This is a genomic window from Microcoleus sp. B7-D4 (assembly GCF_036705125.1).
Classification (GTDB): Bacteria; Cyanobacteriota; Cyanobacteriia; order Cyanobacteriales; family Microcoleaceae; genus Microcoleus.
Genome location: NZ_JAUBTT010000004.1, coordinates 8,547 through 50,613, shown reverse-complemented (window position 1 = coordinate 50,613; position 42,067 = coordinate 8,547). Strand labels below are relative to the sequence as shown.

Sequence of the window (42,067 nt, the reverse complement as noted above, 5' to 3'; positions counted from 1 at the left end):
ACTGACTAAGGACTACTGACTACTGACTACTGACTACTGACTACTGACTAAGGACTAAAAAAATGACCGTCAAAGTTTTAATTCCCACTCCCCTGCAAAAATTTACCAACAATCAAGCCACGATCGAATGCGCCGGCGATAACATTTCCGAACTAATTGAATCCCTGGAAACCAATTGTCCTGGCATCAAAAAAAGCCTGTGCGACGAAAAGGGAGAACCCCGCAGATTTCTCAACTTCTACGTCAACAGCGAAGACATCCGCTTTTTGGATGGCTCAAAAACAGCCCTCCAAGATGGCGATGAAGTCAGCATTGTTCCTGCTGTTGCTGGTGGCTGATTAATTTTTAACCGCAGATTGAGGCAGACGAACGCAAATGAACGCAGATAGTTATTTAAATCTATCTGCGTTCATTTGCGTTTTAGGAAATCAAATGTAGGTTGGTAGCTGCGCTTGGGTACCCAAGCGCAACTACAAACCTAAAACTTATTTCTTTGTCCGCAGTGCGTCAGAAAATTATCGCACTAGGAAGCTGCCCTTGCAGCAGTCCGGGGACGGCGCCGGCCAGTCACCTGATTGGCAGGAGATGGCAAGGATGGGGATGGCAAGGATGGCGATGCCGATGATGGCGATGATAATAGCTTAGGTGCTTCCAGGGCACCTGGAGATACTGCTGCTTTTTCCGATCGCACGGCTTCTTCAGGAATTTGCATCAGGAATACCAGCAACGGATTGCTTTGCAGTTCCCGGCGCATCACTCGCCCAATTGCCTTTTCTATTTGCGTTTGAACTCCTACCCAGTCAATGTCAACTTGCGAGTCAGCAGTCGCGGGTTTTACAAATTCTGACCAGCGATCGCTCAAAACTGTTTCAATGGTTTGAGTGATTAATCCGATCACCTCCGCGCGATCGGCTGATGTCACTACACCTTTCAAGTGAACTTCTGGTTTGGCAACTAATTTGCCTTCCCAATTCAAAGCCGCCGCTACCGTTACAACGCCATCTCCGGCTAACTGCTGACGTTCCTTGAGGACGCTAGCTTTGACCACGCCCGATCGAGAAGCATCTACCAATTCAATTCCTGAAGGCACTTGACCAGCGACTCGCATCGAATTTTCGGTCAATTCTACGACATCGCCGTTATCAATAACCACCATATTGCTAGCGGGAATGCCCATGCTTTGAGCCGTCTTGGAGTGCTGGATCAGCATCCGGTGTTCCCCGTGCACTGGCAAGAAGAACTTGGGACGAGTCATGTTAATCATTAACTTTTGGTCTTCTTGACAACCGTGACCCGAAACGTGAATGCCTTTATCGCGGCCGTAAACCACGTGTGCTCCCAGCATCATCAGTTTATCGATCGTGTTTACCACTGCGATCGTATTTCCGGGAATCGGATTAGCCGAGAAAATGACTGTATCGCCCTTTCTGATTTTCAGTTCGTGATGTTCGCCGTTAGCAATGCGAGTCATCGCCGCCATTGGTTCGCCTTGGGAACCTGTAGTTAAAATCAGCACCTTGTCTTCAGCCAAATTGCGGATTTCTTTCAGCGGTTTGAAAATACTATCTTCGCATTTGATGTAGCCGAGATTGCGGCAGTGAGCGATGACGTTAAGCATCGACCGGCCAACCACTCCGACATACCGATTGTTTTTCTTAGCCAAGTCCAAAACAATTTGCAATCGGTGTACCGACGAAGCAAAAGTCGTCAGCAGCACTCTTCCCGGTGCTTGAGCGATAATTCTGTCTAAATTCGGCGCCACAGAACCTTCCGAAGCGGTAAAACCGGGAACTTCCGAGTTAGTAGAATCGCTAATCAAGCACAACACGCCTCTTTCGCCGTACTCCGCTAGCTTTTGCAAATCAAAATGCTCGCCGTCTACAGGAGTGTGGTCAATTTTAAAGTCTCCGGTGTGGATCACAATTCCCACGGGAGTGTGAATTGCCACAGTAAAACTGTCGGCCATCGAGTGAGTGTTGCGGATGTATTCTACTAAGAAATTCTTGCCAATTCTGACAGTATCCCTGGGTCGAACCGTTCTCAATTCAGTGCGGTGAGACACTCCGGCTTCTTCGAGTTTTCCGGCTAGCAAAGCCATCGCCAAACGGGGGCCGTAGATGACCGGAATTTCAAATTGTTTGAGGTGATAAGGGATACCACCTATGTGGTCTTCGTGACCGTGAGTCACGATCATACCTTTAATTTTGTGGCTGTTTTCCCGCAGGTAAGTCATGTCTGGGAGGACAATATTTACCCCGTGCATTCCATCTGTCGGGAACGCTAAACCGGCATCTAAAAGAATGATTTCGTCGCCGTACTCGAACACACAAGTGTTTTTACCGATTTCGTGCAGCCCGCCGAGGGGAATAACTTTTAGAGCAGATGCAGTTGTATTTTTGATCATGCGTATCCTTTGTTAGTTATTTTTGTTATTGGTCTGTTAACTGTTGACTGTTGACTGTTGACTGTTGACTGTTGTCTGTCGTCTGTCGCCTACTGTCTATACCTCTCCAATAATCCCTGTGGAACAGGCATCCTGCCTGTTCAAGACAAGCTTTTTGGGAGGTTTTTATCTGTTGTTCGTTGATGGGGGCGATTTTTTCCAAGATATTTGTGGAAAACTCCCCTACGGGGTTTTACTATCCCCTACAGTCAGTTGTCTTTTGCCTTCAGTCTTTAATCCTCAGTCTTTACTTTTTGACTGTTAGCTAATTACTAACAGTTAATTACTAATGACTAATGACTAACAACTAATGACTTATCACAACCAATATTCAGTTGTCTGAAAACTCGTTCTCGCTCGTCTAGCTAGCTGATACTGCTGCTAGCTGACTCAGTACGTCCTTTAACTTTTGAGTTACCTCAACGGGCGGATCGCACAGGGGCGGACGGGTGGAGCCTACATCCCAGCCTTGAAGTTTGAGAGCTGTCTTGACGGGAATGGGATTTGTGGTGAGAAAAAGAGCTTTAAACAGGTCAAAAAGTTGCAAGTGAATCTGGGTAGCGACTTGAACTTGACCGGCCTCGAAAGCTTTGATCATCTGTTGTAGTTGCTCTCCTACCAGATGGCTGGCTACGCTAACTACACCAGATCCTCCTACCGCCAACATTGGCAAAGTTAGGGAATCATCTCCAGAATAGATGGCAAATTCAGGGGATGTCAAGCACCGAATTTGACTTGCTTGATCCAAGTTGCCACTTGCTTCTTTTACGGCCACAATGTTGGGGATTTGGGCCAATCGAGCCACCGTCTCGGGCAACATATTCTGACCAGTGCGACCGGGGATGTTATATAACATTATAGGCAATTCTGGAGCAGATTGCGCGATCGCCCGAAAATGATTATATAAACCTTCTTGCGGCGGCTTGTTGTAATAAGGAACCACCTGCAAACAACCATCTAACCCTAGTCTAGCTGCTTTTTGGGTAGCTGCGACTGCTTCTGAAGTAGAATTCGATCCGGCTCCTGCGATTACCAACGCCTTACCGGCCACCGCCTTTTGTACCACCTGAAATAATTCGTACTCTTCATCCCAGGTCATAGTGGGAGACTCGCCAGTAGTGCCGCACACTACCAAGCTATCAGTACCGCGATCGGCTAAATGAACTGCCAATTTTTCTGCTACCGCATAGTTAACGCTGCCGTCTTCCTTAAACGGCGTAATCATTGCAGTCAGAACCCGTCCAAACTTTACCACACTTTCTCCGATTTTAGACTGTTGATGTTTGATTTTAAATTTTTGATTTCAGATGAAAGGTTGATCTAAAATCCCCAATTTCAATTTCCCAATTGCCAGGGTTCCCCCTAAGTAGAAGCCGCCGCCACTTGGGTTCGCAACAAATCTTTTTGGGCCAGCAACTCAGCTATCTGCACCGCATTTAAAGCCGCCCCTTTGCGAATTTGATCGCCCGACAGCCACATTTCCAACCCGCAGGGGTGAGAAATATCTTGGCGAATCCTGCCGACTAACACGTCATCCTTACCGCTGGCCTCGACCGGCATCGGGAAATAATTAGCTTGCCAGTCTTCTACCAGCTTAACCCCGCTTGCCTGCTTTAAGATTTCCCTGGCCTCGATCGCGCTAAAAGGCTCTGCAAACTCTAGATTAATCGCTTCCGAATGAGCCCGCAGTACGGGAACCCGCACACAAGTTGCCGTAATTTTAATCTCGTCCGTACCAAATATCTTCCGAGTTTCGTTTACCATTTTCATCTCTTCTTCACAATACCCCAAATCATTAATCGGGGTGTTGTGCGGAAACAAATTAAATGCTAAGGGGTAGGGAAATATATCTGTTTGGGGCGTTTCCCCCTGCAAAATTGCTCTTGCTTGAGCTTTCATTTCCTCCATTGCCCTCGCCCCCGCGCCGCTGGCTGACTGGTAAGTCGCTACAACTATGCGCTGTATCGGCCTAACTTTGTGAAGCGGCCAAACGGCAACTGCCATCAAAATAGTCGTGCAGTTGGGATTAGCAATTATACCTCGGTGAGCTGCCGCCGCTTGGGGATTGACTTCTGGAACCACTAGCGGTACGTTCGCATCCATGCGGAAAGCGCTAGAATTGTCAATTACCACGGCTCCGGCTGCCACTGCTTGCGGAGCCCATAATTTAGAAGTAGATCCGCCGGCAGAGGCGAGCACCAGATCTACGTTATCAAACGATCGCGCCGAAACTGCTTCGACCGGCAGCATCTCGCCGCCAAAAGGCAAAGTTGTGCCTGCTGAACGTTCCGAAGCCAGCAGCTTCAAGTGAGAAATCGGAAAACTCCGGCTGTGCAATAGTTCTAGCAACTCGGCACCGACTGCGCCGGTAGCCCCTAAAATGGCAACTCGATAGGATTGAGACAAATTAGTTTCCTCCACAAATTAAAGTCTAAACGATCGAAATCAAAAATTTAAATAACTGCAATTCTCAATATCAAACTTAATTAATGTTATGCGACATCAGGAGCATGAGAGGATAGCAATGGTGCAGTTAAGCGAAAAGGCAGATCGAACTTCCTGAATGCGACGTGCGATCGTACCCAATGCCAGTTTAGCATCTTTTGCCAATCGCCCACGCCCAATCCGCATCCGGTTAAGTTTTGCGATATATCTGCATTTTCGCAGGCGCATCCATTGACTTTGACTGGCCGCAGAGACCGGCAAGATTGACATCACAGGGCGATATGTGCTATGGTGCATCGGCAATTAGTGGACTTAACCTCCACATTCCTAGCAGCAAAAGCTAGTATCCTCAAACCAAAACTATTTGGCAAGAGCCAAAAAAGTAGCCGGCAATGACTTACAGTCTCATCCGGTAAAGGTGTTGTAGTTGTGCCGTTACGAGTCAAAGCGTACCAAATTAAAATGCAGGCAAAGTCAGATTTGTATGTATTTTATCAAGGAAATTGGGTCTAAAACCCTGTCCTTCTAGGACGGCTTTAATTTCTTAAATCCCTTCCTAAAAGTCAGGAAATTTCTAGTATTCTAGAGTAGTCAAGGTTAAACTCCTGCGCCCTAGTGCATAAAAACAGTTAACGACACACTTTGGCGCGTAAACCGGGGGACAAAGAGCGGCGAAAACTCTATAAACAGCTAGGGGCTTAACACAGTTCCTTTAACCAGAGAAACAAACTATTTAGTCTTGTTAAGTAGGGTAGGGCATACCCGAACTCTAGGTGAATATCCTAGTACGCTTTTGGAGATAGACCCTAGGCGGGTGACTGCGAATCGGGCTCGTTAATTGGTAGGCTTTCTACGGTTAAAAAGTTTGAGTATTGCCGAAAGGACGCAACATTTTAAGGTCAGTCGCTGAATTAAGAATCCCTGTCCTTTAGGTCAGGGAGTGTCAATACACTATTGTTAAATATCAAAAAAGCCGATGAAAGTAACCCAGGAAAAACTTCCAGCTAGCCAAATTGGTCTGGAAATCGAAGTACCGTCAGAAAAGTCAAAACAAGCTTACGAGCAAGTAATTAAACAATTTGCTCGCGAGGTTAATATTCCTGGGTTCCGCAAAGGCAAAGTTCCCCGTCAAGTTTTGCTACAGCGCCTAGGCCAGACTCGTTTGAAGGCGACGGCTTTGGAAAATTTGATTAATGATTCCCTGCAAAAAGCCCTCGAACAAGAAAAAATTGCCGCAATTGGCAGTTTTGAACTTCGCACCGAGTTTGAAGAATTACTAGAGAAGTTCGATCCAGAACAGCCTCTGATTTTTTCGGCGAAGGTTGATGTACAACCCGAAGTGAAAATGGGTCAGTACACAGGTTTGCAGCTTCAAGCAGAAGAAGCTAAGTATGATGAGGCTCAGGTAGATGAGGTACTGGCCAAATATCGATCGGACAAAGCTACTTTAATCCCTGTAGAAGGCCGGCCGGCTCAGTTGGGAGACACGGCTTTGGTTGATTTCTCCGGTAGATTTGCGGAAGCACCCGAAGGCGAAACTCCCGCAGAAATTCCTGGCGCTCAAGCAGAAGACTTTCAAGTAGAATTATCGGAAAATCAGTTTGTACCGGGCTTTATCCAAGGCATGATCGGGATGAATCCAGGAGAAACTAGAGAAGTTTCTGTGCAGTTCCCAGATGAGTATAGCAGTGAAGAATTAGCGGGGAAACCTGCCGTCTTTACGATTACTCTCAAAGAACTTAAGGAAAAAGAATTGCCGGAGTTGGACGACGACTTCGCCCAAGAAGTCAGCGAGTTTGAAACTTTAGCAGAACTGCGCGAATCGCTCGAAACTCGGTTTAAAGCAGACCAAGAAAACAAGACATCAGCTAATAAGGAAAAAGCTATATCAGCAGCCCTCGCGCAGCTAATAGAAGTGGAAATTCCCGAAACAATGCTCGATCGCGAAATCGATTATTTGTTGAATCAACAAGCCCTCCAATTGAAAAATTACGGCATAGATATCAACCAACTGTTTACCGAAGAAAATATGGGCCCGATGCGGGAACGCTCGCGCCCGGAAGCAATCGATAGGCTCAAGCAGACTCTAGCTCTGGCAGAAGTAGCCAAGCTGGAATCCTTATCTGTTGAACCAGCAGAAGTAGCAGCAGAAGTAGCAAAAATCAGAAAGCAGTTTCCCAAAGGAGATTTTGACCCCCAAAGGTTGCAGGAATTTGTAGCAGAAGACTTGCTCAAACAAAAAACCCTGAAATGGTTGGAAGAAAAAGGAACAATCGAACTCGTACCAGAAGGCTCACTGACTCCTGCCGCAGAAGAATCTGATGCAGATGCAGATGATGCAGATGATGCAGAAACTTCAGAAGCAGCCACAAGCGTCGAAGTTGAAGTTGTAGGCGAAGATTAGGGCGCAGAATCAAAGTAGTAGCGACACCGCACGCCAGCCCTTCTTCGTGTCAACAAACACGTTAAACCCGCAGTCCGGCAGGGGTTTAAACCCCTGCCTCAAAGCTAAAGTCCTCGCTATGAGGACTGAATAATTCATTAGTCCTCATAGGGAGGACTTTAGCTATAAGCCCCGTGGAATTCATTCCCTGGCGGACTAGCGGGCCCACTGGTGGACTTGGCGGGCTGAAATCTTAAGTGGACACTAAGGGGGTATTGGAGTGTCCCTACGGCGGGGATCGATCGGAGGTATCTGAAGTGCGATCGAATTTTACGTTTAATGTCGAGCTACTGTTGAATTGGGGTTAAATAGTCACAAGATTTTTGCTCGACTATACCCAATGCCCAATGCCCCATTCCCCATTCCCCATTCCCCATTCCCCCGATATCTGTTCAGAAGAGGCATAATAGTTAAAAGCTGGCGGCTTAATTTAAAGCTTTCATCAGCAGCAGCAAATTGTCTAGAATCCTTGACTGGTGTCTTATGGTTGTATCTCAATCTTCCAATTACCTAATTACAAGCTATAACGATTTTGATGTCAGTTCCAGCCCCAGCAATGTAGTGCCGATGGTACTAGAACAGTCGGGGATGGGCGAGCGGGCCTTTGACATTTACTCGCGCTTGCTGCGGGAGCGAATTGTGTTTTTAGGGACTCCCGTAACCGACGAAGTTGCTGACTCGATAGTGGCTCAGCTATTGTATCTAGATGCCGAAGACCCAGAAAAAGATGTCCAAATGTACATTAATTCCCCCGGCGGCTCGGTGACGGCCGGCATGGCAATTTATGACACAATGCAGCAAATCCGCCCGGATGTGGTGACGATTTGTTACGGTTTGGCAGCGAGTATGGGCGCATTTCTACTGACAGCAGGAGCCCACGGTAAGCGGATGTCTCTTCCGAGTTCCCGGATTATGATTCACCAGCCGCTTGGAGGCGCTCAAGGTCAAGCAGTTGATATTGAGATTCAAGCCAAAGAAATCCTTTATCATAAGCGTAAGCTGAATCAACTGCTAGCGCACCACACAGGTCAACCGATCGACAAATTAGAGGCGGATACAGAGCGCGACTTTTTTATGTCAGCCGAGGAAGCCAAAAATTACGGTTTGGTCGATCGAGTTATCGAAAAGGAAAACCTTCCGACGGCGGGAGAGAATGTCACTGCACTGAATTAAGAGGCTGTTATGTCTAAGTACGACTCCCATCTAAAATGTTCGTTTTGTGGCAAGTCTCAAGAGCAAGTACGCAAGTTGATCGCAGGCCCTGGGGTGTATATCTGCGACGAATGCGTTGACTTGTGCAATGAAATTTTAGATGAGGAGTTGTTTGATTCGAGTGCAGTACCCGCAGCGGCGGTGCCTCCGAAGCAGGAAACGACGCAAAAGCGCCGCGCTACTTCGGGCAAAAGTATGTCGCTGAGCCAAATTCCCAAGCCGAGGGAAATTAAAAATTATCTCGACGAAAATGCGATCGGGCAAGATGAGGCGAAAAAGGTGCTCTCGGTGGCAGTTTACAACCACTACAAGCGCCTCAGCTTTATCCATGCCAAAAATAGTGGCAAGCACCCGCCGGAAGAAGTAGAACTGCAAAAATCGAATATTTTGTTAATCGGGCCGACTGGTTGTGGGAAAACGCTGCTGGCTCAGACTTTGGCAGATATGCTAGACGTGCCCTTTGCGGTGGCTGACGCGACGACGCTGACGGAAGCGGGCTATGTCGGGGAAGATGTGGAAAATATTTTGCTGCGGCTGCTGCAAGTGGCAGATATGGACGTGGAAGAGGCGCAGCGCGGAATTATTTATATTGATGAAATTGACAAAATAGCCCGCAAGAGCGAAAATCCTTCGATTACGCGGGATGTGTCTGGGGAAGGCGTGCAGCAGGCGCTGCTGAAAATGCTGGAGGGGACGATCGCGAATGTACCTCCCCAAGGTGGGCGCAAGCATCCCTACCAAGACTGCATCCAAATTGACACTAGCAATATCATGTTTATCTGCGGCGGTGCTTTTGTCGGTCTAGAGAAAGTGATAGAGCAGAGAACGGGTAAAAAGTCAATGGGTTTTATTCAGCCCGGAGAAGCTCAGCCGAAGGAAAAGCGGGCTGCTGATGTACTCAAGCAACTGGAACCGGATGATTTGGTGAAGTTTGGGATGATTCCTGAGTTTATCGGGCGGGTACCGGTGGCGGCGGTGTTGGAACCGCTGGATGAGGAAACGCTGATGGCGATTTTGACGGAACCGCGCAATGCTTTGGTTAAGCAGTATCAAAAGCTGCTGAAGATGGATAATGTGCAGTTGGACTTTAAGCCAGAGGCGATTCGGGCGATCGCCCAGGAAGCATACCGCCGCAAAACTGGAGCACGGGCGCTGCGGGGAATTGTCGAAGAATTGATGTTGGATGTGATGTACGAGTTGCCGTCGCGCAAGGATGTTGCCCGGTGTACGATTACTAAGGAAATGGTCGAGAAGCGATCGACCGCCGAGTTGTTGGTACTTCCCTCTTCCCTACCCAAGCCAGAGTCAGCTTAAGTTCAGATATTTTACTATTCTCGTGGAACAGGCAGGATGCCTGTTCCACAAAAATTAAATTTTCTTGTGGGGTGGGTTCTTATAGCCCGCTCTAAAGCATTATTGAACGAAGTCAGCGCAACGAGAGACTAAAGAATCCAGTATGAAATCTATTTGTGGAAAGGAGGAAAAGTCGGCCAAAGCTAGGGAGCGAGAGAAGTTGATTTTTAGTCATTTTCGGTTTCATCTAGATCGTCGGGTTTCAATCGTTTTAGACTTTTTTCACTAATCGGGAAATACACATTGAGGGATTGATGTCCTTGGTAAGTATCAGTGAATTTCCATTCTAAAATTAAAGCGGCTACAATCAAGCAACCGTTAGCAACATAAGACCCAGTGTCTTTAATACCAAATTTACTTTTTTTTCTAGCCCACCAATTTTCACAAGCGTGTTTTAACCCATAACTTGTATGTCGATAATTAAATGATTTGATGGACTCTATTTGACTCAGCCAATATCGAGAGCGATAAATTTGGTCAAGATAATATTTATTATTCCAATCTTCGATTTGCCACAGCTTAAATTCACTCGCATCTGTCCCCATTCTAATTTTGTAACGGCTGTATTGTTGTTCAGTCTGAAAATACCCATCAACAGTTAACCAAGGATGTTTTTCAACTACGGTCAAAACTCTCTTCCATTCTGATTCAAAATCGATACCTAATAAAAAAGGAAAATCGTATTCGCTCAAAAGTTTTCTCATTTTTTCTCTACCTCAACAGGAGGACAAGTATTAGTATAGCAATAAAGATAACTGGTGCTGCCAGCCTAGCCCAAAACAAGGTTTCTGTAAGTTCCAAAGCCAGAAAATCCCAGACACCAACAGATATCCACAGGATAATACCTACCAAACTCAAAATAGCGGAGAGCGACATACTCGCCGGAAACCCTGAAAACGGTTGTATAATAGCAACCGCCAAGGCGGTTATGGCATAAACGGGATTTTGAGTGCGGAGCATTGTGGAACAGGCCGGAGAGCCCGTTCCTAATAATAGTGCAAGATGTAATATCAACTGGACTTAATATTATATGTCAAGCCAATTCCCAATTCCCAGTTCCCAATTCCCAATTCCCAATTCTCATTTACCAATCTATAAAATCATCCTCATTTAACTCAGAAGATAACTCGGAAAAATCGGGTTCAGATTCCAATCTAAAAGTTTCCGACTCCCAAATCTCCAAGTCATCCGACAAATCGACTACTTCCCCGTCAAACATATCAGCCAACTTCCTAGTCGAATTCGCGACATTTCGCGCATCATCACGCACCGCTATAGCCTGAGCGTTAAAGTCATTTTGAGAGTCTGTAGAACCGTTTGTGGGCGATCGCGATTCGGAAATTGCCGGCACATTAACGGCGGTATTTTCAGGCGCTGGCGGGTGTTTTTGTTCTTCTCTACCCTTCCCCAAAAAATCCTCTGTAATCTCAGAACCCGCCGAGTTCTGCACCTGTTGGCCGGCATCATCTGCAGGATGAGAATTCCTGGGATTTTCGCCACCACGTCCGTTAGAAGTAGGCAAATCCTTGGCGCGGGAACTTTTAGTTTCAGCGGGATTTGTCAAGCCCACCTTTACTGTTACTCGACGGTTAAAAATTTGCAAAAAAGCTTCTTCAATATTAGCTACTTTGTCTTTAACCATATTGAGCAACGGCTGCGAACTAATCTTAACATGAGCAGTATCATTGCTAAAAATTACTAGCTGTCCATGTTGGCGAAGCAGCGATTGAGTGCCATGCGGCCGCACGCGGTCAAGTACCTGTTCCCACACTCGATTTAAATCGATTTCATCGGCCCAATTAGTCGGGGAATAATTTGTTTGATTAGTTTCAGCAGTTGGTACAGGTGCGGGAATCGCTGCCGGAGGTGTGCTTTCTATTCGATTAGCCACAGGCGGCGAATTCGGTGGAGGATTTTGCGAATTGGGAACAGAAGATTGTTCAATATTAGATGTCTGACTTCCCCCCGATTGTAGGGGCGGTGCCCCCGTGCCCGCCCTTGGTTGGGGGGGGTAATTTTGTGGTGGTTGAGCAACATTTTTCGCTGGTTCGGCTGTTGGTTGCTGCTGAGTTCTAATTGCTGAGGGCAACAATCCCAACAGCGTTACTTCCAGCCATAAACGCGGCTGAGTAGTATTTTTAATTTGCACTTCGTGGGTTTGCAAATGTTTCTGACCTGCCAAAATCAACTCCGCATCCCAATTGCGGGCAAAATCCCCCAGTTTTTCCCAAGTTGCCGATGTTAAAGCTACTAAATCTGACCGCTTTGGTGCAGCTTTGGCTATTAGCAAATCTCGGTAAAAGCTCGCGAGACTTTGCAGCACGATTAGCGGTTCCCGACCGCGATCCATGAGGTGGCGAGTCATGTCTATTAGTGCTGTAGCGTTATCTTTGTCAATAGCTTGCAGCAAATCCATTAAATCATTTTCAGGGACTGCACCGACTAAATCCCAAACTTTTTCGACTGTTACTTGACCGGGAAATAAGCTCAGTTGGTCGAGCAAACTTTCGGCATCTCGCAGACCTCCTTGGGCAATTTGAGCAACCATTTGTACTGCATCACTGGCAATATTGATATTTTCTAATTGGGCAATTTTGTGCAAGTGAGCAATCATTGCTTCGAGGGGGATGCGGCGAAAGTCGAACTTTTGGCAGCGAGAAATAATAGTTGGTAATACTCTTTGTGGGTCGGTTGTTGCGAGAACGAATACAACGCGATCGGGCGGCTCTTCTAATGTTTTTAATAAGGCATTAAATGCCTGGGTACTGAGCATATGAACTTCGTCGATTACATATACTTTATAGCGGCACTGTACGGGGGAAAATTGAGCTCGTTCGATCAAATCCCGAATGTTATCTACTCCGGTGTTGCTGGCGGCGTCAATTTCGATGACATCTAGTGTGGAACCTCGGGCAATTTCTTGGCAAACGTTGCATTTGCCACAGGGTGTCGGGGTGGGGGCAACCGTAGAAATACAGTTGAGAGATTTGGCGAAAATTCTGGCACTAGAGGTTTTACCGGTGCCTCTGGGGCCGGTGAATAGATATGCTGGTGCTATGCGCTCTTGTAGGATGGCGCTGGTGAGGGTTTGGGCGATCGCCTCTTGACCGACTAATTCGGCAAATGTCTGAGGGCGATATTTGTGGTGCAGGGGTTCGTAGGTCACGATCGAATATTGGTGGTATTAGCTGTAATCTTAGCTAAGGAGACGTTGTTCGATCGCAAAGAGGGTTCGACTCTCACAGCCAGCCGCCCGGTGGGCTTGCAAGGCGGGAGTGAGGGCACAGTAGGAATTATCACTCTCCCAACGTCCGCCCCTCGATCGTCCGGGCGATCGGCTGTTCTCCGTGATGTTTTCCGCTGCTCGCTCCCAGAGTTACTATTAATTTATGTGTATTTCTTTTTATTTTGCTAGAAACGGAGACCGCCGAACAAACATTTTTTTAGCTGTATTGGTATAATATATTACAGACAATTCACCATTTCTATTGGCCAGTACCAGCGCGGGATTCTCCGATATTTCGGAAACCTGCTTGCAGTTAAAGATAAAGTATTAATTAGAGGGTGCGTGCTCCAGTTGCAGAAATCCAGTTGTACCAAGATGATGGTGGAATGATGTCAATGTTGGTTGATCCAGTTGCACTACCAGCTCTACTCTGGAGTCCTGTATAAATATAGCGTCAAATTTTACCCTTTAAAAGCCCATGTCAACCCAAATAATCCTTGTAGAACCAAGGTTGGCAGTAGCCTCTCCCAAACCTAAAAAGGCTAAACCCGGAGATCCGTCCTCAGACCAACTCTTAATAGGAGGGGCGGGATTACTGTTGTTATTGCTTATCGGTTTAGCGGTGTTTACCAAGCTAAAACTCGACGATTTGAATAAAAAGCTCAAATTTGAGGAGTTTAGAAATCGAGAACTCCAGAAAAAATACAAAATGGCTCTGGAAACCATATCAAAGATGGAAAAGAATCCCGACCTTATCCACTCGCGAGACTTTAATTTAGATTACCTGAGAATGCGGATGGCGGAAGAAGTATTTCACTTTGCCATTGTGAACCAGATTAAGGTAAAAGTCAAAGAGAAAATTAGTATTGCCCTGCGTCCGACTCAGGCTGCGGTGGGAGATAAAAACGGGAATGCCGGCAGCGGCAGGCAAGTAGATTCGATGTTTGATATCGAATACGAAACTGGCGATCCCGCTGTAAAAATAGAAAAACGAGTGCTGTTTCGGATTCAAATTAAGCTGATGAAACTGCCGACTCAGGCAACATCAGCGACAATTAATCAAATTATTGACTGTTTGGAAACTTATCTGAGTCCTTCAGACGACCACGACAGTTGGCAGCCGACAATTCAAGGTCGCATCGTTCATATTGAGTGGGATCAAAAAGCCAAGCCGACGCCGATGTTGGTGCTGGAACAGTCGAATGAAGGGGTGAATGTTACCTTTAGGACTACGAGAACGCCTGCGGGCAGACCTGCAAATGACCTTGACAGCCAGTTGACAGGAACGAAAGGCCAAAAAAACGGCAAAAGTAGTTCTAAAACTCCAGCCAAAGGTACAACAAAAAGTCCTACCAAGGTAGGAGGAAAGCGTCCCGGTTCGCGGAAATAAGTTGAGGTGAATTAATATTATTTTCCCGAAAGAACGCCTGTGGCAGCCGTTGTGGATCTGTCTTGTGCGAGGTAGCCGTCTTCCATGTGAATAATGCGATCGGCTATGTCTAAAATGCGGTTGTCATGGGTGACAAGCAAAATAGTGCAGTGCTGTTCTTTGGCCAAACCTCGCATAATTTCTACCACATCTCGACCTGATTTACTGTCTAGTGCTGCTGTGGGTTCGTCTGCTAATACTAATTTCGGCTGGCTGACTAATGCGCGGGCGATCGCCACTCTTTGTTTTTGTCCACCAGAAAGACTGCTTGGGTAATAATCTATTCTTTCTCCCAAGCCCACAGCTTCCAGAATCCCTTCTATTTTATCATTAGTTTCTTGGTTAGAAAGATGGTTGTGCAGGTCAAGGGACATTTGCACATTTTGCCTAGCTGTCAAGCATTTGAGCAAATTATGAGCTTGGAAAATATAGCCGATGTCGCGACGGATTTTAACTAATTTATTTTTCGCCGTTCCCCGCAATTCTTGGTCGAGAATTTTCAGACTACCTTCTTGGATCGATCGCAAAGCTCCAATTAAGGTTAACAATGTTGTTTTACCAGACCCCGAAGGCCCTGTCATCAGCACAATTTCGCCCGGATAAATTTCGAGGTTGATATCAAATAATGTCTGTTTGCGAAGTTGACCTTCGCCGAAAGAATGGTTGAGATTTTTAATTGAGACAACTGGTACTGTGTTCATGGTAATGGCTAGATTTAAAAAGAGCAACAGACCAGTCTCATATACGATCGGGATCGATTCCCTGCGATCGCAAATAAGCCGCCAATCGCTCTTTTTGTTCTCGTTCGCTATCTGCCCGTTGGCGTTCCTGTTCGGCGCGCAGGCTTTCAAGCCTAGCTCGCTCGCTTCCTGTCAGCAATAAATTGCCTTGGTTATCCCACCAGCGCAACCACTGCTGCGTCTGATTTTGATAGCTACCCGACCATACACCCAACTCTACTCCCATTAGGTCGATCGGGTAATGTCCGCGATCGTTTGGTTCCAAGCGCCGATACCGAGTATTCACACAGTTATAGACTTCTAATTCACTGGTTTGGATCTTGTAGATTGCGTAGTACGGAATCCTGATAATTCGCTCGTATACCCAAAATTTTCCCGGTTTCTGGTTTCCGCCAGATGGTAAAGCAGATAAAGGAGTGCTGTCGAGTTCTTCAGAACCATCACCCGAAGCAAATTCGATCGCAATCAACGGCACAATATACTCTCGCCACAGCACGTAGGAACGGCGGTATTGCCCGTCTAATCTCGGCGGGACGTTGGGGACGTAGAACCAGTCAGGCGCTTCGGCACCCTTTTCTGGAGGGTCGGTTTCGCGCCAGTAGATACCGCAATCTTGCCCGATCGCATATTGTCCGTCAGGATGAAGATTTTGCAGCGTAATTTCCAGGGAGTCTGTGAGCAGGATACTCTGGGGATGTTCTTGAAAGTTTTTCACAAACGTGCCGTCAGATTCTGGGAGTTGCGTGTGATCGGGAAAGGCGGGAGGCAACGCTGTGGGGTTGAGGTTTTGGGTCATAGCGTATAACCGAGGGAGAGCGCGATCGAGACGGATGCTTTCTTACAGCATAGCGTTCGATCGGCACAGCTATCCAATTCCCGATCTGGCAAAAAATTAAGGGGATAGTAAACCCAGAGTTGGTATTACTTTATTTTTTCGAGGCAGAAACCTGGTTTTTTGTGTAAATATGAGATTCCGAGCCTTTAATGTCGATTAAAAACCCGGTTTTTTTTGTACGGCTGCGTCCAGGACTGTACTTATTCTTAGCATTCTTCAATGAGATAAACCTGTAAAATTCAAAATAATCACACCTAGGATGATGAAGGAAATGGCAGAAATCCTAAAAACCGTAATGGGATCTTTAAAAAAGAAAATGCCTCCAATAGTGACAAGAGCAATCCCCAACCCGGAGAAAATTGCATAAGCTACGCTCACATCTAACTTTTTAATAGCTAAATTTAAAAATATAAAACTAATTCCATAAAAAATTAGCATCAAAATCGAGGGAACCACTTTTGTGAAACCCTCTGATAATTTCATATAAATAGTGCCTGCGGCCTCTAAAACGACAGCAAGAAGTAGATAAATCCAGCTTACAGAATAGTGTGGCTTTGGTATTGACATTTTTGTTCCTCAATAATTTTGCGTGTTTTGCTCGTTTCCTGGATAATTTAAGGGTTTTAAATTTTCACTTCAGGATATAAGGCGTTTTGTTTTGCTCTGAGAATCTTCTGTTTGACTCGATCTCCCAAATTATCTATAAGTGAATACGCTGCATCAAATCCCAAAAATGCCATAAAATATAAATTAGCCTTATACCCAAAAATGCAAAATAATAAAACTGTTATTTTGGTAATAATCCGATTGTAAGAAATTACTTTTAATACCAAATGTAACGAATTTTTATGATTATCGCTAAAATCATTTAACCATTCATCTGCAAAAGATGAAAACGCTATGGCAAGAAATATCAACAACCCAGTAGATAGCGATGAGAAGTCGATTGCAACTGGAAAAATTAATATTCTCAATACAGCAGAAATAAGGATCGATACTGTTAAAAGTCTAAAAATTAAGTTGTCTATTTTACCCGATCCCAATAATCCTACAGCTACACCTATGAAAATTATCCCAGAGATGTAGTCTATAAAAACTAAAGAAACAAGTAAAAACATGGAGATAGCAGCTAGGAATAGTGCAATTTTTTTATTAAAAATGGATTCGTCATAGGCTTCATCAATGTATTTAGTGGAACCTCCTAAAACCATATAACCACATAAAATGTAAAAGTTTAGCGCTAGATTATCAGCATTTTTTTATGATAAAAAAAACTTCTATTAGTATAACTAATGACAGGATGACAGCAGGGGTGACGATTTTCATAGTAAAGATCAACCAAAGGAAACTTTGGGCGCAAAGGAAAGTTAGACTAAAACAAATCATAATACGCATGGGGGCGATAAACCCGGTTTCTCCGAATTTTGCATTGAGTAACGAGAAATCTACGAAGAAACTGGGTTTCTGAGACTTATCCCCTGAAAATCTATCCGTTAAATCAGTTACATCCCGTACATTGCTCGTTGCCGAACTTCTTGCGTTAAAAAATATCTGCCGGATCTGCCGCCTGCAACTTCCTAACTGCGATCGCCCCTGATACAGTACACATAATAACTGTCATTGTAAACACAGTTACAACTTTCCCCAAAGTCATGTACATCGGTAAACTCGTAGCAGTTCTCGCTAAATTGTACAGCACCACAGAAATCCCTAGTCCGGGCAAATAGCCCAGGATTGCCAAAATTAAAGCCTCTTGAAAAACCACACTCAAAAAGTAACTGTCTTTATATCCCATCGCCTTCAAAGTAGCGTATTCTGGCAAATGGTCGGTAACATCAGTATAGAGAATTTGATAGACAATCACGATGCCGACAATAAACCCCATTGTCGCGCCGAGAGTGAAAATAAATCCGATCGCCGTGCTTTCCTCCCAATATTTTCTCTCAAAAGCTATAAACTCTTCTTTAGAAGCAATTGTCACGTCTTGCGGTAAAGTTGCCCTCATTTTTTCAATAACTGCCTTGACATCAGTTCCCGGCTGCAAGTGAACAATTCCGACATCAATTAAGCCTCTAGTTCTTCTACTGTGAAAAATCCGCAGAAAGTTCAAATCGCTGGTAATAATATTGCCATCAGCACCGAAAGATGCTCCTAAAGTAAATAACCCCTCTACAGTAACGCGGCGGTTATCTATTTCAGTTTCCACAGGCTTTCCCTGGTTGAAATATTCCGCTACTGGCCCAAACTCCGGGCGGGAAGATCGATCGAATAAAACGACATCTGAAATTTTGATTTTGTCCAAATTATCCTTAACTTCCGGCAGCTCAAAGATGGGACGAGCGGGGTCAAAACCGATTACCATCAGTTGGCGGGTATTGTTTTTGTCTGGTTCGGGATTTTTCCACAAACCAAAGCCTAGATATACCGGGCTGATTCCTGTAACGCCATTAAAACTCAAAGCTTGATACAAACGCCGTTGGGGAAAACTTTTCATGGCTATTAAAGCCGTAGACTGGGTGCTGGTGATAAAAATATCCCCTTTTAATTGCGAGTGAAAGCTGATGGAACTTTCAAACAGCGCATCTCTAAATCCAAACTGGATAAACATCAGCAAGTCAGCAAATCCAATGCCGGCTAGCGCGATTACTAAACGCATTTTTTCGCGAGTTAACTGTGCCCAAGCTAGCGGTATTTTTGCCATACAATGAAGGAAGAAGGAAGAAGGAAGGAGGAAGAAGGAAGGAGGAAGAGGGAAGAAGGAAGGAGGAAGAAGGAAGGAGGAAGAGGGAAGAAGGAAGAGGGAAAAGGGAATAAGGAAGGAGGAAGAGGGAAGAACGAGTAATGAGTAACAAGCTCGATCGCTCCTCTGACCAATTACCAATTACTCATGTTAGATGTCTATTTTAACTTCTACTTGCAAGTTTGTTAGGGTTGCAACTTTCTTGCTCGATGCCGGATCGAGGCGAATTCTTACTTCGATAACTCTCGCGTCGGTGTCGGCGGCGGGGTCTGTATTAAGGACATCTTTTTTGCCGATTTGTTTGCCGATGCGAGCGACTGTTCCTTCCAAAGCGCCTGCAAATACGGGGCTGGTGACTGTTGCGCGCTGGCCGTTTCGCACTTTGGCGATGTCGGTTTCGTAAACTTCTGCTACGGCATACATTTGATCCGTGCCGCCTAGTTCTACGATGCCGTCTTGAGTGTTGACACGTTCTCCTTGTCGGCTGTGAACTTTGAGGATGTAGCCGGATACCGGTGCTTTGACGTAACTTAAGTTTAAGTCTACTTGAGCTTTTTGTTTGGTGGCGATCGCACTTTCTACGGCTGCTTGGGCTGCTTGCACGTCTTCGGGACGTACTTCGGCAATTTGGTCGAGATTTGCTTTGGCTTGATTGATTTCTTCTTGGCCGGTTTCTGCTTTTTGTTTGAGTATTGCTTCGGCTTGATTAATTTGTTCTCTACCAGTTTCTATCTTTTGATTTAAGGTGGCTCTAGCTTGGTTAATTTCCTGCCTGCCTGTTTCTAACTTGCGTCTGAGATTGGCTCGCGATTGATTGATTTCCTGCTGGCCTGTTTCTACTGTTTGTTTGATTGTTGCTTTAGTTTCGACTATTTCCTCACGCAAAGTTTGCACGGTTTTTTCTAATATGGCTTGAGCTTCTTTGACTCTCTGGCGAGCCGTCTCTGCTGCTAAGCGTTTGGTGTCGTAGGCGGAAGCTGAAATTGCGCCTGTTTCGGAAAGTTCTTTGTTGCGTTGTTCCTCGGCTTCGGCGTTGGTTAATTCGGCTTTTAGCCGATCGACTGTAGCATTTTGAGAGGCAATTTCGCCGCGCAATTGAGCTTCTAGCCTAGCCAATTTGGATTGCTGCACCTCTGTTTCTCTGTCTAGTTGTGCCTCAAATTTGGCAAGATTAGCTTGTTCGGCTTCGGTTTCTCTTTGCAGTTGTGCTTCAAACTTGGCGACGTTAGCTTGTTCGGCTTCGGTTTCTCTTCGCAGTTGAGCTTCTAAGCGGGCGACATTCGCTGCTTCGCCTTCGGTTTCTCTTTGACGTTGAACTTGAAACTTGGCAACTTCTGCTTTCCCGGCGCCGACAACGCCTGTTTTTGCGCCTGCTTGAATTTTCGCTAATTCTGCTTGTTTGACTTTGACTTCTTTGTCGGCTTGTTGGAGGATTGCTTGGAGCCGATCGCGCGTATCGAGAACTGCTATGATTTGTCCTTGACTGACTCGATCGCCCTCTTCCACCTGCAACTGTTCAATTCTTGCTCCCTCCGACGCAGAAGGGGCGGACAATTTGATAACTTCCCCCTGGGGAGTCAACCTACCCAAAGCTGTGACGCTGTTGCGGGTGGCGACGGAAGTTGCAGCCGCCGTTGCAGCCGCCGCCTTTAACTCTTCGGCTTTTTTAAGTTGAGATACTTGCCAAAAACCGACTCCTGTGGTAATGAGAGTTGCACCGATCGCTAAACCGATAATTCCTCGCCCTGGGGGTTTTAAAAATGATTTATCCTTGAGCCGTGATTCCTTTACCATTACTTATAAAGTAGGTGATTTCCTGATTAAGTTTTTTTCACCTACTGTGAAGTATTGTAAACCAATTTCAGCTATTTAGGGATATCAAAAAGCACCTCGGTCATGTAATGTTCAGCCCAATCTTGACCGAAAGCTTTTTCTAGTACGCGGCGGGTTTTGTCGTTTTGCTGCTGCTGGGTGCAGTAGTAAATTTGAGCGTCTAGAATTTCCGAGGCTTCGGCGGCAGAGACTGGTTCGGAAGCGACTGCCTGTTTGCAGTGAATTTCCACGTAGGATTCAACAATATCCAAAAACCGACTGTTTTCTTCGATCGACTCTGGCCGCACAAACAGACAAAATTCTGAGAAAATATCCCCCCATTCGGGAATTGGGCGGGGACAAGAAAATTGCTTAATCGGCAAAATTTCCAGTTGGGTTCGGTAGGTTTCCGACAAAGTTCGATCTCGATTGAGGGGAGAAAGGTCTGCGATCGCGGCGCTAACTTGGCCTTTGCCTGCTACGATATCCGTACCGAACATCGGCAAAGCATAATTCGGTCTGGGAAACATCACGCAGTGCAGAATGTCAAGCAAGGGCCCGACTTTAGCGAGTTCGAGGTGTATTTTGCGGAACTGGGGCGTTTGATAGCAGCGGTTTTCAATGATCAGTTTTTCTCCTTCCAAGCGGCCTTCTACGTATCCCAACTCAGCGGGCAGGTGGTAGGGTTCGAGGTCGAGATAGCGGTGCCATACTGCTTCCATCCGGTCTGCTAAATCGCGGATGAGATGGTGCTGTTGCTCGCGTAGAGAAGGCTGGGATGTTTCTAACATTCTTATTTATCGTGCGATAGCTTAATAAAACTTGATTCTACTGTTGCAGGATGCAGGAAAAAAGGTAGATACTTTAACAATATCAGTAGATTGACTTAAGATTGACTTACGATCGAGCAAGTTTTAGAGGAGATTTTGTATGTTTGGTCTGGGATTGCCCGAAATGGGCATTATTGCGGTGGTTGCCATACTAATTTTCGGCCCCAAGAAGATTCCTGAGTTAGGAAATGCTTTGGGCAAAACGCTGCGGAGTTTTAAGGAAGGGGTTGGTCAATCTGAGGATGAAGCTGTTGAGAAGGAGAAGGAAAAGGAGGAAAAGAGCCAGTCTGGGGATTAGATAAATTAGGGATCGTTCGATTTTAAAAATGCGATCGATTCTGGGGAGAGAAGGCGATCCACTAATTTTAAATGTCCATTAGTTGTCGCCATTCTCACATAATAGAGCTTCTAGATCGCGGTAGCCACTCAGCAGGCGTTCAACTGCAATCCCATTTTCAATGGGACGGTAGAAGATGATATAGTTTCCAATAGCAAAACCGCGCAATCCCGGTGCTAGTTCTTCATAACTCCGTCCCATTCTAGGAGATTTTGCAATTAAATTGCATTGGTTTCTAAAGGTTTCAACAAAACGCCTCGCTGCTGCAATATTATCGCGAGCAATATAATTTTTAATCTCCCTCAAATCATACTTAGCTTGAGTGCTCAGAAAATAGCTACTCATTGATTGCCCGCTCTTCTAATTCTATTTCTTCCAGAAGTTCTGCAACTACTTCTTCGCCATCAAAAGTTTCTCCTCTGTTCGATTGCTCAATACCAACAGCCACTTCTCGGCGAAGTTTTTCGATCCGCATTTGACGCTGCATATCTCGCTCTTCAAGCAGTCGCAATGCTTCCCGAATTACTTCACTAGCCGATAAATACCTGCCAGTGTTGACCTTTTGCCGAACAAATTTTTCTAATTCAGGTGTCAGCGATACATTCATAGCTGAGTTGAAGTTGTGATGTATTTAAGCTGATTTTAGCAGGAATGTCAAAGTTTGTCAAACTTTGTTATGGCTGAGATAGAGCAGGCTTTCCAAAAAGTTCCAGGGCGGGTTTCACCGACAATAAGTAGTAGGACACAATTAATTACACAAAACTCTGGGCTACAACCCTTGTTTAGTAAAAAATCAGCAAAGAATTAGTGTGTAATTAATTATGTCCAATTACTTAATTGCAATACTCCGGACAGTTTTTGAGACCGAGGCTGAAACCCTCATTCTACCGTTAGCATTTGACCTCACTGAGAAGGTGGAAACCCGCATTCTGCCGTTAGTGATTGAAAACTGTCCGGACTATTGTAATTGGGGAAAACCCGCAATCTCCTAAACCCGAAAGATCCCAACTATAAAATCTTTACGAATTAGGAAATTTTCGTTCTCTAACTTCTAAAGAATAATCTTTCACAGCTTGGGTAATTGTTTCTCGCAAATTGGCGTAAGCTTTCGCAAAAGGCGGCTGTTTTTCGGAAAGTCCCAACAAATCGGAAGTAACTAAAACTTGACCGTCGCAGTGCGGCCCGGCGCCGATACCAATGGTGGGAATAGTTAGTTTTTGGGTAATTTGAGCGGCTAAGTCTGCGGGAATGTGTTCTAAGACGATCGCAAAGGCACCGGCTTCTTGAAGCGCGATCGACTCTGCTATGATGCGATCGGCTGCTTCGGCCGTTTTTCCTTGTTTTTTATAACCGAGTTGGTGTACCGACTGCGGAGTTAAACCGACGTGTCCCATCACCGGAATTCCGGCGGATGTTAGCTGCGAAACTGTAGCGGCCATTGCTGGATATCCACCTTCCAATTTTACAGCTTGAGCGCCGGTTTCTTTCAAAACTCTCCCGGCCGAGTGCATGGCTTGCTGGGGACTTTCTTGGTAAGTCAAAAACGGCAAATCGACAACAATTAATCCTTGTTTAACTCCGCGGCGCACTGCTTTAGCGTGGTGCAGCATTTCATCGAGGGTTAGCGGCAGGGTTGTGTCGTAGCCTAAGACTGTCATGGCGAAGGAATCGCCGACTAGGATGATATCTACGCCGGCTTGATCGATGAGTTGGGCGATCGCATAATCATAAGCTGTCAGGGCAACAATTGACCGCCCTTGTTGTTTCCACTGAATTAATTGATGAGTAGTGACTGACATTTTAGTGCAAAAATATAATATTATCTGTCTTCTACAAAAACATCCTCAAAGTCTCTATAACCACTCAACACCCTTTCAATTTGGATACCATTTTTAATAACGCGGTAAAAAATTACATATTTATCTACAGGGAAACTGCGTAGAGACGGTGCTAATTCCTCACGACTGCGCCCCCTTTCTGGAAAATCTGCTAATAAACGAAATTTTTCCTGAAAAACATTAAGAAAATGGTTGGCTGCATTGGCGCTAAACAGCAACAGATAGTTCGTGAGTTCCCTTAAATCTTGCTTGGCGGGGGCACTCAAAGTGTATCGACTCATTTTTCACCCTCATCGGCTTGCTGAATCTCCTCACGCAGTTCTCTTAACACTTCTTCACCATCAAAAACCTCTCCGCGATCGGAAGCTTCAATTCCAATCATTATTTCCTTGCGGAGTTCCTCTAAACGCACCAAGCGTTCCATTTCTCGTTGTTCTAGCAATCGTAACGCAGCCCATACCACTTCAGAAGCTGATGAGTATCTACCGTTGTTGACTGTTGACTGAACAAACTGCTCTAGTTCGGGAGTTAAGGATATGTTCATTACGTTGAGTCACCTATTTGAGTCAACTACTATTTCCCATAATAACAAAAAACTATCAAATTTTGCGATCGGGATTTTAAACAAGGAATCAGAGACAAGTAAGCTCTAATGTAGGTAAATCAAGCATTTAACGTTAATCATCGAGATTTTACACGCGAATATAGCTTTGCATTCCCTCCGCCGGCAAAACAATCAACCGCTGATTTTTTAAGTCCGGTTCTAAACCCAAATCTTCGAGGGGAATTAAGCCGAGTAAAGGTTCTTCTCCTGCGGGAATTTCTACACAATCATACCTGCCTTCTCGTCCAGCTACGGCAAGAGTGACATCTTTGAACAGACGAAATTTTCTGGTTCCTATTGCCGTATGTCCGTCGATTTCACCTAGCATTGGCAAACCCAACTGACTGATAATATCTGCTGGTAAGCAGAGTCGAGTTGCGCCTGTATCGACTAAGACGTTATCGATGGTGATAGAGCGTATTTGCTCTGCGGGGATGAACCCTCTTTCTCCCAGAATTTCATCGATGTGATTGGTGACGGTTATTGTTGCGGTGACTCGGCCCATTTTTTTATCCTTTTGTTTTGCTAGAGAATGTTTTCGTTGTCTTTCGACTAAATGATCTACAATCGAGGTTGCCTATTTTACATTTTAACAATATTTGTAACTAAAAGCGCTGTTGTTCTTTATTCTTTAAATTGGGTTGAGAAATATGGCAACTTAATAGCAAAAATGTTCTCTAATTATTGAATTACGAAGCTTCTGCCATTCTTGTTTAGAAACATCTGCACGAGTTTTGTCACCCGATGGATCGCGGATATCCCAAATTGTATCTGCAATCCGATCTAGCGATCGCCCATGAGAACGATAATCGAAGTCCCAGAAAGCATCACCGACGCAATCTCCTTGTGTAGTAATCATTTCTCGATCGACTGTACTACGAATAGCATTCCATTCGCGGATGTAGGCAGAAGAATCTTCAGAACGCAATTTGCGGCCTCCTAATTGAGGATTCACTCTATAAAAAAACCAATCCGTAAACCTATCCACAGCTTGATTTCGTGATTCATAATCGCGCGCTGTAGCACTGTCTAGATTGGAACCACCGAGTACAAGGGCTATAGCTAACGCACACACCCCTAAAAACTTCGATTTTGACTTAATTGAAAGTGATTTAATTACCACGATGAAACCCAATAATAATTATCCATTTCCCCGATATAGCTGGTGAGATATCTTTTGTTTCCATCCATCTTTAGAACAAGAAAAACCTCCCGTTTTCGGTGCTAGAGTAGATAAACACCAATAATTTCTCCCATCAAACACAACGCCTTTTTTGATATATTGTAGATCAGAGAGAGGTTGCCACGGTCGCTCGATATTAGACTCGTCATAATATCGATATTGTTGTCCCTTGACCTCTAAACCCTGAGCCGTACCTCCCAACCAATAACGACCTTCTTGAATTATGTTTGATGACGATTTTTGTTGAGGGCTATCTGTCTTTTTCTCAAGCCACCAATTCCTCACAAAACGTTTTGTATTTTCAGAACCTCTTGTCGTAGCGACTATAACTAGCAGTTCTCCTTGTTGATTGATAAACTCAAAACGACAAGGCCCCTCTCCTGTACCCGAACAATCCTTAATCTCTTTATATCCCAAATCAAATAGCTCTTTAACCGAACGATCTCTGAGGTTGGGTTGACCCTGTAAGCTTGGCTGCCACCGTTGTTGAATCAGGATTTGGCGCGCCTCTTTGTATGGCATACCTTGTTGAAGAGGTATTTTTTTGGGGGCATTTACATAAATTTCAAGGCTGACTTGAACTTTTTTATTTAAAGCCTCGATAGTTGAATTTTCGGGTGGATTATTCAGGTAATTTTTTTTACTTTTTGTATCGATGTTTGCACTATTTATGCTGGGAAGTTGTTGCTGTGTGGCAGCATCCGCCAAACTTGTATATCCAATGGCGATTAGTCCCATCAAGGGTGCAATAATTCTGGTTGTAACAAGAGTGCGATCGCATATCCAATTTTTCATACTCATCGGTTTAAAACCTTTCTTTTTACAGAGTTGTGTAGAGATGACCTCTACTCTAGGAGTTATCTTCGATAAATGCTGCGCTGTAAGGCGATCGAGTCTCACAGTCCACAATTGGAAATATACATTTCGCGTCGAATTGCTGACCATTCACTAATGCCGATCCGATCGCTTTTGGGAATGGGCTGTCCGGTTCGTTGAGGATGGCGGCTATAAAAAATTGTATCTGCAAGTAAATCGTAGGTTTGCTCGTAGGTTTCGCCGTTAATTGTCGTGAATTCCCATCCTGTCTCTTCTGGGGCTGGCCTAAAACAGACTTCTTGTACCGACTTAACTCGTGGATCGATCGCTTCGCGCAATCTCCGCCATTGATTGCTATATTCGCGATCGCCCGCTTGCAGTTTGCGATTGTTTAACTGAGGATTAACCCTGTAGAATAAGAAATCGGTCAATCCATCGACGGCTTGTTCTCGCGATTCGGCTTTGGCTAGATTCTGGCTGCTGAGGACAAGGGCGATCGCCAGAGCACCAACCATTGAAAATCTTGAGACAGACTTAATTGATAACGACTCGATTAGCATATAGCAATCCTAAATCATTTGCATAATTATTGTAGGGGCAATCCGACCCCTACTCCCCGTGGTTGCCCGATAGATATGGGGTAGGCACTCTTAGCACTACCCCTACAAATGTATCTGAATCATTTAGGATTGCTATAGTGATTTGGTGTTAATTCCTACCGCCATCCCAACCACCTGAGCACGGGCACAATTAAATAATGACTCACTCCCAAACAAAGCCCGATCGCACTTCCCAACAAACCAAAAAACATAATCGAGCCCCAAACTTGCAGCCAGCCGAAGGTAACGTTAGACAGTGACAAAATCCCAAAGAAACTCCCCGGAAAAATGTTCCACGCATTCAGCAACAGAAACATTCCCGTAGAGAAAACAGCCACTACCAAAGCGTGAACTAATTGATGACTCCGCAAACCCATTCCCACAGTCATAGAGGCGATCGCAAAAGCTCCCAAAATAACCCCCTGCACACCACTAGAAGCTGTTGCTTCCATCCAGCACAAACCCGCCAACAAATAGCCCTGAGCTCCCATCAATCCAGACAGCCAATACTGTTTTTGCTGGCGAAAACTCCCCGCATCCGTCAAACCGATCGCAGTTCCGAACCCCGCAAATCCAAACAGCAGCACTTCCGGCCCGACGGCGAAAGTCATATTAGGAATTAATTGCTGCAAACCTTCATTTAGAAAACTGGCAATTTCCGGGCCAATAGGCGAAGCATAGGCCAAAACCAAACCGCCGATCGCCCCCGCAGTTCCACCAACGCCACCGAGTACCATTTCCCAGCCCGTATCCAGAGAAGCTACCACGATTTGGGCGATCGCGCCGAACAGCACAACCATCAAACTTCCCGTTTTTTGCGCCCCCGTCACCACTACTTGCCGGCAGAATTCTACAATAGCTTGACCCATTGGGGCGATCGCGATTTTCCCCTTACTCCTAGCATAAATCTCCTGCAAACGCGCCCGAACATCCCCAGCCGTCGCCGGACGTTCCCGCACGTTCGATCGCACCATATCGTCCAACAAATTCGCAAAAGGCGGACTCACAGATACAATGTGGCGCCATCGCAACTCTCCCGTCATCGGATCTTCAATTTCCGCCGGATACTTCCCCGTCAGCAAGTGAATGCAAGTCCGCCCCAGCGCATAAAAATCCGTCGCCGGCACCACACCGCCTCCCACAATTTGTTCCGGCGGACTGTACCCAGGCGAAATCAACCGCGTCGAACTCGGAGAATCTTTCCCCATCGGTTCGACACCGCCCATTTGTTTAACTCCCCCAAAGTCGATCGCCACCAATTGCAGTCCGCCCAAACCCTTGCTAAGCAAAACTTGGGGCGATTCCGGGTCTCGCAGCATCAAATTTGAGGGTTTAATGTCGCGGTGAATAATCTGAGACCTGTGCAACTCCTCTAAAATTTCCACAGCTTGACTCAGCCAACTAAACACCCATTCCTGCGGACATCCTTGAGGGTGCTCGTCGAGAACCTCTTCTAAAGTTTTGCCGTGAATCTTTTCCATTACCAAACAAGGCAGCCGCTTCGCCGCAGGATTTCCCTCCCCGCCTGCAAAATTTTGCGTTTGGACGTGAAAATAACCCTCACGATCGACTCTAGGGACGCCTGGGTGCTGCAAACCTGCCAAAACTTCAGCTTCTTGCTCGAACAGTTTCAGCGCTTTCGGGGCAGTTTCGAGCAACACTTTCAGAACGCGCTCGGTTTGAGTTTCTTTGTCCCAAACTGTGAAAATCGCTGCAAAACCCCCGGAAGCGAGGCTTTCTAGAGGCACATAGCGATTTTTTAGCTGCAGCGGAGCCCCGCAACTATGACAAAAATTGTTGCCCCAAGTCTGAGGGTAGGGCCTTGGGCAATCTGGATTGATGCAGTGGACGGCTTTTGAAGGGGGGTGAGGCACAACCAGAGTAAAAATGGGACTAAATATCCATACTAGACTTACGCGCAGCTAAGGCAGAAACCAGGTTTTCAGCGAGGTTAAATTGCTGTAACGACGGATTTGGTTTGAGAAACAAGCTTGCTCTTGCTGCACAAGCCCTGTCCATATTATGTGGTATCCTGTGGATTTTTGAGTTAGCGGTCTCAGATTCACGGGATTTTAGATTTTAGATTTTGGATTTTAGATTGCTACATACTGAATGGCAGTTGAGATCGATCTTAACTCCCAACCACAACTTTAGGTATTTCTAACTACTTCCCTCTGCCCCATTACCCATTACCAATTCTGATTTTTCAGTATTAAATTCTTTACATAAACCGTATTGCTCCGCTGTTCGGCTCGCTGCACAATATATTTCGATCGCTCAAAATTCCCCCCCACTCTGCGATCCCCAGCCTTTCCTCCTGCATCCTTCGCCACGGAAATTTCATAAGATATGTTACAAATATTTTCGGAATGTAAAGCAAAATAAACAATACTTATGATGATTAAAAGAATATTAAAATTGGAGAGTGACACTTTGTTGATATATTTTTAACAGCCTGCGATCGGGCAAAAAAATTAAGCGAATACTAGGAAGCGAGATATGGCTTACGCGCAAACCCAAACTCAATCAAAGGCTGGGTATAAAGCCGGAGTTCAAGACTATAAACTAACGTATTACACGCCGGACTACACGCCGAAAGATACAGATATTTTGGCTGCCTTCCGCGTCACACCGCAGCCGGGAGTTCCCCCAGAAGAAGCAGGCGCTGCTGTGGCTGCTGAATCTTCTACAGGTACATGGACGACTGTTTGGACTGACCTCCTGACCGACCTCGACCGCTACAAAGGTCGCTGCTACGACATCGAACCAGTTCCCGGTGAAGACAACCAATACATCTGCTTCATTGCTTATCCTTTGGATTTGTTTGAAGAAGGTTCCGTCACCAACTTGCTGACCTCTTTGGTGGGTAACGTGTTCGGTTTCAAAGCTCTGCGCGCTCTGCGTTTGGAAGACTTGCGGATTCCCATTGCTTACCTGAAAACCTTCCAAGGCCCTCCTCACGGTATTACCGTTGAGCGGGACAAATTGAACAAGTACGGTCGTCCTTTGCTGGGCTGTACAATTAAGCCCAAATTGGGTCTGTCTGCTAAGAACTACGGTCGTGCCGTTTACGAAGTTCTGCGCGGCGGTTTGGACTTCACCAAAGACGACGAAAACATCAACTCGCAACCGTTCATGCGCTGGCGCGATCGTTTCTTGTTCGTTCAAGAAGCTATTGAAAAAGCTCAAGCAGAAACCGGCGAAGTCAAGGGTCACTACCTCAACGTAACCGCCCCCACCTGCGAAGAAATGATGGAGCGGGCTGAGTTCGCTAAGGAAATCAAAACCCCCATCATCATGCACGACTACCTGACCGGTGGTTTCACTGCTAACACCACCTTGGCCAAATGGTGCCGCCGCAACGGTATCTTGCTGCACATTCACCGCGCTATGCACGCCGTGATTGACCGTCAGAAAAACCACGGTATCCACTTCCGCGTGCTTGCCAAGTGCTTGCGGATGTCCGGCGGCGACCACCTGCACTCCGGTACAGTTGTGGGCAAACTCGAAGGCGAAAAAGGCATCACGATGGGCTTCGTAGACTTGATGCGCGAAGACCACATCGAAGAAGACCGCAGCCGCGGTATTTACTTCACCCAAGATTGGGCCTCCATGCCCGGTGTCATGCCGGTTGCTTCTGGTGGTATCCACATCTGGCACATGCCGGCTTTGGTGGAAATCTTCGGCGACGACTCCTGCTTGCAGTTCGGCGGCGGCACCTTGGGCCACCCTTGGGGCAACGCACCTGGTGCAACTGCTAACCGCGTTGCTTTGGAAGCTTGCGTCCAAGCTCGTAACGAAGGCCGCAACTTGATGCGCGAAGGCGGCGACGTAATTCGCGAAGCTTGCAAATGGTCTCCTGAACTGGCTGTTGCTTGCGAACTCTGGAAAGAAATCAAGTTTGAGTTCGAGGCAATGGATACCCTTTAAGGATTTTTGGTTTGAGATTTTAGGTTTTAGGTCGCAAACTTGCTGGGAAGTCTTTATCTTTGAAGAAGATTTACAAGTAAGTTTGCATCCAAAATCTAAAATCCAAAATCTAAAATTTGAGGGGGCTGGGGTCAAAATGGATCTCAAACAAGTTGCGAAAGACACCGCTAAGGTGCTGGCAAGTTACCTAACCTATCAATCCGTGCGGATGGTGGTCGCTCAGTTGAGCGAAACCAATCCTCCTCTGGCAATCTGGTTGAATGACTTTTCCACTAAGGGCAAAATCCAAGATGGAGAAGCTTATATTCAAGAGTTGCTTTTGGAAAATCAAGATTTAGGCTTTCGGATCATGACTGTGCGAGAGTATCTGGCTCATGATGTGACAGAATATTTGCCAGAAATGGTTTGTACTGGCATTCAACAGGCGAATATGGAACACAGACGCCAGCATTTAGAGCGAACTACGCAACTTAATTGGTCTGTTCCTAGCAGTAATCCTGAAACATCAATAGATTCTGAACCGAATCTGGATAATTTGTCGAGTTAATCGATCGACAAGTGCGATCGAACACACACCTTAGAGATACAAAAATGAAGACTTTACCGAAAGAGCGTCGTTACGAAACTCTGTCCTATTTGCCCCCGCTGACAGACGCGCAAATTGCCAAGCAACTCCAGTACATCTTGGATCAAGGCTACATTCCCGGCGTAGAATTCAACGAAACCTCTGCTGCTGAAATGCGCTACTGGACTTTGTGGAAGTTGCCTTTGTTTGGTGCTCGCAGCGTCCAAGAAATCATGGCTGAAGTTCAAAGTTGCCGTCAAGAAAATCCTAGCTGCTACATCCGCGTCATGGGTTTTGACAACGTGAAGCAATGCCAAGTGCTGAGCTTCATCGTGCACAAGCCTAACACCAGAGGCTACTAAAAAGTATTGGCTGGCTAATCTAACTTTTAGGTTAACAGTCATTGCAGATTGGAGGCGGGGAATTTTCTCTGCCTCTTTTTTTATAGTTTGCAAATAGCTTTTAAAACTTGCAGCAACAAAATTGAAGGTTCGGACTCCATCAAAGTCAGAAAGGGCATTAGCTGATAGGTTGGGGGATTTCCTCTGCGGATATTGACAAACTGATAAAACTCTCCGCTAGTTGCCAATCCCCAAACAGACTCTTGATATTCTAAACTTTTAGAGGCGTAAGTTAGGAGTTGGGGCAAACCTGCGCGGGGAGCAATTAGACTATTTTTAGATTCTACTACTAAAATCCAAAATGGTATATCAGCGGCAATTTGTTTCTCTTTATTGATTGCTAAAATGTCTAATCTGCCTGTAATCGTTGTGTCTTCATCTTCTATAGTTATGTTAGCAATGTCTTGTTCTAGACTCATCTTGATTGGGCGGCGGTAGAAGCCAGCCAATCGCATTAAGGGAAACGTAGTTAAAGCCTGTACCAGTCCTTCAGAGACTCTTTCCACTGAGAGGTATTCGCGAAAATCGTTGCGGATTTGGGCGAGTTCTAACTGTTCTATCTCTGTTAAGGATTCTAAGGATAAAAAATTTGTGTACGTGTCATTATTAAGCTGCTCTTGGAATTTCAAAAATTGACTTACTTCACCGAGAGTTATATTTTTGGCGTTAATAGTTGTTGTCATATTTTGATAGGGATTTAAGTTTTAGTGATAATTATAACATAGAGATTGTGAGAGTCCACTTGCACCACTCTTAGGAACAGGCTTTTCGGCCTGTTCCACAACATATCAAGTTTCTTGTGGGGTATGCCGGAGAGCCGGCCCATATTCTTAGGAACAGGCTTTTCGGCCTGTTCCACGACATATTAAATTTTTTGTGGGGCGGGCATCTTGCCCGCCCATGAAAGTGACAAAGGGGATAACTGCGAACCTAATCTATCCTTTCCATCACAATTCCATCAACTATTTCATAACCCCAATTAGAGTTGCGATTTGCCAACTGCTGGGCCATGTCATATTCGCCCAAATTGCAGAGTTCAACTAACTTTTGATATCCTGCATCTCTTTCTCGCTGCAATCTTGACCGCCGCAGTTTTTCTCTCTCTTCCTCAGAAGGATTTGGTCGCTCTTCTCCCAGCGGATTAATATCGCTAACTCGTTTCATATTCGCCTCATTAAAAAGGGATTGATTCGACTATTTCACCGTCAACTATTTCGTACCCCCATTCTGGGTTTGCAGCGATTTGTTTTTCAACAATACTTCGACCGAGAGGAGTTTGGTAAGCTTTTTGCAAAGAGGAAATACTGGGGATTTCGGCGGCGGTTGGCGGCTCTTTTTGTTCGAGTTTTGGCGGTTCAGCAATTGTTTCAGATGTGGATTGATTTAAGGCTGATTGAGGCGCGATCGCCCCTAACTTCCGCATAACGCTATCCTTGGTGATTTGCGGTTTTTCGTTGAAGGAAGAGGGCAGATATGGTGTGTCAACCCCCTGCTGTTTTGCTTTGAGTGCATCGTCGGCAAGGCGATCGCACTTTCGCAAAAAACCCTCCCACAAATCCTTGCCCAAAACCGGGTTTCTCAAATCAGCACGGGCTTTAGATACTGCTGCTTCCAGCGGTTCTCCTTTGTGGACGTAATACTGAATTCGCTCTTCTTCAAAAGCAGGATAAGGCACTTCCGGCTCGATTTCCCAATCCCGCTGGACTTTCTGACTTTCTCCTAAAGGAATTCCGGCGATAAATTCCTCCCAAAAAGTCGAGGTTAAGCCTTTTGTCATGCTGTCAATAATTTTAAATGCCCATCCAGAAGGATTGCCGAATCCTAAATTATGCTCTTGAGCATATGCTTCTAAAGCTCGCTGAAAGTTGTGCAATTGTTCTTGAGAATTCCAAGGGCCGCTAAATCGGTAATTCGGGGTGACAGCAACGGCTATTTGCTGGCGGGGTTGCCCAAAATATTTGTCGGTTTTAACTACATGATTTGGGGGTGATGTTTCGGGTAATATTTCTACAGGGTGATTGTTGTTTTCGCGGCTTGTCTGTGGTATAATTCCGGCAGGATTGGATGTCCAAAAGTTATTGAGTTTTTCCTCAAAAGCGTCAATGTCCGCCCAGAGTTCTAGGGTGTCGGTATTGGGATTTGGTAGTTTTTCTTTGAGGAGCGATCGCACTTTGAGTTGCTGTCTCGCTAATTCCTGTTCTTCCTGATTTAAACCGGTGGCTTTTTCTATTTCTGCGCTGTTAGTTTTCACCCATTCGCCGGAGTTGGACTGTTGTGATTGCCATTGCAATAATTGGCAAAGAAAAATGCTCCCCACGACTCCGCCGGTAATTGTGGCAAGTTTGGGATAGTAGATGGTGGGATTTCCGAGATTTCCTAAAAATATTCCTATTTTCATTTTTTATATTCCTAATTCCCTTGAATAGTAGGGTGCTCTTCGGCGCACCTTACCTCGACTAAACTAGCATTGAGAAACTTAAGATTTTCTTTAAACTTGTGTCTATTGCTGACTGAATGGAGTTTCTAGAGGAAAGACGGGGATCGCATATTCGATCGCCTGATTGACAGGAATCAGTTAAACGTAATAATAAATTATTTACTGTACAGATCCTCCCAAAATGAATCCAGAACGCCAAGAGGCTTATTTGAACTTAATCGAGCGAGTGCTTACCTGTCCCAACGGCCAAGAACCAGAGGTTTTGAGTTCCTGTTCCGATTTAATTGATGCGGGATTTGTGCAAATGCTAATCCAGATATCGGCTTCAATGGCCCGCGAAGGTGACGAAGATACTGCTAATTTTTTAGTGCAACTTGCTCGTTTGCTGGGGAAATCTTTGGGTTTGTCGCCGGATTTGATGCTGGCTGGGTACAGTAGTGGACAGGGGTAGAGAAAAAGTGCGTTAGCGAAGCCCTCGAAGAGGATCGCCTCGTTGTATCATGTTTCGATAAATTGGGGCGATTCCCTACCCTTGGGGATAGCTTTGCTTCACGTACTTTTTCAAGGCATGGATGGCTTTACAGTTTATATTTTAGGGGTTCGCAAAACTCATTCACCCCAGTTTTAAATACATAAATAATCACCGAAGTCACCAAAATATCCGGGCAAATTTTGGCTGCAACTAAATCTCTAAATGCCGCATTCAATTGTCCGTTTGTCAACTCTGCTTTAACCTCTGATTTGCAGATAGCAACGCGGCATCTTTTGGCCAATCCGTCTAACCAATTTTCTGAGATATTTGGTTCTTGTCCGGCTTGAATTGCTAGAGATATCGCTGCATCTTCGATATTACCTTCGCAATCCTCGATGGCGTCTAGGGCTTTGAGGGCTTCGGGATATTCGGCTAATTGCGAGCGAAATTGGGCAATTTGTTGTGAGGTAATAATCACCATATTATTGTCCTGGGTTCTCTGTTGGCGGGATAAGTTTAGCAATTAAAGTTGCTATTATAGCATTTTTTCATTAAGGTGGGAATTGGGCGATCGAACTTAATTACATTTTCAACTAATATTTTGCACCTCGCAATAGTCTGTCTGGGGCTTAAGCCCTGGTATTAAAGCTTAAGTCCGGGCTATGAGGAGTGATGTTAAAATTGACAAAAGGCGGCGCTAAAATAGGTTTGCAGGGCTCATATTTCTAGGGAGTTAGGAAAAATGACAACCATTATTTTAAACTTAGATACTGTCGAATTAACCGACGAACAATTTTACCGTTTATGCCAGATGAATCGAGATTGGCAATTTGAACGGACACCTAAAGGAGAAATCATTATTATGTCACCCGTAGGCGGAGTTAACGCCAATCGAGAAGCCTATTTAATTACAGATTTGGGCTTGTGGAACCGTAAAACGCAGCTAGGGAGAGTGTTTAGTTATTCTACAATTTTTCGCTTGCCTAATAATGGCTATCGAGTTCCAGACGCCGCTTGGGTTAGCTTAGAAAGATGGTCTGCTTTAACAGCAGAATAACAAGAGAAATTTCCGCCAATCTGTCCTGATTTTCTCATAGAATTGCGTGAAGCGAAGCTATCCCGAAGGGAATCGCGCCCAGACCCGCTGCGGCCGCTGCAGGAGAAAATGCAGGAGTATCTAAACAGCGGTTTACGCTTGGGTTGGTTAATTAATCCTCTAGACGAACAAGTTGAGATTTATCGCCCTTCTCGCGAAGTAGAGATTGTACAATTTCCTGTAAGTTTATCGGGAGAAGATGTCTTGCCCGGATTTGTTCTTAATTTGCCGATGATTTGATATTGGATCAAATTTTTCCTGTTTCCAACTCTATTTTCTTCGGACAAATATCATCATCGTACCAACCAGTCAAAGCCACCGCCAAAGCATCCGCCGCATCGTCGGGTTTCGGAATGTAACCCAACTCCAACTCCCGCGCCACGGCATCTTGCACTTCAGACTTATCCGCATTACCGCGCCCTGTCAAAGCTTGCTTAATTTGAGCCGGCGTAAACTCGAACAGCGGCACTCCACACTGCGCCAATACTAGGGTCAAAACGCCCCGCGCTTGCGCTACAAGTATGGTATTCCCCATCTTGTAAAAGAACAGTTTTTCGGCAATTGCTATATCAGGTTTAATCTGTTCAATTACCTCGTGCAAATCATCGTAAATTGTTTTCAAGCGCTGTCCCATTTCCTGTTTTGGCGTTGTTTGTATGACGCCGCAATCAATCATGGAAACGCTGTTTTTATCTTGTTTGCCAGGGACAATTTGACAACTAATTGCCCCGTAGCCAAGATTGGCCAAGCCCGGATCTAATCCTAAAATTCGTTTTTCCATTGCCCGAATTAGTAATTGGAACTGGGAAGGAGGCATTAAAAATTTGGGAAATGTTTCCTCACTACCCATTACCAATTACCAATTATTAATTACCCCTCAGTTGTTTCTAGGCCGAATACCCGATCGAACACTTTAGTCACTTTATACCCCGAATCTATTGATTCTAGCGGGTCTTTCCGCAACCGGTGCCGCAAACACAGAGTCATCACCCGGCGAATATCGTCCACAGTCACCTCTGTGCGACATTCCAAAGCCGTGAAAGCTTTCGCAGCCCGATTCGTGACCAAATCGCCCCGCAGCCCGTCTACGTCCAATTCCGCGCAAACTTGGGAGATTTTTACCCGCAACTCTCGATCGATAGTTACCGATTTCAATCTTTCCTGGGCTTCCACCAACTTCTGCTGCATCTCATCTTGTTCGCGCTGGTATTTCGCGAGAAACTCCGCCGGATTTTGGTCAAAACTAGAGCGCTGTTCGACAATTTCCACTCTTAAATTCGGGTCTTTTACAGTCCGAATTTCTGCGTGCATCCCGAATCTGTCGAGCAACTGCGGCCGCAATTCTCCTTCTTCTGGATTCCCGGAACCGATTAAAATAAACTTAGCCGGGTGGCGGATCGAAATGCCTTCTCTTTCAACAGTATTCCAACCGCTGGCGGCGGAGTCGAGCAAAACATCGACTAAATGATCGTCGAGCAAATTGACTTCATCAACGTACAGAATGCCACGGTTAGCCTTAGCTAAAAGACCGGGTTCAAAAGCTTTAACACCTTCCGACAAAGCTTTCTCGATGTCGATCGTACCGCAAACTCGGTCTTCGGTAGCGCCCAAAGGTAAATCTACCATTTGAACTTTTTTGCGGGCGATTTTAATGTCAGTTTGGGATAAAGTGCGATCGCGCACCTCATCGCTCATCAAATCAGGATCAGTGGGATGACTGTTAAAAGGATCGTCAGCCACCACCTCAATTTCCGGCAGCAAATCAGTGAGGGCGCGGATTGTGGTAGATTTACCAGTACCTCGATCGCCCATAATCATCACCCCGCCAATTTTGGGATCGATGACATTCAACAGCAGCGCCAGTTTCATCTCCTCCTGGCCAACAATTGCAGTGAAGGGAAAAACAGCGCGGCGGGCTGGGGTAGCGGTAACGGTTGGTAGAGCGCCCGCATTTAGGGTATTGCTGACTTCGGCAGTAGGACTCACAGGATAACTCAAAATATAATAATTGCTTGTTTATTGTAGGGGATAAGGGATTGTCTGGGGCGATCGCACTTGTAGGGCCCGCACGGAGCACAAAGTCGCTTCAACATCCAAGCGCAACGCCAGATTTGTTGCATTTACATTGTAGATTTTGGCGGGCAGGATGCCCAACCCCTACTCCCCACAATAGTTTGAACCAAAATCACCAGGTACATTCAATGTAGGTAGCGCCTTCAACACTCAAGCGCAACTAAGCTTTTCTCGATCGCGACTTACGCATCAAAACCAAAGAAACCGGGTTTTTTGCCGTTTCTGCGGTTTGTAACGAAATATTGTCGCAAAAAACGGTTTCTGACCACCGGTGCGTTCAGGAGTATTTATTTGAATTGCAGCTTTGGGCGGGCTCTCCTCCCCACCCCACAATAGTTTCAGTCAACTGAACCAGTAAGTTAAATGCGGGGTGGCTTTGAATTTTTGGGCGATCGGCAACCCAACTGTAAACTAATGTAACGATTTCCTGCGATTCGCATAAAAACCTCAAGTTCCCCCAGATAGATAATTAAGAGCGCTTTGCTCGCAAAGTGCTGTAACTTTGGGCGATCGGGCAACGCTAATGTAAACTTATGTAACAATTTTCCCGAATTTGCATAAAACCCTCAAGTTCCGCCAGATATATATTTGAGTCCACTTTGAAGCAAATTTTTTTCATGGTAGTTAGTCCAAGACGCAGAAACAACGTATTTCTATCATTATTCGCTGTGCTACGTAATCGCAACCCTTTGTTTTTAGCGGTTCTTGCGTCTAGGACTGGTAGTATAGCTGTCGATCGACGATTAAGGAGCTTTAAAGTAATCGTCATTAAATTCGGTTTAAAGGAGTTTTAAGTAATGTCATAAAGTCCTGTTTCTTTGATACTTTACACAAAGTTAACAAATCTTCTGCATTGGGGATGCTTTACATCTGCCGTGCTTTGCTAACAGTCTGGTGGGCAATAGCGCTAATACTTTATTAGTGCTTAATTTCTATGGTTTTTGGCTCTTTCACAGTCATCCTACCAAAAATTATATTGGCGATCGTAAAGTTCCTGTAAAGTCTTTAATGTAAAAAAACCGTATTCCTACGTATTGCTTTTTTTTTGCTTTCTGATAATATAAAAACGAGGTAAAATTTGGATTAAAATCTGACACGCTGGCAAATATCACTAAAGCTTCTTCACAAATAAATGCAATACTTCCCTGCTTCGTTGAAACAGTAAACAAGCAGTCTTGAAAGTTTACATTTTGAGGAAAATTTCAGGTGGCTCGAAATGCTCAAAAACGCACCGGAGAAAACATAAAAACATAATAAGGCGAGCGCTTCTCAACAACTGATTTAACCAACTATTTTTCAGGGGTACAAATGGCTGAACTTAACATCGGGGCATTGGCTGACGGCAAAACCTACACAGGTAGTGTTGGCGCTACAAATATCTACGACCTTTACAAATTTAATATCACCAGTCCGGGAAGTTTCCAATTTTCGATCGACGGTTTGAGCGGGAATGCCGACGTATTTTTGTTAAACTCTAGTGGCGAAACCCTTTACAGTTCCACCAACGCGGGAACCAGTGCAGAAACAATTAGTGTTGACAGCTTACTAGCCGGAGACTATTCAGTCAAAGTTTTGCAAATCAGTGGCGACATCAAATACACGCTGAATTTAGCACCAACTAGCACTCAAAAAGCATCCGACGCAGACACCCTCACTGGTGCCAAATCGGATTCTCCACTTCCCTCAAACAGCGCCGCAACTTCGGAAAAACCCACTGCAAACATAGATGTAATTACAGGAAGTGCTGTTGATGACAAGACTGTCACCGCAGAAACAACATCAACAACTACCGACAAACCAGTCACTACAGACTCCGAAACAACTCTCACATCTGAACCAGAAAAACCTGTAGCAACGACTGAATCTGCCACAGAAACATCAACAACTACCGACAAACCAGTCACTAGCGACTCCGAAACAACTCTCACATCTGAACCAGAAAAACCTGTAGCAACGAGTGAATTGGCGGCAGAAACAACATCAACAACTACCAACAAACCAGTCACTACCGTCTCCGAAATAACTCTCACATCGGAACCAGAAAAACCTGTAGCAACGAGTGAATTGGCGGCAGAAACAACATCAACAACTACCGACAAACCCGTCACTACCGTCTCCGAAATAACTCTCCCATCTGAACCAGAAAAACCTGTAGCAACAAGTGAATCTGCTAGCGAAAAACTGCCAAGTGAAGAGACTACATCTCCACCAGACAAACCACCAACCGATTCTGCAATTTCAACCGCCGAAAAACCCAGCGAAACTGTTGCCACAAACAATCTAAATAGCACAACCGCCACCAAAACAGATGCAGTTGCAGGCGAAACTGTCGCCACTCAAGAACAAAAAATAGGCGAGACTGTAGTTACTATTTCCCCAGATGCCAGCAAGCCAGAAGACGAAACAACTACTGACACTAGCAACGGGGAAGAAACAGAGAAAGAGAATTCAACTACTACAGTAGCAACAACTGAAACCAAAAAAGAACCAGAACCGACTACAGACAAAAAGTTAATTTCTCCCTTTACATCGGGGGTATTTACTACCGATGAAACTGGTCGGATCAGTGTAGACTACACATTTGATGGTGGGAGGTTCCAAGGTGAGTTAGCTATTTTCAGCTTAGACGATTTAGACAAATTTGAACCAGGTTCCGAAGCATTCATTAAAGAAGTAGCTGCGCGTTCTTTAAGTAACTCGGTGAAAGGTCATGTAGTGATTAATGATGCTACAGAAGGTGCGCGGTTTTCCGGTTTCTTAGGAGAGAGTAATGCCAATGAAGGAGCCTACTTAGGAGTCAAGAGTTTTGCCGTTACTGCTGGGGGTAAATATGGGGTGATGTTGGTACCCAATGGTAGTGTCAAGTCTGTGTTTGATAATCCGACTGTTGGGGGCGCTCAACGTCCTTTATTTTCTATGGCTATGGCGAATCCTGTGGCGGGATTTCACTTTGGTCAAATTGCGGATATAACCGGAGAAGGTAACACCTTTATCATGGAGGATATGCGGTTAGATGCCGGGAGTGATAGGGATTACAACGATATCATTTTCCAAGTGCGGGGTGCGACGGCAACAACTGCTTTGGTGGATAGTGTGATTAACCCCGATAAAGAGTGGCGGAAAACAGATTTGGGCAAGGCACTTATTGCTTATGCGAAACCTTACATTACCCCGGAACCAAAACCAAATGTAGATGCTGAATTATCCGATTTACTTGATGATTTAGAAACGGAAATTCTGAATCCATCAACTTCAGATAAAGAGACTCCAAAAACTCCAGCGCCTGTCGCAAATACCGACACCAATACTACTGATGCAACCAAGGTTGTACCAACGGATAAGGTAGATGCAAATCCTACTACTCCAGCGGTGACGACTGAGGAAGAAGTCAAAGATACTGCGAATAATTCGGGTGATTCGACTCAAGTTGAAACAACCGACAAAGTAGATGCAAAGCCTACTGCTCCAGCGGTGACGACTGAGGAAGAAGTCAAAGATACTGCGAATAATTCGGGTGATTCGACTCAGGTTGAAACAACCGACAAAGTAGATGCAAAGCCTACTACTCCAGCGGTGACGACTGAGGAAGAAGTCAAAGATATTGCGAATAATTCTGGTGATTCAACTCAAGTTGAAACTACCGAAAAGGTAGATGGAAATCCGACAACAGGTGCGACAACTACACCAACTGCTGGCAAAGATACTGTGGCGGATTCGACTGAAAAATTACCAGTTGAAAAAACGCCTATTCCCGCAGCGACAACTGAGGTAAAAGACAAAGTTACTGAAGCACCAGCGATGCCAACTTTGCCAGCTAAATCTACTACTGAGACGGAAGTTGCTGCAACGATACCAACTGAGAAAGTAGAAACAAAGCCGTCAGTTTTGCCAGCGGAAACTCAGGCGAAAGTAGAAACAAAGCCGTCAGTTTTGCCAGCGGAAACTCTGACAAAGGTAGAAACAAAACCCGAAGTTTTGCCAGCGGAAACTCAGGCTAAGGTAGAAACAAAACCCGAAGTTTTGCCAGCGGAAAGTCTGACAAAGGTAGAAACAAAGCCGTCAGTTTTGCCAGCGGAAACTCTGACACAAGTAGAAACTCAACCCGAAGTTTTGCCAGCCGAAACCCCGGCTAAAGTAGAAACAAAGCCGTCAGTTTTGCCAGCGGAAACTCTGACAAAGGTAGAAACAAAACCCGAAGTTTTGCCAGC

42 protein-coding genes and 1 pseudogene are annotated in these 42,067 nt (G+C 45.3%); 14 read left to right on the top strand and 29 right to left on the bottom strand.

Annotation, left to right across the window (positions count from 1 at the left end; translation table 11 throughout):
• Positions 1 to 62 precede the first annotated feature (62 nt).
• Complete coding sequence (locus tag QUB12_RS02285) at positions 63 to 338, top strand: MoaD/ThiS family protein (protein ID WP_006632924.1); 276 nt, start codon at positions 63 to 65, stop codon at positions 336 to 338.
• Positions 339 to 523: 185 nt separating this feature from the next.
• Here the strand turns inward: QUB12_RS02285 and QUB12_RS02280 are convergent, their stop codons facing one another.
• The 3 genes from QUB12_RS02280 to QUB12_RS02270 all read right to left on the bottom strand — a co-directional run bounded on the left by QUB12_RS02280 (position 524) and on the right by QUB12_RS02270 (position 4,849).
• Positions 524 to 2,404 carry a ribonuclease J gene (locus QUB12_RS02280; protein ID WP_333138500.1) on the bottom strand — a complete coding sequence of 627 codons (1,881 nt, stop codon included), beginning with the start codon at positions 2,402 to 2,404 and terminating at the stop codon, positions 524 to 526.
• Between the two features lie 400 nt (positions 2,405 to 2,804).
• Positions 2,805 to 3,698 carry a 4-hydroxy-tetrahydrodipicolinate synthase gene (gene dapA / locus QUB12_RS02275; RefSeq protein WP_333305271.1) on the bottom strand — a complete coding sequence of 298 codons (894 nt, stop codon included), beginning with the start codon at positions 3,696 to 3,698 and terminating at the stop codon, positions 2,805 to 2,807.
• 107 nt (positions 3,699 to 3,805) lie between these two features.
• Positions 3,806 to 4,849, bottom strand: coding sequence for an aspartate-semialdehyde dehydrogenase (locus QUB12_RS02270; RefSeq protein ID WP_333138496.1), 1,044 nt, complete (start codon positions 4,847 to 4,849; stop codon positions 3,806 to 3,808).
• A gap of 1,015 nt (positions 4,850 to 5,864) precedes the next feature.
• On the opposite strand from QUB12_RS02270, the gene tig reads away from it, so the two are divergent.
• The 3 genes from tig (at position 5,865) to clpX (ending at position 9,857) form a co-directional block, all read left to right on the top strand.
• Positions 5,865 to 7,292, top strand: coding sequence for a trigger factor (tig, locus tag QUB12_RS02265; protein WP_333138494.1), 1,428 nt, complete (start codon positions 5,865 to 5,867; stop codon positions 7,290 to 7,292).
• 522 nt (positions 7,293 to 7,814) lie between these two features.
• Positions 7,815 to 8,504: an ATP-dependent Clp endopeptidase proteolytic subunit ClpP gene (clpP, locus tag QUB12_RS02260; protein WP_333045253.1), complete on the top strand. Its 690-nt coding sequence runs from the start codon at positions 7,815 to 7,817 to the stop codon at positions 8,502 to 8,504.
• Positions 8,505 to 8,513: 9 nt separating this feature from the next.
• A complete protein-coding gene (gene clpX, locus QUB12_RS02255; protein ID WP_333138491.1) occupies positions 8,514 to 9,857 on the top strand; it encodes an ATP-dependent protease ATP-binding subunit ClpX in 1,344 nt (447 codons plus the stop codon).
• Between the two features lie 206 nt (positions 9,858 to 10,063).
• Here the strand turns inward: clpX and QUB12_RS02250 are convergent, their stop codons facing one another.
• The 3 genes from QUB12_RS02250 to QUB12_RS02240 all read right to left on the bottom strand — a co-directional run bounded on the left by QUB12_RS02250 (position 10,064) and on the right by QUB12_RS02240 (position 13,062).
• Positions 10,064 to 10,588, bottom strand: a complete 525-nt coding sequence (locus QUB12_RS02250) for a hypothetical protein (RefSeq protein ID WP_333138489.1) — start codon at positions 10,586 to 10,588, stop codon at positions 10,064 to 10,066.
• 19 nt (positions 10,589 to 10,607) lie between these two features.
• Entirely contained in the window at positions 10,608 to 10,856 is a 249-nt protein-coding gene (locus QUB12_RS02245; RefSeq protein ID WP_333138487.1) for a hypothetical protein, read from the bottom strand.
• A gap of 124 nt (positions 10,857 to 10,980) precedes the next feature.
• Positions 10,981 to 13,062, bottom strand: coding sequence for a DNA polymerase III subunit gamma/tau (locus QUB12_RS02240; protein ID WP_333305269.1), 2,082 nt, complete (start codon positions 13,060 to 13,062; stop codon positions 10,981 to 10,983).
• On the opposite strand from QUB12_RS02240, the gene QUB12_RS02235 reads away from it, so the two are divergent.
• Both QUB12_RS02235 and QUB12_RS02230 read left to right on the top strand, forming a co-directional pair.
• Positions 13,042 to 13,311, top strand: coding sequence for a hypothetical protein (locus tag QUB12_RS02235; protein WP_333305267.1), 270 nt, complete (start codon positions 13,042 to 13,044; stop codon positions 13,309 to 13,311). The two genes, QUB12_RS02240 and QUB12_RS02235, sit on opposite strands and share 21 nt — an antisense overlap.
• Before the next feature lie 289 nt (positions 13,312 to 13,600).
• Positions 13,601 to 14,512, top strand: a complete 912-nt coding sequence (locus tag QUB12_RS02230) for a hypothetical protein (RefSeq protein ID WP_333305265.1) — start codon at positions 13,601 to 13,603, stop codon at positions 14,510 to 14,512.
• A 17-nt stretch (positions 14,513 to 14,529) separates the two neighbouring features.
• Here QUB12_RS02230 and QUB12_RS02225 read toward each other — a convergent pair whose 3' ends face one another.
• The 5 genes from QUB12_RS02225 to devC form a co-directional block, all read right to left on the bottom strand.
• Positions 14,530 to 15,252 (bottom strand): DevA family ABC transporter ATP-binding protein, encoded by a 723-nt coding sequence (locus QUB12_RS02225; RefSeq protein ID WP_333305263.1) that lies wholly within the window; start codon positions 15,250 to 15,252, stop codon positions 14,530 to 14,532.
• 37 nt (positions 15,253 to 15,289) lie between these two features.
• A complete protein-coding gene (locus tag QUB12_RS02220) occupies positions 15,290 to 16,087 on the bottom strand; it encodes a Uma2 family endonuclease (protein ID WP_333138477.1) in 798 nt (265 codons plus the stop codon).
• 255 nt (positions 16,088 to 16,342) lie between these two features.
• A complete protein-coding gene (locus tag QUB12_RS02215) occupies positions 16,343 to 16,693 on the bottom strand; it encodes a multidrug efflux SMR transporter (RefSeq protein WP_333138474.1) in 351 nt (116 codons plus the stop codon).
• 56 nt (positions 16,694 to 16,749) lie between these two features.
• Complete coding sequence (locus tag QUB12_RS02210) at positions 16,750 to 17,337, bottom strand: hypothetical protein (RefSeq protein WP_333138472.1); 588 nt, start codon at positions 17,335 to 17,337, stop codon at positions 16,750 to 16,752.
• Between the two features lie 329 nt (positions 17,338 to 17,666).
• On the bottom strand, positions 17,667 to 18,827 hold the full coding sequence (devC, locus tag QUB12_RS02205; RefSeq protein ID WP_333138470.1) for an ABC transporter permease DevC: 1,161 nt from the start codon (positions 18,825 to 18,827) through the stop codon (positions 17,667 to 17,669).
• Between devC and QUB12_RS02200 the strand changes: the two genes are divergently transcribed.
• Complete coding sequence (locus tag QUB12_RS02200; protein WP_333138543.1) at positions 18,800 to 18,940, top strand: hypothetical protein; 141 nt, start codon at positions 18,800 to 18,802, stop codon at positions 18,938 to 18,940. The genes devC and QUB12_RS02200 overlap by 28 nt on opposite strands.
• A 76-nt stretch (positions 18,941 to 19,016) precedes the next feature.
• On the opposite strand, the gene QUB12_RS02195 is transcribed toward QUB12_RS02200, so the two are convergent.
• Both QUB12_RS02195 and QUB12_RS02190 read right to left on the bottom strand, forming a co-directional pair.
• Positions 19,017 to 20,660 (bottom strand): HlyD family efflux transporter periplasmic adaptor subunit, encoded by a 1,644-nt coding sequence (locus QUB12_RS02195; protein WP_333138468.1) that lies wholly within the window; start codon positions 20,658 to 20,660, stop codon positions 19,017 to 19,019.
• Between the two features lie 71 nt (positions 20,661 to 20,731).
• Complete coding sequence (locus tag QUB12_RS02190) at positions 20,732 to 21,469, bottom strand: phycocyanobilin:ferredoxin oxidoreductase (protein WP_333138466.1); 738 nt, start codon at positions 21,467 to 21,469, stop codon at positions 20,732 to 20,734.
• A gap of 139 nt (positions 21,470 to 21,608) precedes the next feature.
• On the opposite strand from QUB12_RS02190, the gene QUB12_RS02185 reads away from it, so the two are divergent.
• Entirely contained in the window at positions 21,609 to 21,806 is a 198-nt protein-coding gene (locus tag QUB12_RS02185; RefSeq protein ID WP_333138464.1) for a TatA/E family twin arginine-targeting protein translocase, read from the top strand.
• 78 nt (positions 21,807 to 21,884) lie between these two features.
• Here the strand turns inward: QUB12_RS02185 and QUB12_RS02180 are convergent, their stop codons facing one another.
• The 10 genes from QUB12_RS02180 to QUB12_RS02135 all read right to left on the bottom strand — a co-directional run bounded on the left by QUB12_RS02180 (position 21,885) and on the right by QUB12_RS02135 (position 28,759).
• Positions 21,885 to 22,190 (bottom strand): type II toxin-antitoxin system RelE/ParE family toxin, encoded by a 306-nt coding sequence (locus QUB12_RS02180; protein ID WP_333138462.1) that lies wholly within the window; start codon positions 22,188 to 22,190, stop codon positions 21,885 to 21,887.
• Positions 22,183 to 22,452, bottom strand: a complete 270-nt coding sequence (locus QUB12_RS02175; protein WP_333138460.1) for a type II toxin-antitoxin system ParD family antitoxin — start codon at positions 22,450 to 22,452, stop codon at positions 22,183 to 22,185. The genes QUB12_RS02180 and QUB12_RS02175 overlap by 8 nt, the downstream gene beginning before the upstream one ends.
• Positions 22,453 to 22,864: 412 nt before the next feature.
• Positions 22,865 to 23,644: a 3-methyl-2-oxobutanoate hydroxymethyltransferase gene (gene panB / locus QUB12_RS02170; protein WP_333138457.1), complete on the bottom strand. Its 780-nt coding sequence runs from the start codon at positions 23,642 to 23,644 to the stop codon at positions 22,865 to 22,867.
• Between the two features lie 20 nt (positions 23,645 to 23,664).
• Positions 23,665 to 23,964, bottom strand: a complete 300-nt coding sequence (locus QUB12_RS02165; protein WP_333138455.1) for a type II toxin-antitoxin system RelE/ParE family toxin — start codon at positions 23,962 to 23,964, stop codon at positions 23,665 to 23,667.
• Complete coding sequence (locus QUB12_RS02160) at positions 23,961 to 24,227, bottom strand: type II toxin-antitoxin system ParD family antitoxin (RefSeq protein ID WP_333054747.1); 267 nt, start codon at positions 24,225 to 24,227, stop codon at positions 23,961 to 23,963. The genes QUB12_RS02165 and QUB12_RS02160 overlap by 4 nt, the downstream gene beginning before the upstream one ends.
• A gap of 148 nt (positions 24,228 to 24,375) precedes the next feature.
• Positions 24,376 to 24,792 carry an aspartyl protease family protein gene (locus tag QUB12_RS02155; protein WP_333103388.1) on the bottom strand — a complete coding sequence of 139 codons (417 nt, stop codon included), beginning with the start codon at positions 24,790 to 24,792 and terminating at the stop codon, positions 24,376 to 24,378.
• A 153-nt stretch (positions 24,793 to 24,945) separates the two neighbouring features.
• A complete protein-coding gene (locus QUB12_RS02150; RefSeq protein ID WP_333305261.1) occupies positions 24,946 to 25,410 on the bottom strand; it encodes a hypothetical protein in 465 nt (154 codons plus the stop codon).
• A gap of 18 nt (positions 25,411 to 25,428) precedes the next feature.
• Positions 25,429 to 26,265: a hypothetical protein gene (locus QUB12_RS02145; protein ID WP_333300158.1), complete on the bottom strand. Its 837-nt coding sequence runs from the start codon at positions 26,263 to 26,265 to the stop codon at positions 25,429 to 25,431.
• A gap of 101 nt (positions 26,266 to 26,366) precedes the next feature.
• Positions 26,367 to 26,801: a hypothetical protein gene (locus tag QUB12_RS02140; protein ID WP_333138447.1), complete on the bottom strand. Its 435-nt coding sequence runs from the start codon at positions 26,799 to 26,801 to the stop codon at positions 26,367 to 26,369.
• Between the two features lie 200 nt (positions 26,802 to 27,001).
• Positions 27,002 to 28,759: a serine/threonine-protein kinase gene (locus QUB12_RS02135; RefSeq protein WP_333138445.1), complete on the bottom strand. Its 1,758-nt coding sequence runs from the start codon at positions 28,757 to 28,759 to the stop codon at positions 27,002 to 27,004.
• A 625-nt stretch (positions 28,760 to 29,384) separates the two neighbouring features.
• On the opposite strand from QUB12_RS02135, the gene QUB12_RS02130 reads away from it, so the two are divergent.
• The 3 genes from QUB12_RS02130 (at position 29,385) to QUB12_RS02120 (ending at position 31,742) form a co-directional block, all read left to right on the top strand.
• On the top strand, positions 29,385 to 30,815 hold the full coding sequence (locus QUB12_RS02130; RefSeq protein ID WP_333045238.1) for a form I ribulose bisphosphate carboxylase large subunit: 1,431 nt from the start codon (positions 29,385 to 29,387) through the stop codon (positions 30,813 to 30,815).
• Positions 30,816 to 30,951: 136 nt separating this feature from the next.
• Entirely contained in the window at positions 30,952 to 31,362 is a 411-nt protein-coding gene (rcbX, locus tag QUB12_RS02125; RefSeq protein WP_333138541.1) for a RuBisCO chaperone RbcX, read from the top strand.
• 44 nt (positions 31,363 to 31,406) lie between these two features.
• Positions 31,407 to 31,742, top strand: coding sequence for a ribulose bisphosphate carboxylase small subunit (locus QUB12_RS02120; protein ID WP_332954823.1), 336 nt, complete (start codon positions 31,407 to 31,409; stop codon positions 31,740 to 31,742).
• A gap of 80 nt (positions 31,743 to 31,822) precedes the next feature.
• On the opposite strand, the gene QUB12_RS02115 is transcribed toward QUB12_RS02120, so the two are convergent.
• The 3 genes from QUB12_RS02115 to QUB12_RS02105 form a co-directional block, all read right to left on the bottom strand.
• Positions 31,823 to 32,464, bottom strand: coding sequence for a restriction endonuclease subunit R (locus QUB12_RS02115; protein WP_333138442.1), 642 nt, complete (start codon positions 32,462 to 32,464; stop codon positions 31,823 to 31,825).
• A gap of 247 nt (positions 32,465 to 32,711) precedes the next feature.
• Positions 32,712 to 32,945 (bottom strand): hypothetical protein, encoded by a 234-nt coding sequence (locus QUB12_RS02110; RefSeq protein ID WP_333305258.1) that lies wholly within the window; start codon positions 32,943 to 32,945, stop codon positions 32,712 to 32,714.
• A gap of 10 nt (positions 32,946 to 32,955) precedes the next feature.
• Positions 32,956 to 34,179 (bottom strand): hypothetical protein, encoded by a 1,224-nt coding sequence (locus QUB12_RS02105; RefSeq protein WP_333305256.1) that lies wholly within the window; start codon positions 34,177 to 34,179, stop codon positions 32,956 to 32,958.
• Between the two features lie 220 nt (positions 34,180 to 34,399).
• On the opposite strand from QUB12_RS02105, the gene QUB12_RS02100 reads away from it, so the two are divergent.
• Positions 34,400 to 34,669 (top strand): hypothetical protein, encoded by a 270-nt coding sequence (locus QUB12_RS02100; RefSeq protein ID WP_333138436.1) that lies wholly within the window; start codon positions 34,400 to 34,402, stop codon positions 34,667 to 34,669.
• Between the two features lie 127 nt (positions 34,670 to 34,796).
• Here the strand turns inward: QUB12_RS02100 and QUB12_RS02095 are convergent, their stop codons facing one another.
• Entirely contained in the window at positions 34,797 to 35,171 is a 375-nt protein-coding gene (locus QUB12_RS02095; RefSeq protein ID WP_333305254.1) for a hypothetical protein, read from the bottom strand.
• 261 nt (positions 35,172 to 35,432) lie between these two features.
• On the opposite strand from QUB12_RS02095, the pseudogene QUB12_RS02090 reads away from it, so the two are divergent.
• Positions 35,433 to 36,026, top strand: a pseudogene (locus tag QUB12_RS02090) (Uma2 family endonuclease).
• 7 nt (positions 36,027 to 36,033) lie between these two features.
• Here QUB12_RS02090 and ruvC read toward each other — a convergent pair.
• Entirely contained in the window at positions 36,034 to 36,567 is a 534-nt protein-coding gene (gene ruvC / locus QUB12_RS02085) for a crossover junction endodeoxyribonuclease RuvC (RefSeq protein WP_333138429.1), read from the bottom strand.
• 89 nt (positions 36,568 to 36,656) lie between these two features.
• Positions 36,657 to 37,772, bottom strand: coding sequence for a magnesium chelatase ATPase subunit I (gene bchI / locus QUB12_RS02080; protein ID WP_333305251.1), 1,116 nt, complete (start codon positions 37,770 to 37,772; stop codon positions 36,657 to 36,659).
• Positions 37,773 to 39,167: 1,395 nt separating this feature from the next.
• Here bchI and QUB12_RS02075 point away from each other — a divergent pair.
• On the top strand, positions 39,168 to 42,067 hold a 2,900-nt coding region (locus tag QUB12_RS02075), incomplete at its 3' end, for a DUF4114 domain-containing protein (RefSeq protein WP_333305249.1).

What these genes read in the sequence shown, in the direction of transcription:
- devC (WP_333138470.1), bottom strand. Translation starts at nt 18,827, where the DNA reads ATGGCAAAAATACCGCTAGCTTGGGCACAGTTAACTCGCGAAAAAATG.
- QUB12_RS02100 (WP_333138436.1), top strand. Translation starts at nt 34,400, where the DNA reads ATGAATCCAGAACGCCAAGAGGCTTATTTGAACTTAATCGAGCGAGTG.
- QUB12_RS02120 (WP_332954823.1), top strand. Translation starts at nt 31,407, where the DNA reads ATGAAGACTTTACCGAAAGAGCGTCGTTACGAAACTCTGTCCTATTTG.
- QUB12_RS02230 (WP_333305265.1), top strand. Translation starts at nt 13,601, where the DNA reads ATGTCAACCCAAATAATCCTTGTAGAACCAAGGTTGGCAGTAGCCTCT.
- QUB12_RS02165 (WP_333138455.1), bottom strand. Translation starts at nt 23,964, where the DNA reads ATGAGTCGATACACTTTGAGTGCCCCCGCCAAGCAAGATTTAAGGGAA.
- QUB12_RS02155 (WP_333103388.1), bottom strand. Translation starts at nt 24,792, where the DNA reads ATGGGCCGAGTCACCGCAACAATAACCGTCACCAATCACATCGATGAA.
- QUB12_RS02285 (WP_006632924.1), top strand. Translation starts at nt 63, where the DNA reads ATGACCGTCAAAGTTTTAATTCCCACTCCCCTGCAAAAATTTACCAAC.
- tig (WP_333138494.1), top strand. Translation starts at nt 5,865, where the DNA reads ATGAAAGTAACCCAGGAAAAACTTCCAGCTAGCCAAATTGGTCTGGAA.
- QUB12_RS02145 (WP_333300158.1), bottom strand. Translation starts at nt 26,265, where the DNA reads ATGAAAAATTGGATATGCGATCGCACTCTTGTTACAACCAGAATTATT.
- panB (WP_333138457.1), bottom strand. Translation starts at nt 23,644, where the DNA reads ATGTCAGTCACTACTCATCAATTAATTCAGTGGAAACAACAAGGGCGG.
- QUB12_RS02110 (WP_333305258.1), bottom strand. Translation starts at nt 32,945, where the DNA reads ATGAAACGAGTTAGCGATATTAATCCGCTGGGAGAAGAGCGACCAAAT.
- QUB12_RS02225 (WP_333305263.1), bottom strand. Translation starts at nt 15,252, where the DNA reads ATGAACACAGTACCAGTTGTCTCAATTAAAAATCTCAACCATTCTTTC.
- QUB12_RS02105 (WP_333305256.1), bottom strand. Translation starts at nt 34,179, where the DNA reads ATGAAAATAGGAATATTTTTAGGAAATCTCGGAAATCCCACCATCTAC.
- rcbX (WP_333138541.1), top strand. Translation starts at nt 30,952, where the DNA reads ATGGATCTCAAACAAGTTGCGAAAGACACCGCTAAGGTGCTGGCAAGT.
- QUB12_RS02175 (WP_333138460.1), bottom strand. Translation starts at nt 22,452, where the DNA reads ATGAATGTATCGCTGACACCTGAATTAGAAAAATTTGTTCGGCAAAAG.
- QUB12_RS02130 (WP_333045238.1), top strand. Translation starts at nt 29,385, where the DNA reads ATGGCTTACGCGCAAACCCAAACTCAATCAAAGGCTGGGTATAAAGCC.
- clpX (WP_333138491.1), top strand. Translation starts at nt 8,514, where the DNA reads ATGTCTAAGTACGACTCCCATCTAAAATGTTCGTTTTGTGGCAAGTCT.
- ruvC (WP_333138429.1), bottom strand. Translation starts at nt 36,567, where the DNA reads ATGGAAAAACGAATTTTAGGATTAGATCCGGGCTTGGCCAATCTTGGC.
- QUB12_RS02180 (WP_333138462.1), bottom strand. Translation starts at nt 22,190, where the DNA reads ATGAGTAGCTATTTTCTGAGCACTCAAGCTAAGTATGATTTGAGGGAG.
- QUB12_RS02185 (WP_333138464.1), top strand. Translation starts at nt 21,609, where the DNA reads ATGTTTGGTCTGGGATTGCCCGAAATGGGCATTATTGCGGTGGTTGCC.
- QUB12_RS02115 (WP_333138442.1), bottom strand. Translation starts at nt 32,464, where the DNA reads ATGACAACAACTATTAACGCCAAAAATATAACTCTCGGTGAAGTAAGT.
- QUB12_RS02220 (WP_333138477.1), bottom strand. Translation starts at nt 16,087, where the DNA reads ATGACCCAAAACCTCAACCCCACAGCGTTGCCTCCCGCCTTTCCCGAT.
- QUB12_RS02095 (WP_333305254.1), bottom strand. Translation starts at nt 35,171, where the DNA reads ATGGTGATTATTACCTCACAACAAATTGCCCAATTTCGCTCGCAATTA.
- QUB12_RS02195 (WP_333138468.1), bottom strand. Translation starts at nt 20,660, where the DNA reads ATGGTAAAGGAATCACGGCTCAAGGATAAATCATTTTTAAAACCCCCA.
- clpP (WP_333045253.1), top strand. Translation starts at nt 7,815, where the DNA reads ATGGTTGTATCTCAATCTTCCAATTACCTAATTACAAGCTATAACGAT.
- QUB12_RS02210 (WP_333138472.1), bottom strand. Translation starts at nt 17,337, where the DNA reads ATGGTTTTAGGAGGTTCCACTAAATACATTGATGAAGCCTATGACGAA.
- QUB12_RS02280 (WP_333138500.1), bottom strand. Translation starts at nt 2,404, where the DNA reads ATGATCAAAAATACAACTGCATCTGCTCTAAAAGTTATTCCCCTCGGC.
- QUB12_RS02140 (WP_333138447.1), bottom strand. Translation starts at nt 26,801, where the DNA reads ATGGTTGGTGCTCTGGCGATCGCCCTTGTCCTCAGCAGCCAGAATCTA.
- QUB12_RS02190 (WP_333138466.1), bottom strand. Translation starts at nt 21,469, where the DNA reads ATGTTAGAAACATCCCAGCCTTCTCTACGCGAGCAACAGCACCATCTC.
- QUB12_RS02160 (WP_333054747.1), bottom strand. Translation starts at nt 24,227, where the DNA reads ATGAACATATCCTTAACTCCCGAACTAGAGCAGTTTGTTCAGTCAACA.
- QUB12_RS02245 (WP_333138487.1), bottom strand. Translation starts at nt 10,856, where the DNA reads ATGCTCCGCACTCAAAATCCCGTTTATGCCATAACCGCCTTGGCGGTT.
- QUB12_RS02215 (WP_333138474.1), bottom strand. Translation starts at nt 16,693, where the DNA reads ATGTCAATACCAAAGCCACACTATTCTGTAAGCTGGATTTATCTACTT.